This is a genomic window from Mangrovibacter yixingensis, assembly GCF_020523985.1.
GTDB classification, from domain to species: domain Bacteria; phylum Pseudomonadota; class Gammaproteobacteria; order Enterobacterales; family Enterobacteriaceae; genus Mangrovibacter; species Mangrovibacter yixingensis.
On record NZ_JAIVKM010000002.1, the window covers coordinates 629,882 to 684,126 of the forward strand.

47 protein-coding genes and 1 rRNA gene (1 of these 48 cut by a window edge) are annotated in these 54,245 nt (G+C 48.1%); 26 read left to right on the forward strand and 22 right to left on the reverse strand.

Going from position 1 to position 54,245, the window contains the following annotated elements; translation table 11 throughout:
* The 4 genes from hpf to npr form a co-directional block, all read left to right on the forward strand.
* Positions 1–30, forward strand: partial view of a ribosome hibernation promoting factor gene (gene hpf, locus LC084_RS13670; protein ID WP_036104930.1) — the 3' portion only. Its footprint begins 258 nt before the window's first position; the window shows 30 of its 288 coding nt (coding positions 259–288); the start codon falls outside the window, past its left edge; it ends in the stop codon at positions 28–30.
* Positions 31–112: 82 nt separating this feature from the next.
* Positions 113–598 (forward strand): PTS IIA-like nitrogen regulatory protein PtsN, encoded by a 486-nt coding sequence (gene ptsN, locus LC084_RS13675; protein WP_226571735.1) that lies wholly within the window; start codon positions 113–115, stop codon positions 596–598.
* A 222-nt stretch (positions 599–820) separates the two neighbouring features.
* Complete coding sequence (gene rapZ, locus LC084_RS13680) at positions 821–1,675, forward strand: RNase adapter RapZ (RefSeq protein ID WP_226571736.1); 855 nt, start codon at positions 821–823, stop codon at positions 1,673–1,675.
* Entirely contained in the window at positions 1,672–1,944 is a 273-nt protein-coding gene (npr, locus tag LC084_RS13685) for a PTS phosphocarrier protein NPr (protein ID WP_226571737.1), read from the forward strand. The genes rapZ and npr overlap by 4 nt, the downstream gene beginning before the upstream one ends.
* A gap of 7 nt (positions 1,945–1,951) precedes the next feature.
* Here the strand turns inward: npr and mtgA are convergent, their stop codons facing one another.
* From mtgA to LC084_RS13705, 4 genes are all read right to left on the reverse strand, one after another.
* The gene (gene mtgA / locus LC084_RS13690; protein WP_226571738.1) at positions 1,952–2,680 is read right to left on the reverse strand and encodes a monofunctional biosynthetic peptidoglycan transglycosylase; all 729 of its coding nucleotides are present in this window, start codon (positions 2,678–2,680) and stop codon (positions 1,952–1,954) included.
* A complete protein-coding gene (gene elbB, locus LC084_RS13695; protein ID WP_226571739.1) occupies positions 2,677–3,330 on the reverse strand; it encodes an isoprenoid biosynthesis glyoxalase ElbB in 654 nt (217 codons plus the stop codon). The genes mtgA and elbB overlap by 4 nt, the downstream gene beginning before the upstream one ends.
* A 229-nt stretch (positions 3,331–3,559) precedes the next feature.
* Entirely contained in the window at positions 3,560–5,896 is a 2,337-nt protein-coding gene (arcB, locus tag LC084_RS13700; protein WP_226571740.1) for an aerobic respiration two-component sensor histidine kinase ArcB, read from the reverse strand.
* Between the two features lie 61 nt (positions 5,897–5,957).
* Positions 5,958–6,887: a TIGR01212 family radical SAM protein gene (locus LC084_RS13705; protein ID WP_226571741.1), complete on the reverse strand. Its 930-nt coding sequence runs from the start codon at positions 6,885–6,887 to the stop codon at positions 5,958–5,960.
* A gap of 688 nt (positions 6,888–7,575) precedes the next feature.
* On the opposite strand from LC084_RS13705, the gene gltB reads away from it, so the two are divergent.
* Positions 7,576–12,036 carry a glutamate synthase large subunit gene (gene gltB / locus LC084_RS13710; RefSeq protein WP_226571742.1) on the forward strand — a complete coding sequence of 1,487 codons (4,461 nt, stop codon included), beginning with the start codon at positions 7,576–7,578 and terminating at the stop codon, positions 12,034–12,036.
* A gap of 11 nt (positions 12,037–12,047) precedes the next feature.
* Positions 12,048–13,466 carry a glutamate synthase small subunit gene (locus tag LC084_RS13715; protein ID WP_226571743.1) on the forward strand — a complete coding sequence of 473 codons (1,419 nt, stop codon included), beginning with the start codon at positions 12,048–12,050 and terminating at the stop codon, positions 13,464–13,466.
* Positions 13,467–13,615: 149 nt separating this feature from the next.
* Here LC084_RS13715 and sspB read toward each other — a convergent pair whose 3' ends face one another.
* The 5 genes from sspB to zapE all read right to left on the reverse strand — a co-directional run bounded on the left by sspB (position 13,616) and on the right by zapE (position 17,286).
* On the reverse strand, positions 13,616–14,122 hold the full coding sequence (gene sspB, locus LC084_RS13720; protein WP_226571744.1) for a ClpXP protease specificity-enhancing factor: 507 nt from the start codon (positions 14,120–14,122) through the stop codon (positions 13,616–13,618).
* A 5-nt stretch (positions 14,123–14,127) separates the two neighbouring features.
* Positions 14,128–14,772 carry a stringent starvation protein SspA gene (gene sspA, locus LC084_RS13725; RefSeq protein WP_226571745.1) on the reverse strand — a complete coding sequence of 215 codons (645 nt, stop codon included), beginning with the start codon at positions 14,770–14,772 and terminating at the stop codon, positions 14,128–14,130.
* A gap of 315 nt (positions 14,773–15,087) precedes the next feature.
* Positions 15,088–15,480, reverse strand: a complete 393-nt coding sequence (gene rpsI, locus LC084_RS13730) for a 30S ribosomal protein S9 (RefSeq protein ID WP_000829818.1) — start codon at positions 15,478–15,480, stop codon at positions 15,088–15,090.
* A gap of 15 nt (positions 15,481–15,495) precedes the next feature.
* Positions 15,496–15,924 carry a 50S ribosomal protein L13 gene (rplM, locus tag LC084_RS13735; RefSeq protein WP_036104968.1) on the reverse strand — a complete coding sequence of 143 codons (429 nt, stop codon included), beginning with the start codon at positions 15,922–15,924 and terminating at the stop codon, positions 15,496–15,498.
* A 228-nt stretch (positions 15,925–16,152) separates the two neighbouring features.
* Complete coding sequence (gene zapE / locus LC084_RS13740; RefSeq protein WP_226571746.1) at positions 16,153–17,286, reverse strand: cell division protein ZapE; 1,134 nt, start codon at positions 17,284–17,286, stop codon at positions 16,153–16,155.
* 213 nt (positions 17,287–17,499) lie between these two features.
* Here zapE and zapG point away from each other — a divergent pair, with 213 nt between their 5' ends.
* The 3 genes from zapG to degS all read left to right on the forward strand — a co-directional run bounded on the left by zapG (position 17,500) and on the right by degS (position 20,576).
* Positions 17,500–17,901, forward strand: coding sequence for a Z-ring associated protein ZapG (gene zapG, locus LC084_RS13745; RefSeq protein WP_226571747.1), 402 nt, complete (start codon positions 17,500–17,502; stop codon positions 17,899–17,901).
* A gap of 148 nt (positions 17,902–18,049) precedes the next feature.
* Positions 18,050–19,417: a serine endoprotease DegQ gene (degQ, locus tag LC084_RS13750; RefSeq protein WP_226571748.1), complete on the forward strand. Its 1,368-nt coding sequence runs from the start codon at positions 18,050–18,052 to the stop codon at positions 19,415–19,417.
* Between the two features lie 91 nt (positions 19,418–19,508).
* Positions 19,509–20,576, forward strand: coding sequence for an outer membrane-stress sensor serine endopeptidase DegS (gene degS, locus LC084_RS13755; RefSeq protein WP_226571749.1), 1,068 nt, complete (start codon positions 19,509–19,511; stop codon positions 20,574–20,576).
* Positions 20,577–20,617: 41 nt separating this feature from the next.
* On the opposite strand, the gene mdh is transcribed toward degS, so the two are convergent.
* Complete coding sequence (mdh, locus tag LC084_RS13760) at positions 20,618–21,556, reverse strand: malate dehydrogenase (protein WP_226571750.1); 939 nt, start codon at positions 21,554–21,556, stop codon at positions 20,618–20,620.
* A 410-nt stretch (positions 21,557–21,966) separates the two neighbouring features.
* Here mdh and argR point away from each other — a divergent pair, with 410 nt between their 5' ends.
* On the forward strand, positions 21,967–22,437 hold the full coding sequence (argR, locus tag LC084_RS13765) for a transcriptional regulator ArgR (protein ID WP_064600675.1): 471 nt from the start codon (positions 21,967–21,969) through the stop codon (positions 22,435–22,437).
* 376 nt (positions 22,438–22,813) lie between these two features.
* Positions 22,814–23,077 (forward strand): peroxide/acid stress response protein YhcN, encoded by a 264-nt coding sequence (gene yhcN, locus LC084_RS13770; RefSeq protein ID WP_226571751.1) that lies wholly within the window; start codon positions 22,814–22,816, stop codon positions 23,075–23,077.
* An 84-nt stretch (positions 23,078–23,161) separates the two neighbouring features.
* On the opposite strand, the gene aaeB is transcribed toward yhcN, so the two are convergent.
* Genes aaeB through aaeX form a run of 3 tightly spaced genes read right to left on the reverse strand, consistent with a single transcriptional unit; the run spans position 23,162 to position 26,281 of the window.
* The gene (gene aaeB, locus LC084_RS13775; protein WP_226571752.1) at positions 23,162–25,132 is read right to left on the reverse strand and encodes a p-hydroxybenzoic acid efflux pump subunit AaeB; all 1,971 of its coding nucleotides are present in this window, start codon (positions 25,130–25,132) and stop codon (positions 23,162–23,164) included.
* Between the two features lie 5 nt (positions 25,133–25,137).
* The gene (gene aaeA, locus LC084_RS13780; RefSeq protein WP_226571753.1) at positions 25,138–26,070 is read right to left on the reverse strand and encodes a p-hydroxybenzoic acid efflux pump subunit AaeA; all 933 of its coding nucleotides are present in this window, start codon (positions 26,068–26,070) and stop codon (positions 25,138–25,140) included.
* Between the two features lie 7 nt (positions 26,071–26,077).
* A complete protein-coding gene (gene aaeX, locus LC084_RS13785; protein WP_226571754.1) occupies positions 26,078–26,281 on the reverse strand; it encodes a p-hydroxybenzoic acid efflux pump operon protein AaeX in 204 nt (67 codons plus the stop codon).
* A 188-nt stretch (positions 26,282–26,469) separates the two neighbouring features.
* On the opposite strand from aaeX, the gene aaeR reads away from it, so the two are divergent.
* Positions 26,470–27,396 (forward strand): HTH-type transcriptional activator AaeR, encoded by a 927-nt coding sequence (gene aaeR / locus LC084_RS13790; protein WP_226571755.1) that lies wholly within the window; start codon positions 26,470–26,472, stop codon positions 27,394–27,396.
* A 68-nt stretch (positions 27,397–27,464) separates the two neighbouring features.
* Here aaeR and tldD read toward each other — a convergent pair whose 3' ends face one another.
* The 8 genes from tldD to csrD form a co-directional block, all read right to left on the reverse strand.
* Complete coding sequence (gene tldD / locus LC084_RS13795; RefSeq protein WP_226571756.1) at positions 27,465–28,910, reverse strand: metalloprotease TldD; 1,446 nt, start codon at positions 28,908–28,910, stop codon at positions 27,465–27,467.
* Positions 28,911–28,997: 87 nt separating this feature from the next.
* Positions 28,998–32,804 (reverse strand): AsmA2 domain-containing protein YhdP, encoded by a 3,807-nt coding sequence (gene yhdP, locus LC084_RS13800; RefSeq protein WP_226571757.1) that lies wholly within the window; start codon positions 32,802–32,804, stop codon positions 28,998–29,000.
* Positions 32,805–32,833: 29 nt separating this feature from the next.
* The gene (rng, locus tag LC084_RS13805; RefSeq protein WP_226571758.1) at positions 32,834–34,303 is read right to left on the reverse strand and encodes a ribonuclease G; all 1,470 of its coding nucleotides are present in this window, start codon (positions 34,301–34,303) and stop codon (positions 32,834–32,836) included.
* Positions 34,293–34,886, reverse strand: coding sequence for a Maf family protein (locus tag LC084_RS13810; RefSeq protein WP_226571807.1), 594 nt, complete (start codon positions 34,884–34,886; stop codon positions 34,293–34,295). The genes rng and LC084_RS13810 overlap by 11 nt, the downstream gene beginning before the upstream one ends.
* A 9-nt stretch (positions 34,887–34,895) precedes the next feature.
* Positions 34,896–35,384, reverse strand: coding sequence for a rod shape-determining protein MreD (mreD, locus tag LC084_RS13815; RefSeq protein ID WP_226571759.1), 489 nt, complete (start codon positions 35,382–35,384; stop codon positions 34,896–34,898).
* The gene (mreC, locus tag LC084_RS13820; RefSeq protein ID WP_226571760.1) at positions 35,384–36,406 is read right to left on the reverse strand and encodes a rod shape-determining protein MreC; all 1,023 of its coding nucleotides are present in this window, start codon (positions 36,404–36,406) and stop codon (positions 35,384–35,386) included. Before mreC ends, mreD begins: the two co-directional genes overlap by 1 nt.
* Positions 36,407–36,469: 63 nt before the next feature.
* On the reverse strand, positions 36,470–37,513 hold the full coding sequence (gene mreB, locus LC084_RS13825) for a rod shape-determining protein MreB (protein WP_000913396.1): 1,044 nt from the start codon (positions 37,511–37,513) through the stop codon (positions 36,470–36,472).
* Positions 37,514–37,815: 302 nt separating this feature from the next.
* Positions 37,816–39,756, reverse strand: coding sequence for an RNase E specificity factor CsrD (gene csrD / locus LC084_RS13830; protein WP_226571761.1), 1,941 nt, complete (start codon positions 39,754–39,756; stop codon positions 37,816–37,818).
* 304 nt (positions 39,757–40,060) lie between these two features.
* On the opposite strand from csrD, the gene msrP reads away from it, so the two are divergent.
* From msrP to LC084_RS13900, 14 genes are all read left to right on the forward strand, one after another.
* A complete protein-coding gene (gene msrP / locus LC084_RS13835; RefSeq protein ID WP_226571762.1) occupies positions 40,061–41,065 on the forward strand; it encodes a protein-methionine-sulfoxide reductase catalytic subunit MsrP in 1,005 nt (334 codons plus the stop codon).
* Entirely contained in the window at positions 41,066–41,671 is a 606-nt protein-coding gene (gene msrQ / locus LC084_RS13840) for a protein-methionine-sulfoxide reductase heme-binding subunit MsrQ (RefSeq protein WP_226571763.1), read from the forward strand.
* Between the two features lie 225 nt (positions 41,672–41,896).
* The gene (aroQ, locus tag LC084_RS13845; protein ID WP_226571764.1) at positions 41,897–42,349 is read left to right on the forward strand and encodes a type II 3-dehydroquinate dehydratase; all 453 of its coding nucleotides are present in this window, start codon (positions 41,897–41,899) and stop codon (positions 42,347–42,349) included.
* 20 nt (positions 42,350–42,369) lie between these two features.
* Positions 42,370–42,846, forward strand: coding sequence for an acetyl-CoA carboxylase biotin carboxyl carrier protein (gene accB / locus LC084_RS13850; RefSeq protein WP_226571765.1), 477 nt, complete (start codon positions 42,370–42,372; stop codon positions 42,844–42,846).
* Between the two features lie 10 nt (positions 42,847–42,856).
* Positions 42,857–44,206: an acetyl-CoA carboxylase biotin carboxylase subunit gene (gene accC, locus LC084_RS13855; protein ID WP_226571766.1), complete on the forward strand. Its 1,350-nt coding sequence runs from the start codon at positions 42,857–42,859 to the stop codon at positions 44,204–44,206.
* Positions 44,207–44,314: 108 nt separating this feature from the next.
* Positions 44,315–44,557 (forward strand): YhdT family protein, encoded by a 243-nt coding sequence (locus LC084_RS13860; protein ID WP_226571767.1) that lies wholly within the window; start codon positions 44,315–44,317, stop codon positions 44,555–44,557.
* Positions 44,547–46,001 carry a sodium/pantothenate symporter gene (gene panF, locus LC084_RS13865; RefSeq protein WP_226571768.1) on the forward strand — a complete coding sequence of 485 codons (1,455 nt, stop codon included), beginning with the start codon at positions 44,547–44,549 and terminating at the stop codon, positions 45,999–46,001. Before LC084_RS13860 ends, panF begins: the two co-directional genes overlap by 11 nt.
* Positions 46,002–46,012: 11 nt before the next feature.
* Positions 46,013–46,894: a 50S ribosomal protein L11 methyltransferase gene (gene prmA, locus LC084_RS13870; RefSeq protein ID WP_226571769.1), complete on the forward strand. Its 882-nt coding sequence runs from the start codon at positions 46,013–46,015 to the stop codon at positions 46,892–46,894.
* A gap of 343 nt (positions 46,895–47,237) precedes the next feature.
* Positions 47,238–48,203, forward strand: a complete 966-nt coding sequence (dusB, locus tag LC084_RS13875) for a tRNA dihydrouridine synthase DusB (protein WP_226571770.1) — start codon at positions 47,238–47,240, stop codon at positions 48,201–48,203.
* A 25-nt stretch (positions 48,204–48,228) separates the two neighbouring features.
* Positions 48,229–48,525 carry a DNA-binding transcriptional regulator Fis gene (gene fis / locus LC084_RS13880; RefSeq protein WP_000462905.1) on the forward strand — a complete coding sequence of 99 codons (297 nt, stop codon included), beginning with the start codon at positions 48,229–48,231 and terminating at the stop codon, positions 48,523–48,525.
* A gap of 836 nt (positions 48,526–49,361) precedes the next feature.
* The gene (locus LC084_RS13885; RefSeq protein ID WP_226571771.1) at positions 49,362–50,387 is read left to right on the forward strand and encodes an amino acid ABC transporter substrate-binding protein; all 1,026 of its coding nucleotides are present in this window, start codon (positions 49,362–49,364) and stop codon (positions 50,385–50,387) included.
* Between the two features lie 70 nt (positions 50,388–50,457).
* On the forward strand, positions 50,458–51,639 hold the full coding sequence (locus tag LC084_RS13890; RefSeq protein WP_226571772.1) for an amino acid ABC transporter permease: 1,182 nt from the start codon (positions 50,458–50,460) through the stop codon (positions 51,637–51,639).
* A 9-nt stretch (positions 51,640–51,648) separates the two neighbouring features.
* Complete coding sequence (locus LC084_RS13895) at positions 51,649–52,752, forward strand: amino acid ABC transporter permease (protein ID WP_226571773.1); 1,104 nt, start codon at positions 51,649–51,651, stop codon at positions 52,750–52,752.
* An 8-nt stretch (positions 52,753–52,760) separates the two neighbouring features.
* Complete coding sequence (locus LC084_RS13900; RefSeq protein ID WP_226571774.1) at positions 52,761–53,519, forward strand: amino acid ABC transporter ATP-binding protein; 759 nt, start codon at positions 52,761–52,763, stop codon at positions 53,517–53,519.
* A 616-nt stretch (positions 53,520–54,135) separates the two neighbouring features.
* Here LC084_RS13900 and rrf read toward each other — a convergent pair.
* Positions 54,136–54,245, reverse strand: a 5S ribosomal RNA gene (rrf, locus tag LC084_RS13905); the annotation flags it as partial.

Genomic DNA, 54,245 nt, shown 5'->3' on the forward strand with positions numbered 1-54,245 from the left:
AAACACAAAGATAAACTGAAACAGCATTGATGACCCAGGTATTTCCCTGAATCTCAGCGGCCCGTTATCGCAGGATAGCGGGCCGCTGGCCCAGAGGATGCCAGGTGGAGCTATGATGAATAATGATTCTGCGCTGCAACTCAGCGCTGTCCTGAACCAGGAATGTACACGTAATAACGTACATTGTCAGAGCAAAAAACGTGCTCTGGAAATCGTCAGTGAGCTGGCGGCTAAGCAGTTAGGCCTTCCGCCACAATCCGTTTTTGATGCGGTATTAACCCGTGAGCGCATGGGGAGTACTGGCATTGGCAATGGTATCGCTATCCCGCACGGTAAACTGGAAGAAGACACATTACGTGCTGTTGGTGTATTTATCCGCCTGGAAACACCCATAGCTTTCGATGCTATTGATAATCAGCCCGTTGATCTTTTGTTCGCTTTGCTGGTCCCGGCAGACCAAACGAAAACGCACTTACATACTTTGTCGCTGGTTGCTAAAAAGCTGGCCGACAAAACCATTTGCCGCCAACTCCGTATGGCGCAAACGGATGAAGAGTTATTTAACATTATTACTGACGCAGGAAATGCAGGAGCCTGACTCCGGCGCAGTAATCATGCAATAACATCACAAGATACCCATAGAAATTGGGGTTGCAGGCAGGCAAAGGCATCGTTAATTTCACTGGCTTCATCTGTCAGTAAAGCCACGAAAAACATTACCAGCGCCAGCTTTTAAGGCATCTCTCAAGGATGAGAGAAATAATTTCAACGCCTTGTGCAAACCTCTAACGGGTATATTCAGACTGGGGAGAGACTGTTCATGGTGCTGATGATTGTCAGCGGCCGCTCAGGTTCAGGGAAATCCGTAGCCTTGCGCGCACTGGAAGATATGGGGTTTTACTGTGTAGACAACCTACCAGTCGTGTTGCTACCTGATTTGGCCCGAACATTATCTGACCGGCAAACATCTGCGGCAGTGAGCATTGATGTGCGCAACATGCCCGAATCACCGGAAATTTTTGAACAGGCAATGCGTAACCTGCCTGATAGCTTTTCACCACAACTCCTGTTTCTTGATGCTGACCGTAACACCCTAATTCGCCGCTACAGCGACACCAGACGTCTTCATCCTCTGTCCAGTAAAAATCTGTCTCTGGAAAGCGCGATTGATGAAGAGAACGATCTGCTGGAACCATTGCGATCCAGAGCTGATCTGATTGTTGATACTTCAGAAATGTCCGTTCACGAGCTGGCAGAAATGCTGCGAACCCGTCTGTTGGGCAAACGCGAACGTGAACTCACTATGGTATTTGAATCATTCGGCTTTAAACACGGTATTCCGATTGATGCAGACTATGTGTTTGATGTTCGTTTTCTGCCTAACCCGCATTGGGATCCCAAACTGCGCCCAATGACCGGTCTGGATAAACCTGTCGCTGCTTTTTTAGACAGGCATACCGAAGTGCATAACTTTATTTACCAGACACGCAGCTACCTTGAGTTATGGCTGCCAATGCTGGAAACAAATAATCGTAGCTACCTCACGGTTGCTATTGGTTGTACGGGTGGTAAGCACCGCTCTGTTTATGTTGCAGAACAATTGGCCGACTATTTCCGCTCACGCGGCAAAAACGTCCAGTCTCGTCATCGCACGTTGGAAAAACGCAAAACATGACCGTAAAACAAACTGTTGAGCTAACTAACCGTTTAGGAATGCACGCCCGACCGGCTATGAAGCTCTTTGAACTGGTACAAAGTTTCAATGCGGAAGTGCTGTTACGCAATGAAAGTGGAACTGAAGCTGAAGCCAGCAGCGTAATAGCTCTCCTTATGCTGGATTCTGCCAAAGGTGGACACATTGAAGTGGAAGCAACAGGTCCTCAGGAAGAAGAAGCCCTTGCCGCCGTTATCGCGCTATTTAATGCGGGATTCGACGAAGATTGACTACCTGTTAATCCAGCTTGTGTTCAGCCAAAAAGCCTTCCCCACCCAGTTGCCTCATCTGGCGGAGTATCCATTGTTGCCTGGCACGAACATACCCTGAAGGCGCACTGGCTTTATAAAGAATGGGGTTGGGCAATACCGCGGCTAACAGAGCGGCTTCCGCTGGTGTCAGGCGGCTGGCGGGCTTATGGAAGTAATGTTTTGCAGCCGCTTCAACCCCAAAGATGCCGTCACCAAACTCTGCCACATTCAGGTAAACCGTTAAAATTCGGCGCTTACCCCACAGCAATTCAATGCCAACCGTTAACCCGGCCTCCAGGCCTTTACGCACCCAGGAACGCCCATCCCACAAAAACATATTTTTGGCTGTTTGCTGAGATAATGTCGATGCACCACGTATTCGGTTTTCATGGCGCTCGTTATGAGCCAACGCTTTCTGAATGGCTCCGACATCAAACCCCCAGTGTTCCGGGAACTTTTGATCTTCTGCTGCAATAACCGCAATCGCCATCCAGGGCGATATGTTATCCATGGATTCCCATGTTGAATGCGCTACATAGTGAAAATCGCCAGAACACCAGGCAGAGACCTGGCGTTCCACCATCACCGCGCTAAACGGTACAGGTAACATGCGAAACAGCAGTATTAATGACAGCCAAAAACCCGCAATTCCCAGAACAACAAACAGGATATAACGTTTCACTCGTGCTAACAGCCCGTTACGGCTTCTACTCATTGGCAAAGAACCAGAACACGGGAGACCAGTTTCTCAATGCCCTGAGCAGCTTCATCAATACTGTTTGCCAACATATAGGCCGGAGTGGTTACTACTTTTTGGTCTTCATCCACCACAATATCCTCTACCGGGCAAGGAACGTGCTCACCGCCCATCTCTTCCACTAATTCAGCGGTGTCAACATCCGTGCCAATAGTCAGACGGACGGGCGTTTCAAGAATATGGGGGAGCATGGCGGGTGCAATACAGATAAAACCCAGTGGCTTACCAGCCGCATGGCACTCTTTTGCCAGTGTTTTCAAAGAAGGGTCAATCGAGCATTCAGCCCCTGCAACAGCAAAATTACTGAGGTTCTTGGCTGCGCCAAACCCGCCAGGAACAATTAGTGCGTCCAACTCTGCAGCCTGAGCCAGGCTCAAAGGGCTCACATTTCCTCGGGTGATACGCGCGGCTTCAACCAAACAATTTCGCGTTTCGTGCATCAACTCACCTGTGAGGTGATTAATCACATCATGTTGTGGTTTATCAGGAGCAAAACAAACGGCCTCAGCTCCAGCTCTGGCTATAGCCAGTAAAGTGAGAACCGCTTCATGAATTTCTGAGCCGTCATAGACACCAGCACCACACAGGACTACACCAATTTTTTTCATACAAATTCTCTTTGTACCGCTGTCAAATCGTTAAATAAAATGCTATTAAGGCGCTATGCTTCACACATTTTACTGATTCATGTAACAAGTAATTTAAGTTTTGCTATCTTATGGCTGAGTTGTGTGAGGAATTTCTCGTCTCGCCTCGTTAAAACATAAACCAATACTCTGCGGGACGTCAGTTTCCCTGGTGTTGGCGCAGTATTCGCGCACCCCGGTTAATCCGGGGTCATTTTTTTTCAGCATCTGCCACCCATTTTTCCAGCGCAGCAATATCATTGCGCCATTCGTGCCGAATCTCATCTATCCATTCACCTGCATTATCCCACCAGGCGGGTAAATCTGGAGACTGCACTTGCTGCGCCAATTGCTGAATATGCCGTAATCCTACAGAGCCTGCAGCGCCCTTGATTTTATGGCCTTCTTCGACAATGCCTTTCTGGTCACGTGCGGTCCAGTTTGATTCCAGCACACTTAAATAGCCCGGCATCATTTTCTCAAACATAGCCAGTCCGTCACGAATCAATTTTGGTCCCACTAACTCCATATACTGTTCGAGCATGGGCAAATCCAGGATAGCTTGCTTTTTATCATCAGCTTCAACTTTGTTCACCCCATCCCCCTGTACGGTATGTCCGTCCCAAAATTTCTTGATCATCGCAGTTAAAGCAGACACAGATAACGGCTTACTCAATACATCGTCCATGCCCGCATCCAGATACTCTTTTTTATCTTTAAGTACGTTGGCGGTTAACGCAACTAACGGGGGTAATTCATCCCGGGTAAATGTCTGCGTCAATTTACGAGCAATATCCAGCCCGGTCATATCCGGCAACTGAATATCCAATAAAACTAAATCGTATTCACCAGGAATAAATGTCGCCAGGGCCTCTTTACCGGTCATTGCGACATCGACCGAGTTCCCCATTTTTTCTAGCACAGAACGAGCGACAATCACATTCAGCTCAATATCTTCCACCAACAGAACATGGAGAGCTGGCAGTGGCAACTCATCATCATCTTCTTCATCCACTTCATCATGAACAGAAGGAGCATGTACTGTGAGAGTGAACAATGCCCCCTCTCCTGGATTACTGGAAACAGTAATGTCCCCACCCATGCTTTTCGCCAGGCGACGAGATACCGCAAGGCCAATTCCAGTCCCGGTTGCAGGTTTCCCACCTTTATCATCTTTTACCTGATAATACATGGCAAAAATTTTATCCTGCTCGCTTTGAGGAATACCAATACCCGAATCCTGAACCTCAAACCGCATTATCTGGTCATCCTGATAGCTGACTTGCACTCGCACTTCACCTTTACGAGTAAACTTCACCGCATTGCTAATCAGATTCCACAGTATTTGCCGCAGGCGTGTCCCATCTGCAATTATCTTATGAGGCAGAGGCTGGGCGGTTTCCATAACAAAGCGTAGCCCTTTTTGCTGGGCCTGCAGACCTGAGAGGTTTTCGAGATCAGAGAGGAAGCCAGTAAAATCAATTGGCTGATTATCCAACTGGACTTTACGGCGCTCGATTTTATCCATATCAATAATATCATTGAAGATATTACCCAAAGTTACAGCAGAAACATGTACAGTTTTCAGGTACTTTTCTTGTTCTGGGGTCAAGTCAGTATCCAGCAGAATACGGCTCAACCCAACAATGCCGTTCAGCGGCGTGCGTAGTTCATGGCTGATGGTTGAAATAAATGTTGTTTTATCACGGCTTGCACGCTCGAGCGCATCCTGATAACGCTTACGCTCAGTAATATCGCGCCCAAATCCCATCAGCCCATGCCTTTTGCCAACACGGTCATCGTAAGGCACTTTACGAATTTCAAAGCAGGCTTTACGGCCATCAGGGTAGTCAAGCCATTGTTCGTATGTAAGCGAAACGTTGTGGCGAAAAACCTTTTCGTCGGTTTCAATCACTTTTTCTGCGGCTTCGGTCGAATAAACATCGGAAGGGCACAGGCCAATTAATTGTTTTTCACTTTTTCCGGTTAATAGTTCCATAGCCCGGTTACAGCCTGAGAATTCCTGATCTTCATTGCGATAAAACACCAGGTCGGGCGATGCGTCGAGAAACGATCGCAAAAATGAGGATTGCTGTGCGAGCTGGATCTGCGTTTGTTCACGCTCTTTTATTTCCAGTGTGAGCTGATCAAGAACAGATTGCCGCTCCTTCTCTGCCCGTTCACGGTCAGCAATCTCCTGATTAAGCTGTGTAATATTGTTTTTTAGCTGAACATTAAGCGACAAATCACGCTCACGCATTTCTTCGAGTTTTTCAACTAACCGGGTCAATCGTTGTCTGGACTCTTCAATTTGCTCAACCACAACCGAAAGGAAATAGACCGCCCATGGCGTAATCAATAACCCGAAAAAAATGGAGCGAATAACATCAATACTCTCTACCTGACCGCGCAACACCATAGTGACGGCCATTTGAACAACAATGGCCAGGACCACTAACGCAAACGCTAACAACAGAGAAAAACGCACCAGACCCAATTTCATCATCAGGTCTACATAATATTGCGCCAGCTTACGGATTTGATTCATGGAACATTCCTTAACTGAGAATTACCACCATGATACCGAAAAATGACATAACAGTATGTTTTCAGGCAAGCACTGGTTTCCAGGGGGTTCCTAATGCATCCCCTTGCGGGCCATGTTCAAGTAAATAGCGGTTGATTTCCACCATTCCGGTCCAGCGGTTTTCACACCACAAAGGGGCCAGAAGCGTCGGGCGACGAGCACTGGCTGAGATACGGTGGTAGACAACATCAAGTGGTGTATGGCGAATCATTTCACTGGCGGTATGGGTATAGTCTTCAAGACTAATGCCAGCCAGCCTGCCCGACTGCCAGCTTTTTGCCATAATACTGCCTTTCACAATATGTAACGGGTGTAACTTAATACCATCCACCCCGGTGCTCACCACACTATCGAGTGTCTCCATACAATGTTGATGATGTTCACCAGGTAAACCCACAATCAAGTGGCAGCAAACTTTCAGCCCACGCTGGCGTGCCAGGCGAGCCGTTCGCTGGTAGCAGGCAAAATCATGGCCACGATTAATGCGGTGCAATGTTTTATCATGTGCCGTCTGTAACCCTAGTTCCAGCCAGACTTCATATCCCTGAGCCGCATAATCACTCAGTAAATCCAACACAGCTTCAGGTACACAGTCCGGCCGGGTTCCCACACATAAACCCACAATGCTCGCCTGTGCGACTGCCTGCTGATACATATTACGCAGCACTTCCACCTCAGCCCAGGTACTGGTGTAAGCCTGGAAATAAGCAAGATAACGTTTTGCACGGTTCACGAGGTGCGCTTGTTCAGCAAGTTGCTCTGCAATGGAGTGATATTGTTGCGCCTCATCAGCAAACGAGGCGACGTTACAAAACGTGCAGCCCCCGCGCCCAATGGTTCCATCACGGTTAGGGCAACTAAACCCACCATGCAAAGTCAGTTTATGTACCTTTTGCCCGTAGCGGTGAAAAAGATCACCACCAAACATATTGACTAAATTCTGTAACTGCATAATTCTGTTAGGCCGCCCTTAGTAAGGGCAACAGACTGCCACTTTCCTCAACCGACGGCGATGACCTGGATCAAGCGCCCCGGGCACGCTTATTCATATGAATAACAATTCACAATAAACGTTTTTTCACTCACTCTCTGCGCGATTACTTTTCCTTATGTAAATTTAATTTATCGACAAAAATTCTTCATAAGCCAAAAACAGTTTCATCCATTACAAAAAAGCCATCGCCAGGTAAAAAATACTGGGAGTTTAGAAAATACCAGATACAAATCGCTTTCATTCCTATATTACACAGTGATACAGGTCACATTACCTTAACAACCCATTTTGGGTAAAATGAATGTAAAAAACTTGTTTTGTTATTTTATTTCAATTAATTACATTGAACTTCGTTCTTTTTTGTACAAATAAGAATGCCATTTGACCTGAGTAGCGATTCTCGCTAACTTGGGAGTCCGCTGGAAGCTTTCTCGATGAGTTCTCTGCTCATCATATTTATGCAGTAATTGAGATTCCCTCTGAAGCAAGTCCTCAACACTTGTGCACCGATGTAAAACGTCGAGTCGATAAGAGGGCGACATGCGAGGCACGCATACAGAGTATGCACACCCCGTCGCCTGTCCCTTGTTACGCCTTAACGCTATCGGTCTCGGGAATCCCGTAGAGCCTGGGGAGGTTCACTGATATGTTGTACGATAAATCCCTCGAACGGGATAACTGTGGTTTCGGCCTGATCGCCCACATAGAAGGCGAACCTAGCCACAAGGTAGTGCGTACCGCGATCCACGCACTGGCACGGATGCAGCACCGTGGCGCAATACTTGCCGATGGTAAAACCGGTGATGGCTGCGGTTTGCTACTCCAAAAACCCGATCGCTTCTTCCGTCTCGTAGCCGAAGAACGTGGATGGCGTTTGGCGAAAAACTACGCTGTTGGCATGTTATTCCTTAACCAGGACGATACCCTGGCTCAGGCAAGCCGCCAGGTAGTAGAAGAAGAATTGCAGCGGGAAACACTGTCAATTGTTGGCTGGCGCGATGTGCCGACCAATGAAGGTGTGCTCGGTGAAATTGCCCTCTCCTCATTACCACGTATTGAGCAAATTTTTGTTAATGCTCCTGCGGGCTGGCGCCCACGTGATATGGAACGCCGCCTGTTTGTTGCTCGTCGCCGTATTGAACAGCGTCTGCTTAATGATAAAGAATTCTACGTTTGCAGCCTGTCTAACCTGGTGAATATTTATAAAGGTCTGTGTATGCCGGCTGATTTGCCGCGCTTTTACCTGGACCTGGCTGATTTACGTCTGGAATCGGCTATTTGCCTGTTCCACCAACGTTTCTCAACTAACACCGTACCGCGCTGGCCTCTGGCTCAGCCATTCCGTTACCTTGCACACAATGGTGAAATCAATACCATTACAGGCAACCGTCAGTGGGCAAAAGCACGTACTTACAAATTTAAAACACCACTGATCCCCGACCTGCAAGATGCCGCTCCTTTTGTAAACGAAACGGGCTCCGACTCCAGTTCACTGGATAACATGTTGGAACTTCTGCTCAGCGGTGGGATGGATATTATTCGTGCCATGCGTTTACTGGTTCCGCCAGCCTGGCAAAACAACCCAGATATGGATCCTGAACTGCGTGCATTCTTTGACTTTAACTCCATGCATATGGAGCCATGGGATGGCCCTGCAGGGATTGTCATGTCTGATGGGCGTTTCGCTGCCTGTAACCTGGACCGTAATGGCCTGCGTCCGGCGCGTTATGTGATCACCACTGACAAGTTGATAACTTGTGCCTCAGAAGTGGGCATTTGGGATTATCAGCCTGATGAAGTGGTAGAAAAAGGGCGTGTCGGCCCCGGTGAACTGATGGTTATCGATACGCGTATTGGGCGTATCCTGCACTCAGCTGAAACCGATGATGATCTGAAAAGCCGCCATCCGTACAAAGAGTGGATGGAGCGCAACGTACGTCGCCTGGTACCATTCGAAGACTTACCTGATGACCAGGTTGGTGCTCGTGAATTAAGCGATGACCTGTTGGGTAGCTACCAAAAACAATTTAACTACAGCAGCGAAGAACTGGATCAGGTGATTCGCGTATTGGGTGAGAATGGCCAGGAAGCTGTCGGCTCTATGGGCGATGATACGCCATTTGCCGTACTGTCCAGTAAGCCGCGCATTATCTATGACTATTTCCGCCAACAATTCGCACAGGTGACCAACCCACCTATCGATCCACTGCGTGAAGCCCATGTCATGTCACTGGCGACCAGCATTGGCCGCGAGATGAATGTCTTTTGTGAAGCGGAAGGTCAGGCACACCGCCTGAGCTTTAAGTCACCTATTCTGCTTTACTCTGACTTCCGGCAACTGACTTCGCTGGATGAAGAACACTACCGCGCAGACACGCTGGATATTACGTTTGATCCGGCGCAAGCCTCTTTGGAAGAGACAATTAGAACCTTGTGCGACCAGGCAGAACAAATGGTTCGCGAAGGTACTGTGTTGCTGGTTCTTTCGGACAGGAATATCTCTAAAGGACGTTTGCCAGTCCCGGCACCAATGGCTGTGGGTGCTATCCAGACTCGCCTGGTCGACCAGAGCCTGCGCTGTGATGCCAACATTATTGTGGAAACAGCCAGCGCACGTGACCCACACCATTTTGCTGTCCTGCTAGGTTTTGGTGCCACCGCTATCTACCCGTATCTGGCCTATGAATCACTGGCGAAACTGGTTGATGGTGGCGCGCTTGAGAAAGATTACCGCACAGCGATGCTTAACTATCGTAACGGGATCAACAAAGGCCTGTACAAGATCATGTCCAAAATGGGCATTTCGACTATCGCCTCTTACCGTTGCTCAAAACTGTTTGAAGCTGTAGGCCTGCATGATGACGTTGCCAGCCAATGTTTCCAAGGTGTAGTCAGCCGTATTGGCGGTGCCGGTTTCAGCGACTTCCAGCAAGACCTTGTTAACTTATCCAAACGTGCCTGGCTGGCCCGTAAACCACTGGAACAGGGCGGTTTACTGAAGTATGTCCATGGTGGCGAGTACCACGCATACAACCCGGACGTGGTTCGTACACTGCAACAGGCTGTACAGAGTGGTGAATTCTCAGATTACCAGGCCTATGCCAAACTGGTTAATGAGCGCCCCGCTGCCACTTTGCGTGATTTACTGTCAATCACCCCGAAAGGTGAAGCCGTCAATATTGAGCATGTGGAGCCAGCAACCGAGCTGTTCAAACGCTTTGATACAGCGGCTATGTCGATTGGCGCACTGAGCCCGGAAGCTCACGAATCCCTGGCGGAAGCAATGAACAGCCTGGGTGGCTTCTCTAACTCCGGTGAAGGTGGTGAAGACCCTGCACGTTATGGAACGAACAAGGTTTCCCGTATCAAACAAGTTGCCTCCGGCCGTTTCGGGGTCACTCCAGCTTACCTGGTGAATGCAGATGTTATCCAGATTAAGGTAGCACAAGGTGCCAAGCCTGGTGAAGGCGGGCAGTTACCTGGCGATAAAGTCACACCTTATATCGCACGTCTACGTTACTCGGTACCTGGCGTAACATTAATTTCTCCACCACCACACCATGATATTTATTCTATCGAAGATTTGGCCCAGCTTATTTTTGACCTGAAACAGGTCAATCCGAAGGCGATGATTTCCGTAAAACTGGTTTCTGAACCAGGTGTCGGTACCATCGCAACAGGGGTGGCAAAAGCTTACGCCGACCTTATCACCATTGCTGGTTATGATGGTGGTACAGGTGCAAGCCCACTATCTTCTGTGAAATATGCTGGCTGCCCATGGGAGCTGGGTCTGGTAGAAACCCAACAGGCTCTGGTCGCGAATGGGTTACGCCACAAAATTCGCCTGCAGATCGATGGCGGATTAAAAACAGGCGTCGATATCGTTAAAGCCGCGATTCTGGGTGCGGAAAGCTTTGGTTTCGGTACTGGTCCTATGGTTGCCCTGGGTTGTAAATACCTGCGTATTTGCCACCTGAACAACTGTGCAACCGGTGTTGCGACTCAGGATGAGAAACTGCGCCGTAATCACTATCATGGTCTGCCGTGGAAAGTGACCAACTATTTCGAGTTCATCGCCCGCGAAACCCGTGAAATTATGGCGTCTTTAGGTGTGACACGCTTGGTAGATTTGATTGGTCGTACTGATTTGCTCAGCGTACTGAATGGGTTTACTGCCAAACAGCAAAAACTGGATTTATCACGTCTGTTGGAAACGGCTGAGCCATTGCCAGGAAAAGCGCTGTACTGCACGGAGCAGAACCCGCCATTCGATAAAGGCGAGTTAAACGCTCAGTTGCTTAACCAGGCGATGCCTTATGTCGAAAATAAACAGAGCAAAACCTTCTGGTTCGATATTCGCAACACAGACCGCTCTGTTGGTGCATTGTTGTCTGGCCATATCGCCAGCCATCATGGTGACCAGGGCCTGGCTGCAGACCCTATCGTAGCGCATTTTACCGGGACCGCTGGCCAGAGCTTTGGTGTCTGGAATGCAGGTGGCGTTGAATTGCACCTAACAGGTGATGCGAACGACTATGTCGGTAAAGGTATGGCTGGTGGTTTGATTGCCATTCGCCCACCAGTCGGTTCTGCTTATCGCAGTCATGAAGCCAGCATTATTGGTAACACCTGTCTGTATGGTGCAACAGGCGGCCGGTTATACGCCGCCGGGCGAGCGGGTGAACGTTTCGCTGTACGTAATTCAGGGGCCATCACTGTTGTAGAAGGTATTGGTGATAATGGCTGTGAATACATGACTGGCGGTATTGTCTGCATTCTGGGTAAAACGGGTGTGAACTTTGGTGCCGGTATGACTGGTGGCTTCGCCTATGTTCTTGATGAAGATGGCGAGTTCCGTAAACGTGTTAACCCTGAACTGGTTGAAGTACTGAATGTTGATGAGCTTGCCATTCACGAAGAACACCTGCGTGGCATGATTACTGAACATGTTCAGTTTACCGGCTCTCACCGTGGTGAAGAGATTCTGGCGAACTGGCCGGTATGGTCAGCAAAATTTGCTCTGGTTAAACCGAAATCCAGTGATGTAAAAGCATTATTGGGTCACCGTAGTCGTTCCGCAGCTGAGCTGCGGGTGCAGGCGCAGTAAGAGGTCATACAATGAGTCAAAACGTTTATCAATTTATCGACCTGCAGCGCGTTGATCCGCCGAAAAAACCGCTCAAGATTCGAAAAATTGAGTTTGTAGAAATTTATGAAACCTTCTCAGAAGGCCAGGCTAAAGCACAGGCAGATCGCTGCCTGTCCTGCGGCAACCCTTACTGCGAATGGAAATGCCCAGTACATAACTACATTCCAAACTGGCTGAAGCTGGCCAATGAAGGGCGTATTGTTGAAGCAGCTGAGTTGTCACACCAAACCAACAGCCTCCCGGAAGTTTGTGGCCGCGTTTGCCCACAAGACCGCCTGTGTGAAGGTTCCTGTACACTGAATGATGAGTTTGGTGCGGTAACCATCGGTAATATTGAGCGCTATATCAATGATAAAGCCATTGAAATGGGGTGGCGGCCAGATATGAGTGGGGTTAAACCCACGGGTAAACGGGTTGCTATCATTGGTGCCGGTCCTGCGGGCCTGGCATGTGCCGATGTGTTGACACGTAACGGTGTGAAAGCCGTTGTCTTCGACCGCCATCCAGAAATCGGTGGTCTGCTCACTTTTGGTATCCCGGCATTCAAACTGGGCAAAGAAGTTATGAGCACTCGTCGGGAAATCTTTACGGGTATGGGTGTTGAGTTCCATCTGAATACAGAAGTAGGCAAAGATATCCAAATGGATACTTTACTGAATGAGTATGATGCCGTCTTCCTGGGCGTGGGAACTTATCAATCAATGCGTGGTGGGCTCGAAAATGAAGATGCCATGGGTGTATTTGATGCATTACCATTCCTGATTGCCAACACCAGAAAACTGATGGGCTTCGAAGAAGATTCCGAGCAACCTTACATTAATCTGCAAAGTAAGCGTGTGGTTGTTCTCGGTGGCGGTGACACTGCAATGGATTGCGTACGTACGTCTATTCGCCAAAGTGCCACGCATGTCACCTGTGCTTATCGCCGCGATGAAGAAAACATGCCCGGCTCAAGGCGTGAAGTTAAAAATGCCCGAGAGGAAGGTGTTGAGTTTCAGTTCAACGTTCAGCCATTAGGCATTGAAGTGAATGGCAATGGCAAAGTGAGTGGCGTGAAGATGGTACGCACAGAAATGGGCGAGCCTGATGCCAAAGGGCGCCGTCGCGCTGAAATCATCGCCGGTTCAGAACACGTAGTTCCGGCAGATGCAGTAATCATGGCATTTGGTTTCCGCCCACACCGTATGGAATGGCTGGAAAAACATAGCGTTGAACTGGATAACCAGGGGCGTATTCTGGCACCAGAGCAAACAGACAACCCATACCAAACAACCAACCCGAAAATCTTTGCTGGCGGTGATGCTGTGCGAGGTTCCGATCTGGTTGTTACTGCAATTGCAGAAGGCCGTAAAGCCGCTGATGGGATTATGAACTTTTTGGAAGTATAACGAACACGGCAACAAATGAGCATTAGCTCATCCGTCAAAGCCAGTCAGTCCACGCTGACTGGCTTTTTTTACGCTTAAGTATTAAGAGAAAACAAGGATAAAAAAACCGGGGTATCATCCCCGGTTTTTACTATCACAATACAGTGCGATTACTTCACAACCCTTAATGCTGGGCGGCCACCACGTGGTGGCGGCGGATCGTTATCCGGGTTATCACCATCTTCTGGTGTATCGGGTTTATCGCCATCAATCACTGACATCATCGTGTTATCGGGCGATTCACTCTCAGGCTCTGCCACCTGAACTGCACCTTCGTCATCCGAATCGTAAGCCGGTTCAGGCTCAAACATCGTGCCGGCACCATTCTCGCGGGCATAGATAGCCAAAACAGCAGACATAGGTACAGAAACCGTACGAGGGATACCGCCAAAACGAGCATTAAACTGAACCTCGTCGTTCCCCAGTTCCAGGTTACCCACAGCACGAGGCGCAATATTAAGCACGATTTGTCCGTCCCGGGCATACTCCATAGGTACGTTCACACCCGGCAGCGTCACATCTACTACCAAGTGCGGCGTCAACTGGTTATCCAGCAACCAATCATAAAAGGCACGCAGCAGATATGGACGGCGAGGTGACAACTGAGACATTTCCATCGGTATTAGCCCCGGGTATGCAGGCGAATTTCACGCTCTGCTTCCGTTAAAGAAGCCAGGAATGCATCACGCTCAAACACTCGGGTCATATAACCCTTAAGCTCTTTAGCACCAGCACCGGCTATCTCGATGCCCATCAGCGGTAAACGCCATAACAACGGCGCCAAATAGCAATCCACCAGACTGAATTCATCGCTCAGGAAGTAAGGTTTTTGACCAAACACAGGTGCAATAGCCATTAACTCTTCACGTAACTGTTTACGTGCAGTTTCTACTTCCGGCCCCGTACCACCAGCCATGATGATGTTCATCAGGCTGTACCAGTCCTTTTCGATACGATGCATGTACAAGCGGCTTTCACCACGAGCAACCGGGTAAACCGGCATTAATGGCGGGTGAGGAAAACGCTCATCCAGATATTCCATGATGATACGGGATTCCCACAGCGTCAATTCACGATCAACCAGAGTAGGAACGCTTTGGTTCGGGTTGAGGTCAATCAGATCCTGAGGCAGATCATCCGTTTCCACATTCTCGATTTCGAAACTTACACCTTTTTCCGCCAGGACAATACGCACCTGATGGCTATAGATGTCAGTAGGACCGGAAAACAGCGTCATCACCGAACGTTTGTTGGCAGCGACAGCCATGAAAACCTCCAAGTATATTCAGAAAATTACTGCCACTAACCGCTACAGCGGAGCGGCCAGCCAGATTATGGGCGCCCTGAGTCTGTTGTTGTAGTCACTTGCACCAGGCAACCCGGCTAAAACGTAAACAGATACCAGCTTTGGGGCATAAAATTGGATGATAGTTTACCAGATTTTGTTGTACTTGTGGTGAAGGGCTGTGGGAATTAACAGAAAAACACACATGTTTGGTATGCAAATACAACATTACACAGATATAAAAAAACCCGGCCAAGCCGGGTTTTTCGCCAATGCAATCTGCAGAGCAGAGAGCAATTAACGTTTGGAGAACTGCGGACGACGACGTGCTTTGCGCAGACCCACTTTTTTACGTTCAACCTGACGAGCATCACGAGTGACGAAGCCAGCTTTACGCAGTTCGGAGCGCAGAGATTCATCGTACTCCATCAGAGCGCGGGTGATACCGTGACGGATTGCACCTGCCTGACCAGAGATACCACCACCTTTAACAGTGATGTACAGATCCAGTTTCTCAACCATGTCGACCAGTTCCAGCGGCTGACGAACTACCATGCGGGCAGTTTCACGGCCAAAGTACTGTTCCAGAGAACGTTGGTTGATAACGATTTTACCGTTGCCCGGTTTGATAAACACACGAGCGGCGGAGCTTTTGCGGCGACCAGTGCCGTAGTATTGATTTTCAGCCATTGCCTGATATCCCGATTAAATGTCCAGAACTTGCGGTTGCTGCGCCGCGTGGTTGTGCTCGTTACCTGCGTAAACTTTCAGTTTACGGTACATAGCACGGCCCAACGGGCCTTTCGGCAACATGCCTTTAACCGCGATTTCAATCACACGCTCAGGACGGCGGGCAATCATTTCTTCGAAGGTCGCTTCTTTGATACCACCGATGTGACCGGTGTGATGGTAATACATTTTGTCAGAACGCTTGTTGCCAGTAACAGCAACTTTATCTGCATTCAGAACGATGATGTAGTCACCAGTATCAACGTGCGGAGTGTATTCCGCTTTATGCTTACCGCGCAGGCGACGAGCCAGTTCGGTAGCCAGACGGCCCAGGGTTTTACCGGTCGCGTCGACAACATACCAGTCGCGTTTTACGGTTTCTGGTTTAGCTGTAAAAGTTTTCATTAAAAGCTTACCCAATAAATAGTTACACGTTGGTGAACACCCAAACGCTTAAAATCAGTTGAGGTTCACACGACATTGTCCAGTAAACCTACCCCCTCGGATAGTTTTCACCGGCACTCTAAAGTTTCGGGAAAAAAACTTTGTTGTAACGTGGGGTCGCAAGATTATAGAGAAGTCACTAGTAAAGATCGACCCTTTTTTCTCATTTTCAACAGCGGACAGCACCGTTCATGGCCGGTGCGGTGCCTGCAGATATGCTTCGCTTTGCATTTCTTGTAACCGGGAAAGGCAGCGCTGAAATTCAAACTTCAGGTGTTCCCCTTGATAAATCTCGAACAAGGGCACCTGCGCAAGAACCACCAGCTTCACCTGGCGTTCATAAAACTCGTCCACCAGTGCAATAAAACGCCGGGCAGCATTCTCAATACGTGAATCCATCACTGGCACGTTGTACAGCATCACTGTATGAAACAAATGCGACAGGGCAATGTAATCATGCTGGCTGCGAGCATCCACACACAGAGTATCGAACGTCACAGCCAGTGTTTGGTTTGCACTACCAAGCGTCGCCAATGAACGATGGTTTACTTCAAGAACCTCCCCTTGTCCTTCATGCCATGGAGAACCTGAAAGCGCTTGAAATAACTGCTCCATCCGCCTCTGGTTGTCCGCATTACAAGGTGAAAGCCACAAATGTGCCTGTGTCAGAGCTCGCAAACGGTAATCCACCCCGGCGTCCACATTCATCACATCACAGTGCGCTTGAATTGCGGCAATAGCAGGCAAAAATCGCGAACGCTGTAATCCATTGTGATACAGGTTCTCCGGTGGGATATTTGATGTTGCCACCAGCGTAATCCCCCTGGAAAACAGAGCCTGCATCAACCCGCCCAGTAACATTGCATCGGTAATATCGGAAACAAAAAACTCATCAAAGCAGAGTAAATCCGTTTGCGCTTTGAAGCTGTCAGCCACAATTTCCAGCGGATCACTGTGGCCCTGTAACCGTGTGAGTTCTTCGTGTACACGCAACATAAAACGGTGGAAATGCAGGCGAAGCTTTCTTTCCCCGGGAATACTCTGGAAAAACATATCCATTAGCCAGGTTTTCCCTCGCCCCACTCCCCCCCACATATAGAGCCCTTTGACAGGCGGAGGACTATCAGGCTGGCGATTAAACCATTTGGTAATTTTACCTGTCAGGCCTTTCGGCACAGCATTATTAGGCGTTGTCTGCCGTGCAACCAATGCCTGGTAAATAGCGTCCAGTTGTGTAATTGCAGCCAGTTGGACATGGTCAGGCTGAAACTGCCCATCGCGTAGTGCGATTTCGTAGCGCGATGCCGGAGAGAGGGTTTGCATGGTGTTATTCTTACTTCCTTAGCAATCTAATTAGTGGGTTGCCATTACTCTTTTGTTTAAAAAAAGGCCGTTCTACACTACGCGATACACCAGCAGGATTCCACTTCTCATGAATTAACGGTTATAGTGGCAGTTATCAGGCGATGGCACGGATATAACAGAAGGTAAGCCTCGCAGTTAACCCTACGACCACACAATAAATGGGAGATGTTCATGACCTGGGAATACGCGCTGATTGGGTTAGTCGTCGGTATCATTATTGGCGCCGTCGCTATGCGTTTTGGAAACCGTAAGCTCCGCCAGCAACAAGCATTACAGTATGAGCTGGAGAAAAATAAAGCAGAACTGGAAGAATACCGGGAAGAATTGGTGAACCATTTTGCCCAAAGTGCCGAGCTGCTGGATAACATGGCACATGATTACCGCCAGCTGTATCAACATATGGCAAAAAGCTCTTCCAGTTTGTTACCGGAAATGAGTGATGAAACCAACCCATTCCGCAATCGCCTTGAAGATTCCGAAGCCAACAACGACCAGGCTCCGGTGCAAATGCCACGAGATTACTCAGAAGGCGCATCAGGGCTGCTACGCAACGAAAAAGTAAAACGCAACTAAGGCGTTACAAACTGTGGGGTGCTTCGGCACCCTATTTTTTTGCGGCGCTGCAACTACTCGTTATACAAATTGTCCATTCCGGGTATATTCAATACTATCAATCCATTCAGGATAGATGTTTTCAAGTAAGTCATGGGAGCCTGTATTAATGAAAAAAACAACTCCACTTTTTTATGCCATCGCATTAGCCCTTAGCATCGGATTCTCTGTTCCAGCTACATCGCAGGCCGCCTTGCCTTCACAGGTTCCCGGGCAACCAGCTACTCCAAGCCTTGCGCCAATGCTGGAAAAAGTGCTTCCGGCTGTTGTCAGCATTCAAGTTGAAGGCAGTGCAGTAGAAAGCCCACAAATTCCTGATGAGCTGAAAAAATTCTTTGGTGATGACGGTTCAGACCCACAAGCCCAGCCTTTCGAAGGCTTAGGTTCCGGTGTGATTATTGATGCACAAAAAGGCTATGTTCTCACCAACAATCACGTTATTGAGCATGCAGATAAAATCAGTGTTCAGCTAAACGATGGCCGCACGTTTGATGCCAAACTGATTGGTAGCGATTCACAAAGTGATATCGCAGTGGTGCAAATCCAGCACCCTGAAAAACTCACTCAAATCAAAGTTGCTGATTCAGATGCCTTGCAGGTGGGTGATTTTGCCGTTGCAGTAGGTAACCCTTTCGGGCTGGGACAAACGGTAACATCAGGGATCATCTCAGCGCTCGGGCGCAGCGGGCTGAATATAGAAGGCCTGGAAAACTTCATTCAGACTGATGCCTCGATTAACCGAGGTAACTCAGGCGGTGCACTGCTTAACCTGAAAGGTGAACTGATAGGTATTAACACAGCCATTCTTGCTCCAGGGGGCGGCAGTATTGGTATTGGTTTTGCCATTCCAGGCAATATGGCTATTACATTGGCAACTCAGCTTATTCACTCTGGTGAAATCCAACGAGGGTTACTGGGGATCCGTGGCACTGAACTGAATGCAGACCTGGCAAAAGCCTTCAACCTGAACGTCCAGCGAGGTGCGTTTGTGAACGAGGTGCTGCCGGGGTCTGGTTCAGCAAAAGCCGGTATTAAAGCGGGTGACGTTATAACCAGCCTGAATGGCAAACCCCTCAACAGTTTTGCGGAACTTCGGGCAAAAATTGCAACTACAGTGCCTGGGACCAAAGTAAAACTGGGGTTGTTACGGGCAGGGAAAACACTATCTGTCGAAGTTGTTCTGGATAAGAGCACCTCGTCTTCTGCCAGTGCTGAATTAATATCTCCAGCATTACAAGGCGCTACACTCAGCGATGGTCAGTTAAAAGACGGAACCAAAGGTGTACATATTGATGCAGTTGATAAAGGTAGTGCTGCAGCAAGAGCAGGTCTGAACAAAGATGATCTAATCGTTGGTGTTAACCGCGAACGGGTTCGCTCAATTGCTGAGATGCGCAAGGTTATGGAAAATAAGCCATCTGTTATTGCACTGAATATCTTACGTGGCGATACCAATCTTTATCTGCTTTTGCGCTAAGTAACATAATTACCAGCCTCCGCAATGCGGTGGCTGGTAAACTCATGGTATGCTCCCTTCCTGTTTACTCCATTAATCACAATATACATCCATGATTCTGAAGCTATTGCGGTCAGCACTAATTGGTTTATTTGTCGGTGGCATTCTGGTGCTTGCCGTGCCTTCGCTGCGCACAATAGTGCCTGTATCGGTGAGCAAGTTCACCAGTGCAGATGAATCACCGGTCAGTTATAACCAGGCTGTACGCCGGGCGGCACCGGCTGTGGTAAACGTTTACAACCGCAGTAGTAACGGTAATACCCATAATCAGTTAGAGATCAGGACTCTGGGTTCAGGGGTCATAATGGATGCCCGTGGGTACATTCTCACCAATAAACATGTGATTAATAATGCAGACCAAATCATAGTCGCTTTGCAAGATGGCAGAGTTTTTGAGGCACTGTTAGTTGGTTCTGATAGCCTGACCGATTTGGCTGTACTCAAAATTAACGCGACTAATCTGCCTGTTATTCCTATCAATCCCCACAGAGTGCCACATATTGGTGATGTTGTTTTAGCGATTGGGAACCCTTACAACCTGGGGCAGACCATTACTCAGGGAATTATCAGCGCAACCGGGCGCATTGGCTTGAACCCAAGTGGCCGGCAAAATTTCCTGCAAACCGATGCATCAATTAACCATGGTAATTCCGGTGGCGCACTGGTGAATTCATTGGGTGAACTAATGGGAATCAATACACTCTCTTTCGATAAAAGTAATGACGGTGAAACCCCCGAAGGCTTAGGTTTTGCTATTCCTACTCGCCTGGCAACCCGCATCATGGATAAGCTAATTCGGGATGGGCGGGTCATTCGTGGTTATATTGGTATCACGGGAAGAGAAGTGACGCCAATGCATACAAATACAACATCCGGGTTGGACCAGATACAAGGCATTGTCGTTAATGATGTTGCCCCTGATGGGCCGGCGGCAAAAGCGGGTCTCCAAATTAATGATGTGATTTTATCCGTAAACCACAAGCCTGCGCTTTCTGCGCTAGAGACAATGGACCAGGTGGCTGAAATACGCCCAGGCTCTGTCATCCCTGTAGAAATCATGCGTGGTGAACAGAAAATGACGTTGATGGTGACAATCCAGGAATACCCGGCAACGAATTGACAAAAACGAACATGGGCCGGGAGACGGCCCATGTGATTGCATTAGCGGTTTACAAAATCCACGCCCAGTTCAATATCTTTCTTCAGCGTATCAATTAACCCTTCCAGCGCCTGCTTTTCAAACGCACTCAAAGCCCCCGTGGATTGGCGTTCTACAATGCCATCTTTGCCAAGCAACAGTGGCTGAGCAAAGAAACGGGCATACTCACCATCGCCTTCCACATATGCGCATTCCACAACCCCTTTTTCACCTTCCATAGCCCGCACCAGTGATAAACAAAAACGCGCAGCAGCCAGGCCCATAGAGAGTGTAGCGGAGCCACCACCAGCTTTGGCTTCAACAACCTCGGTTCCGGCATTCTGAATCCGGGTTGTCAATGCCGAAACTTCGTCATCAGTGAAGCTGACGCCAGGAACATGGGAAAGTAATGGAAGAATGGTGACACCAGAATGCCCACCAATAACCGGAACATTCACATCCGTTGCACTTTTACCTTTCAGTTCAGCAACAAATGTATTGGAACGAATAATATCCAGTGTACTGACACCAAAGAGCTTATCTTTGTTATACACCCCGGCCTTCTTCAGCACTTCCGCTGCAATTGCAACTGTTGTATTAACTGGGTTAGTAATAACGCCAATACATGCTGTTGGGCAGGTTTTCGCTATTTGCTGTACTAAATTCTTCACAATCCCGGCGTTCACATTAAACAGATCAGAACGATCCATACCGGGTTTACGGGCAACACCCGCGGAAATTAATACGATGTCTGCGCCTTCCAGTGCGGGGGTTGCATCCTCACCAGCAAAACCTGTGATTTTCACATCGGTAGGGATATGGCTTAAATCAACTGCTACCCCCGGAGTAACCGGAGCAATATCATACAAAGTCAGCTCTGAACCAGAAGGCAGTTGGGTCTTAAGCAGAAGGGCTAGCGCCTGGCCGATACCACCTGCCGCGCCGAGGACTGCAACTTTCATCCGAAACTCCTTATTATGGTTAGCAATAAGTGCCTTAACTCCATAGGGGGTGCGACCATAATCCAGAGATGAAGTAAATACAATCTTCACGCCGCCAGTTTGCAAAGTATTACGAAGTTTTGCTTACTCCGTATACTTTTCCGGGGTGGACGGTAAGTCACTACCTAAACAGGCACTCCAATACTGGTTTCTGTACTCGTGTTAAATGAATCAAAACAACATCATTTTGATAACATTTACTTTACCTTATAGCGCATTTTTAAGACGTGATGCAGGTATATTTCTGGATAACATTTTTTGATAGAATCCGCGGCTTTCATCAATTTAATTCAGTTGCCCGTGATACATTTGCATAAAAATTCAGTTAATTGCATAATGATGCCACTTATTGGCCTGAATGAAGGTAAATTATGCGAGCCTCTGCTAAACAAGAAGAATTAGTTAAAGCTTTTAAGGCGCTTCTTAAAGAAGAGAAGTTTAGCTCTCAAGGAGAGATCGTTCAGGCTCTCCAGGAGCAAGGCTTTGAAAACATTAACCAGTCGAAAGTGTCACGAATGCTAACTAAATTCGGCGCGGTAAGAACACGTAATGCCAAAATGGAAATGGTTTACTGCTTACCGGCAGAATTGGGAGTACCTACAACCTCCAGCCCGCTCAAAAATTTAGTGCTGGATATCGACTACAACGATGCTGTGGTAGTTATTCACACAAGTCCCGGTGCCGCACAATTAATTGCCCGCCTGCTCGATTCTCTGGGTAAAGCGGAAGGTATTTTGGGTACCATTGCTGGTGATGACACGATTTTCACCACTCCAGCCAGCAACTTTACAGTGAAAGAACTTTACGACGCCATTCTGGTTCTTTTCGAACAGGAACTCTAAGCCTGGGATATAGGTTTACGCCATTCGGGCTTGTTCCTGGATGGGTAAACCTTCAACACTTCCTCCCCCACTTTCTGGTGATTCTTCTGCCACTATGTGGCACTTCATGCTTTGTCCACCAGAGCATTCTTAAGCCTTAAACAGCACCAATGGTCAAATATTATCATCCCATTGATTTTAATCATCTTTAATGAAGTACTGCTTATTTAAAACACATTTTTATGACTTAATAATCTAAAAGGATTTTCTTATACAATAAATGTTCATTATGAAATAATTAGCCTGTTATCTTTTTATTCTCGCCGGACTATACTGTTTTTTGTGACACTGCTCACGAATGATGAGTAACACAAAAAAGATAACAGAGGTACCTGATATGAACATGACAAAAACTCTTACTACAGCCAGCCTGCTTTCCATGTTGTCGTTTGGCGCTTTTGCCGCAACGCAAATCAATGATGAACAGGCCGACTCACGCCAACCAATGGGTACAATCAGTGTCGATGGTGTAGCCAGTTCGCCGATGGATATGAACCAGATGCTGAATAAGAAAGCTACCGAACAAGGTGCTTCCGCTTACCATATTATTGAAGCACGCTCAGGCGACAGTTGGCATGCAACAGCGGAGTTATACAAATAAGCTATAGTTGCCAGGGCCCTGACAGCCCTATCTGGCGTGATTTATAAAAAGAAACCAGCATAATGCCGGTTTCTTTTTTTGCAATCATGAGTGACTTTCTGTTAGCGCATGCTGGTACTTGTTCAACATTTCTGTCAGCCGACGTACCGGTTCCGTCACACTAAGCGGGGCATCCCATTTTTCCAGTTTTTGCTGGTAAACAGCTAACTCGCGTAACAACCGTTGGAAATACTCACGCCGCCGGAAATTATTTGATGATGACGTAATTCGGTCTGCAGTACGCCGTAATTGCCGGTGGAAAGCAGACAATTCATCATTCACTGGAACGGGGGCATCGCGCAGGCGCTGATGAGCGATAATCAAGTTAAGCGCAAGCCGAAAACGGGGAATATCTCCGGGGAACTTATTCAACAGCAAGAACAATTGCTGGTACAGTGCTGGCAAATGGTTTTCTTTACGGCGCACTACGTTAGTGGTAAGTGACGACACCGCAGCCGACATTAACTGGTTCAAAATATTTTGGCCGGTTCGCTCACGCGAATTATCACGAATGACAGAAATCACTATCATTGCCAGAACAACTCCCACCAGTTGCCCCAATGCATTATCCAGGAAAAAATTGAAGTCAAACTTCATGGGGTTATCCAACACAATAATGTTGATAGTCCCGGCCAGAGTCGCCATCGAACCCAACTGCCGTTTTTGCACCTGAATCCCAATAAAGAACCCAAGAATAGCCAGACTCAAGCATAGCAGTAACATACTTTGCTGTGTTGATGGGATAATAAACAGGAAATAGAGTGCTCCGAGCGGTAGAGCCATAAGCATGCCATAGACAAAATCAAGGCACACCATACGCGGGTTAGGCAAACGCATCGCCAGTGAAGTGACAACGGCTATCATCACCATCGCGCCACTACCTGATGTCCAGCCCGTCCACAACCAGAACAGTGTGCCCAGAATACAGGACACCGACGTGCGCCAGAAGTTAATCATCGCATGGTGGCGCTCTGCAGATACGGGTTTAACAACCGGCTCACCATTAAGTACGTCTTCTTCAACAGCACTGATTTTGGTGTTCGCGTTGACACCACGTTTCAACAACAAAAACCGAGTTGCAGAGCCGACCCAGGTATAAATCGTTACTGGAGTATCATCGCCACTGATTGAAATAACCCGGCGCATCAGCTTCAACCGCCGGTGTACATCTGCTGCTGAATCAACCGGTAATTCAAATAAGTAACGGAACTCCGGGGGTACTGCTTCCGGGCGGGTATTTTGAATAAGAAAAGTTTCAGCCGCCTGAGTTATCATGGTCAGCGATAAGGAATGGATAACACTCAAACGGCGAGTGGCTTTGTCCCAACGAGAAGACTCCATTTTTAGATTACTTCTCATCCCGTTTAACGCATTGGTGCGCCTTAGTAAGCCACTCCAGGCTTTATCAACCTCTTCACGGGAACTGTGAGCAATACACAGTTGCATCAACCGGTAATGGTCAACGACTATCTCTTCCAGTTCTTTATCAATCTCTTGTTTTATCGAGCGAGGAGAAAAGATCAAGTCAGCAACAATAGCACACATGATCCCAATGACAATTTCACTGCAACGCTCAACAGCAAATTGCGGAGTCAACAGCGGGGCTTTCTGAATAGTAATAACAATTATCAGAGCAGTATAACCAGACAACCCCCAGGCATATGAGTTTTCAACACGAACCAGCGATGAAACCCAGGTACAGAACCCGGCCCATATGCAGCAGACAATCAGCATGAGCAATGGGGCGCGAATCAGTAAAATGATAATGGCCAGCGCAGCAAAACAGCCAATAAATGTCCCGATAATACGTAACATACCCCGGTAGCGAATAGCCCCGGAGTAAGGCTCTCCACCTGCAGCAAATGCTGGGCCAGCCGCAACAATGGCCGCAGTTAACACAGCCCAACGTGGGGTTTCAAGCTGGAAATGAAACCCCACGAATAGCGCCAACACAATAGCCGTAGCCAGTTTGATGGCAAAGCGTAAATGAATCTGAGAGATGGAGAAAAAGCCCATGATAATTAACCGAACTCACGAAAACGGCGGAAAAACTTGCCAATGAATGACATATTTTCAGTATTCCGGTCATGCTTTCCGGTAACAACAACCGTTGCCGTAGTTCCTGCCGGGAACAAATTACCATACTGTTTATCCAGATGAATACGCACCGGAACCCGCTGTGCCAGGCGCACCCACTCAAGATTTGAGTCAACGCTTGCCATACCTTTGGTATCCTGGCTGCTACTGGCATTGGTCACCCCAGCGGCGATACTGTTCACCGAGCCATGTAAAATCCGATTACTTCCCAGTGGGGTTATTTCGACACGATACCCAGGCCGGACACCATCCAATTTAGTTTCTTCCATATAAGCCAAAACATAGAAAGAGTTCTCTTTGACCAGCGCTACGGATGTTGAACCACGCGTAATGAACTCACCAGCATAAACGTTAAGGTTAGTTACCCAGCCATCTGCGGGCGCATAAACAACCGTTCGGTTAAGATCCAGCTGTGCCACGTCCCTTGCAGCCCGAGCTTTAGCCAGTTGGTGTTCCATGGTCTGCAGGCTATTATTCGCTTGCTCAATTTGTTCTTTGGCAACTGCCCCAACCCCCAGGCGGTTACGGCGAATAGCTTCACGCCGTTTTTCTTCTACCTGAGCCTGGTAATATGCAACATCCGCCTGAGCCTCTGCTAAAGCCTCTTTATAACGTGGCTGATCAATGACGAAGAGCACCTGGCCCTTTTTCACCAGTTGGTTATCATGCACATCAACATGGTCAATCAAACCGGAAACATCCGGCGCAATAGCCACAATATCAGCACTAAAGCGAGCATCTCTTGTCCATGGCGACTCGGTATAAAATGACCAAACCCGGAACACAGCGATAAAGGCCAGAATAACCAACACTACGGTAATGGTCGTACGGGTCAGATTTTTTGTTAGTGTTTTCACTTCTACCTCAAACAAACAGGCGGGTTATCAACCAGAATAGACAACAATACAGAGCTGTATTGAATAATGCAGGGTGCCAAACAAAATCATAGATGCCAGTAGGCACCAACACTTTACGTAGCCCCCAAAATAAGGCGAGCGATAATAACAGCTCGAAAAAAATCGGCGGAAAAGAAAGGCCGAATACTACAATAACCGGAAATAGAGTCATTTTTGTCCTGATATGAACGGAGCAGGCGATATAATTAATATGTTGTTAACACTCCGCAGCCACATCAAACGAAGATTTTGTAGGCAGGAAGACTACGCAGTGCTCAATCTAATAATAATATATTAACGTAACTGTTATGCTGTTATCTATAATCTGTGATCTAAATCACTTTTAAGCCAGAGTGAATAATGGAACGACTTAAACGGATGTCCGTCTTTGCCAAAGTAGTTGAACTGGGGAGTTTCACTGCCGCGGCAAGGCAATTACAAATGAGTGTCTCGTCGATAAGCCAGACTATTGCCAAACTGGAAAATGAACTCCAGGTAAAACTCCTGAACCGCAGCACTCGCAGCCTGGGCCTGACTGAAGCGGGGAAAATTTACTACCAGGGCTGTCGGCGCATGTTGCACGAGGCACGTGAAGTGCATGAACAGCTGTACGCGTTTAACAACACACCAATAGGAACGCTGCGCATTGGGTGTTCTTCGACAATGGCACACAACATTCTGGCCGTAATGACAGCCGATATGCTTAAAGAGTATCCAGGCCTGTCTGTTAACCTGGTAACAGGTATACCGGCACCAGATCTGATTTCAGATGGGCTGGATGTGGTTATTCGGGTTGGTGCACTGAGTGACTCCAGCCTGTTTTCCCGCCGATTGGGTGCCATGCCTATGGTTATCTGTGCAGCAAAGTCCTACCTAAACCAATACGGTATCCCGGAAAAACCCGCGGACATGAGTAATCACTCCTGGCTGGAATACAGTGTTCGCCCGGATAATGAGTTTGACTTAATCGCCCCCGAAGGCATTACTATCCGCATGACACCTCAAGGGCGTTTTGTAACGAACGACCCCATGACGCTATCGCGTTGGTTGAGTGAAGGAGCAGGAATTGCCTATGTGCCACTTATGTGGGTACTGGATGAAATAAAACAGGGAACGCTGGAAATATTGTTGCCCCGCTACCAGTCGGATCCTCGTCCGGTTTATGCGCTGTATACTCAAAAAGATAAGTTACCGCTGAAAGTGCAGGTCTGCATTAACTGGCTGACAGAATATTTTGTAAACGTTGCAGAGACTTACCAGAAAATGCATGGTCGCCATAACCTTTAAGGGTAAAAATAAGCCGCCGTTAAAAACGGCGGCCTGGTGTGCAACTCGGTTTTGCAGTTTTTTCTTAATCAGGCTGTTCCGCCAACCGTTAAGTTATCCACTTTAAGCGTTGGTTGCCCTACACCAACGGGGACACTTTGCCCCTCTTTACCGCAGACGCCGACACCGTTATCTAAACGCAGATCATTACCAACCATTGAAATCTGTTGCATCGTTTCGATACCAGAACCGATAAGCGTTGCCCCTTTCACCGGCTTGGTCACTTTCCCTTTTTCAATTAAATAGGCTTCTGATGTGGAGAAAACGAATTTTCCGGATGTAATATCAACCTGACCGCCGCCAAAATTTGGGGCATACAAGCCATACTCAACGGATGCAATAATGTCTTCTGGTGTAGATTTACCCGCCAACATATAGGTGTTTGTCATACGTGGCATGGGCAAGTGGGCATAAGATTCGCGGCGGCCATTACCTGTTGGTGGCAAATTCATCAGGCGGGCGTTCATTTTATCCTGCATAAATCCTTTGAGTACGCCGTTTTCAATCAGCACGTTGTACTGGCCTGGAACACCTTCATCATCAATCGCAACCGAACCGCGGCGATTTGCCAAAGTGCCATCGTCAACAACAGTGCAAAGCTCAGATGCCACCAGCTTACCCATCTGCCCACTAAATACAGAGGTTCCACGGCGGTTAAAATCACCTTCCAGCCCATGGCCTACTGCTTCATGCAACAGTACACCTGGCCACCCAGCGCCTAATACAACCGGCAGCGTACCTGCAGGGGCAGCAACAGCAGATAAATTGATCAGCGCCATACGCACGGCTTCGCGTGCCCATGCATCAGCCCTGGCAGCACCATCTTCTTCTTCAAGGAACCAGGCATAATCAAACCGCCCGCCACCGCCACTTGAGCCGCGCTCGCGTTTGCCATCCTCTTCAACCTGCACACTTACCGATAAACGTACCAGCGGACGAACATCGGCTGCCAGGGTGCCATCAGTAGCTGCAACCAGTATTAACTCGTACACACCCGTCAGGCTGGCATTCACTTCTTTCACGCGGGCATCAGCAGAACGCGCCACGTTATCTACACGGCGTAAAATATCCAGTTTCTCTTCGCGGCTCATACCTTGAAGTGGGTCGAGCTGCATATAACGTGCGGGGGTTTCTATGGCACTAAACGCTTTGGTTTGCCCTTCTCCTTGCTCTTGAACAATACTACGTGCGGCTTGCGCACTCTGTTGCAATGCTTCCAGGCTAATCTGGTCTGCATAAGCAAACCCGGTTTTTTCACCGCTTATTGCACGAATACCGACACCCTGGTCAATATTCCATGAACCATCTTTAATAATACGGTCTTCCAACACCCAGGATTCATGATAGCTGGACTGGAAGTAGAGATCGCCATAATCGAGGCGACGCTGTGATAATTGACCCAGGATAGAAAACAAGTCTTGATGACTTAATCCATTCGCGGACAATAACTGCTCGGTTACCAGATTCAGACTCATCGTGCTCATTACTCTTATGCTGACCACCTAACTGGTGGTGAAATGTTTTATCTATTGAGCTTGCGGTAATTCATCGCTAACGTCAAATCATTGCGTGGCTGTTTTACGAGGTTGCCGCAATACTTCGTTGATGCGTGGCTTATCTATCGGGCCAGTAATTTGGTAGCGTAGTAATGCAATTTTGCTCCACAATGGCCCCAGAACTTTGCTGGCAGCGAATACTGCCGCACCAACAATTGGGTTTACCGCAAAAGCCGTTGCCACACCCACTGTCGCGGAAATTTCAGGTGCAACAGCCGCTTCAATGTTCAGCTGCCGGTTGACCAAATCTATTGTGCCTTTCATTGCGATATCGGCTTCCAGCCCATCCACCAATGTATCATCGGTGTGTAACATGCCGTCTTTAATCCAGGCAGTGCTGCGAATGGAGTCAAAATAAAAACCACTGCCGAAAGTATCACTGAAATCAAAGCGCAACTTACGCAATAAGGCATCAAAACTAACCAGGCGCAGTAACTGGCCGGCATGGCCGGTTTCCAGTTCCGATATTTTGCCTTTACCCAACTGGGTTTTGATCACCCCATTCAGTGAAGCCACATCAGGGCGCCAGGGGAGATCTCGCCAGTGCAGGTCATAATCACTATGAAAAGAAGCCCCCTGCAACGGTGTACCGACACCAAAAAAGCCTGTCGCTTTATCGAGCGATTTACCACTCAATACGCCTTTAAGGGATGTTCTTTCACCACCCGGTTGGTTAACCCACTCACCACTCGCCGTCAACCGGGCAAAGCCAGTATCGATAAGGCCCTGAGTTAAAGTAAGCGTGTTACCCTTAATCGCCAAGTCTGCGTTAATACGGCCATATTTCTGCCCCATCAACCAACACTCTGCACAGCGAATATTCAAATCTGGCCACTGACTAAAATCAACAGCACTATCTGGAACCGACGACGCACTTTCTACTTTCTTATCAGCAGTTAACTCAGATAAAGCCGGGTTATAGTAAAGGTAGCTCAACGATACATCCCATGGCGTATTTTCACGGCGGGTTAACTTGCCATTGATCTCACGTCCATTCACTTCTACAACCGTGCTGTCAGCAACTTTGTGCGTGACCAAACTGAGGTTGTTCCAAGTTTGTCCGGCAAACTGGAGTGAGGGTGTTCGTAATGTTAACGCTTCGGGGAAACTAGCACTGTGGCTCACTGTCTCGGCAGTACCCGCTTGCAAAACGGACAACCACTGAGCACCATCCAATGGTGGAAGGTTAAGTTCAACCACTGGCTCTTGAGGTAATGGAGGAATACTGTGCGAATCAGAAACCCAGATAGCCCGGTCCAGTGTTAGTTTTTTATTGAGTAACCAGTGGCTATTAAAATGTGTGGTTTGCCCAAGACTTCCTGTCAGTGAAAAGCCGCGCATATCACCTTTGGTGTTGATGACCAGCGGCAGAGATTGCCCGGCTGGTTTGGAAGCTGGCGCAGGTAAGTGACTACTTACATTCTTCAGATCGCCGGTAAGTCCAACCTGCCAGGTTGTATCGCCATGATACGGCAGCGTCACACCAACACTCCCTTTCCAGCCGAAAGCACCTTTCAGATTCTGGCTGAGCGCCGCAGGCAATACACCTGTACTGGCCGCCTGCCAGTTACCATTCAGGTTAATATTGACTTGATACGCTTTTTCCTGCTCTTCTGTCGTGAAATCGACCATGAGAGGCTGATTGAACCAGGTCGCCTGCAGTGGCCCACTCTTTAAATTACCGTTATTAAAGCTAAATTCGCCATTCAAGTGGTGCAATGTCGTGTTGAGGGGAACCACAGACAACGTGTTATTGCTCAGAGAGACATTCCCTTGTGCTGTCGTCATTTCACCATCCAGAGGGATAGCTAAATGTAAGCGAGCACTTACATCCCCCTTTAGTTTTAGTTCATCCAGTGTTGTACCAAGGGTTTGTGCTAAAGGTGTTTGTTTAAAATAGGGCCCAACAGCCTCACCAGGCCCTTTGATATCGGCATCAATAAACAGTTTTTCTTTGGCATAATCAGGAATGACAGCATCCAGATTACTGGCGGTAACACCACCCAGAGCCACTTTTGGTGACTTCATCCACAAACCATCATTGCGGAAATCAAGGTCAATATCGAGGTGTTGCAATGCGGGCCAGTCAGGCTGGAAAGCAAAGGTCGCGTCTTTAAGCGGAACAAAGACCTGGAACTGGCCTTCATTATGCTGGTAGGGGAAGAAATGTGGGTTTCCTGAGTAAACCAAGGTCGCATTTTGCGCTTTACCGGCTTTAATCGCACCACTGAGATAATCCACCAGTGGTTTACCCATCAGGTTTTCTGGGAAATAGCGCCACGCCTGCCCCCCATCAGTTGCCGTGATCCCGGCAAGTATTTTAAGCCAGGGTTGGTCGCCTTCCGGGTGTTGAAAACTAAAATCGCCATGTGCCTGTACGCCATTAGCCTGCACATTGATATTACTACCATCAATACGCAAGCCTTGAGCATCATCCTGCCAGCGCACAGTGGCATTACCTTGCGCTATTTCTAATGGGGCACGAAACACATGCTCATAGGGCATACTGGCATCGTGAATATTCATATTCAGACGACCATTGCGCAGACTTCCCATAATATTGCCGGAAACATGTTGTGCGCCGGGCAGTAATTTCCACTGATTCCATGAAAGATCATGCCATTGAGCCTGCATACGCAGTGTTTCTGGGTGCTGTAAAGGAATATCCAAAGCCAATGAGTCTATATTTCCTGCCGGGTGCAGGGTTCGCCAGACATCGACAAATTTTGGGGCGAATGTTTCAGCTAATGGGAGTAAAGGTGCCAGGTAATCTGGAGTTAACTGATTTGCCCGAATTCTAACTTCTCCCCCAGATAATGTGGGCTCTGCCAGTTTTTTTGTTGCATCCGGAAGCCAGGCAAGCACCATATTTCCCTGCGACCAGGACTGATCATCCAGTTTCAGCCCTGATAATGGAAATTGCACCTGCCAGCCATTACCCAGCTTGCTAACATGAGTAAGTAGGTTCTGTACAGAAAGCTGATGTTGGAATTTTGCGCCAGACCACTCAGCGCCACCTTTTTGTAGCCAGATATCCGCACTCTCAAGGCCACCATCTTTAATATTCACCCAAGTGGCCATGCTGAAACGCGCACGGTTCAGTTTGATATTGTCCTGCATCCATTCACTGAACCAGGGTTTAACATCCACATCATCGGCCTGCATCCAAATTTGCCCGGAGTTCAGCGTACCGTTTTGATCACGTAAATCCATCCGCACATTAACCAGCCCATGCTGCCCGTTAAAGCTGGACAGACTTATCTCCCCTTCAGCACGATGGCGCTTATTACCATTCAGCCAAGTTAAATGTGGAATATGTAAGTTCGCCCTCTGGCCTGATAACGTTAAGAAGCTAATGTTGCTGTCGCGTAAATCGAAGTGGTCAAACTGCCGTAAAAACAGGTCATTGAGTTTACTGGCCTCAAAATCGGTCGTTTCACCATTATGAGAAATGGCAGTATTGGTCACTGCATTAAGTTGATAAAAGGTAAGATCACGGAATTGCCAGCGAGAGTGCAACAGGCTTTGCCAGATATCCAGCGCCAGAGTTACCCTCTTTATTGTGAGTGTACCTCTGTCTTTAAGAAGGACATTCACATCCCGAATATCCAGAGTAGGTCCAAACGACTGCCAGGAGGCGTGTACTTCACTAACCTCAACAGGTATACCTGTAAGCTGCTCTACTTTCGCCAGAACAGGTTCTCGCCAACTATTCAGATGCGGTAAGGCAAGGCGCAACCCACTGACCAGTAGCGCAATAGCGACAACCAATGCAGCAAAGATGAGCAGCAAAATGCCCGGCAGTCGCTTCACATTTCTCTCCTTGTCTGCTGGCGGCAGTGCTACATCATGACCACATCAAACTGCTCCTGATTATAGAGCGGCTCTATCTGAACTTTAACTTGTTTACCTACGAAAATTTCTACTTCAGCCAGCGCATGAGATTCTTCGCTTTTCAATGCTTCAGCAACTGCCTGAGAAGCATAAACCAGGAAACGATCAGAATCATAAGCATGATGAACACGCACAATTTCACGCATGATTTCGTAGCAGACGGTTTCGACTGTTTTTACAGTTCCACGCCCATGGCACGTTGGGCACTCACTGCACAGAACATGTTCCACGCTTTCACGTGTACGTTTACGGGTCATTTCCACCAACCCAAGGGCGGAAAAACCATTAACACTGGTTTTTACACGATCTTTGCTCAGTGCCTGTTCCAGGGAGTGTAATACCCGACGGCGATGATCATCGTTACTCATATCAATGAAATCGATGATAATAATCCCGCCCAGGTTACGCAGGCGTAACTGCCGGGCGACAGCCTGAGTCGCTTCAATGTTGGTGTTAAAAATGGTGTCATCAAGATTCCGATGCCCAACAAAAGCACCCGTATTGATATCAATGGTGGTCATTGCTTCTGTCTGGTCGATTATTAAATACCCACCAGATTTTAGTTCGACCTTGCGTTCAAGAGCCCGCTGGATTTCATTTTCGACATCGTAGAGATCGAAGATAGGTTGACGACCACTGTAATGCTCCAGTTTGGTTGTCATATCCGGGATATATTCAGCAGTAAACTCCAGCAGCATTTCATATGTGAGCCGGGAATCAACACGGATTCTATCCAATGAGGCATCGGCAAAATCACGTAGTACACGCTGAGCCAGTGCTAACTCACCATAAAGTTGGCACCGGGTCTGATGGCGTTTACGACGCTCAATCACCTTGCGCCAGACGCGCTTAAGATACGCAGCATCGGAGGCCAGGTCTTTCTCACACACACCTTCCGCTGCTGTACGAATGATAAAGCCGCCCATTTCATCGCAATAAACACTCACGACGTGTTTGAGACGCTCGCGCTCTTCCTCACTTTCAATTCGTTGAGACACACCAACATGGGATGCGCCTGGCATAAAAACCAAATAGCGAGAAGGGAGTGTAATATCAGTCGTCAAACGGGCACCTTTGGTGCCGAGAGGGTCTTTCACCACTTGAACAACTAAATCTTGCCCCTGGCGAACCAGCTCAGAAATATCCCGAACTGTGAAGTTTTTCTGTTCTTCACCTGCAACACATTCAGTGTGCGGCATGATATCGGAGGCATGTAAGAATGCTGCTTTATCAAGGCCAATATCTACAAATGCCGCCTGCATGCCCGGAAGTACGCGACTCACGCGACCTTTGTAGATATTGCCTACAATTCCCCGTCGAGCTTCACGTTCGATGTGGATCTCTTGCAGAATTCCACCATCAATGTAAGCCACTCGAGTTTCAGAAGGGGTAATATTGACTAATAACTCAGCCGTCATGATTGCTTTTTCCTTCGCGTAACGCACTAAACGTTGCTATTAATGCATCAGTTTCAACCAGAGGCAGGCCAACAACGGCGTGATAACTACCATTAATTTTCCTCACAAAACGCCCTCCTATCCCCTGAATTCCATACGCTCCGGCTTTATCCATCGGTTCTCCTGATGCAACATACTCCGCAATATCACGCTCTGATAACGGGCGAAATGTCACTTCAGTCACCACCAGGCAATCAAGCAAATGGATGCTATCGGCAATAGCAACCGCAGTCATAACCTGATGCGTTTTTCCGGAGAGTAACTGTAACATAGCACAGGCATGAGCTTGATCCTGCGGTTTTTCAAGAACTTCTCCATTTAATACCACAATGGTATCGGCTCCTAAAACCGGCAAATCCTGCCCAGCCATAGCAACCCCAGCATTAGCTTTATCCCTGGCGAGGCGGGAGACGTACTGCTGTGCAGTTTCCCCTTGTTGGCGGACTTCATCAACACCCGTAACAATACGTTCAAATGAGACGCCAAGCTGAGTCAGCAATTCCTGCCGACGAGGTGAACCTGAAGCGAGATACAATGTAGTCATCATTACCTGCTACTGCACGGCAAATTGCTGGCGCACTTTGCGCATAAGTAAAAAGATCCAAGGCCAAAGCACGCCGTTGACAACACTGCTCCAGTAAATCTCTGGATGGAATGTTACGTCAATCACCAAAAACTCAGCCCAGAAAACAAGTAACTCAGCAGCCAGAGAGAGCACGACAATCACTAATGCCTGTTGCCATAAAGCCAGGTTGCGTAATAGTTGAAACTTTAAAGCAACCAGGTAAGCAATAATGCTAAGTGATAGTGCTCTGATACCCAAAGTTGAGCCACTGATCAGATCAAGTATGGCTCCCATTATAAATCCGGTGCCAACATTTACCCTGTGCGGCAATGCCAGTATCCAGTAAATCAGGATCAGCAATACCCAATCAGGACGGAAAACAATGATTTGTTCCGGCCATGGCATAACCTGCAGTATCAACGCAATGATAAAAGATAAAACAATTACCCAGCGCCCCTGACTACGATAGCTCGCCACTACTGACCTCCCTGCAAGGATGGTGTTCTGTTTTGAGGCTCGGTGGAAACTGGCGGCTGCGACAGGCCAGTTGCCGGTGCGGGCATTGGCGCGGGTGGGCCCATTTGACCAGGAGCGGGCAACACTTGCGGCATCATTTGCATCAGACGTTCATTAGCGACACGGTGGACTTCGTCCGGTGTCATTGGATGTAACCCTTGACGATCTGCTCCCCACAGCAATAACAAATAGCGTAATCGCTGTAAGCCTGCAGTAGGGCGAGCCTGGATAACTGTATAAGCACGTTGTGTATCCAGTTTGACAGAAGAAACGACAGCCACTGGGTAACCTTCTGGGAAGCGCCCACCCAGGCCCGATGTTACTAACACATCCCCTACCCGGATATCCGTATTGGCCGGTAAATGTTCAAGCTGGAGATCATCTGAGCAACCGTTACCTGCGGCAATAACACGGATGTCATTACGCAATACCTGAATAGGTAAAGCGTGTGTAGCATCGCAAATTAACAACACCCGACTGGTAAATTTAGCGACAGCAACAACCTGCCCGACAACACCTTTGTCACTGATAACTGGCTGGCCTTCATAAACACCATTCACGCTGCCTTTATCAATAACGACCTGGTCACTGTAAGGATCAGTCCCCGCCGAAATCACCTGAGTCACCATTTTTTGCTCATCCTGACGCAATGGAGAGCCCAGTAATTCACGTAAACGTGCATTTTCTTGGCGGTACTGGCCAAGAAGAAGCAAATCACTGTTCTTTAACAATAACTCACGACGAAGAGCACGATTTTCCAGCTCAAGCTGATCTCGCGACGCCAGGGTCTGTGACACACTGTCCAGCAATGCACGTGGACCATTGGAGATAAAATAGAAAGGGCTGACAGCCGTATCCATATAGGCCCGGATCTGACTAAACATACCCAGGCGGCTGTCCGCAACAATGACGCCCAGCGCCACCGCTACGGCCAGAAAAAGGCGAATCTGTAGCGAAGGGCCACGGCTAAAAATAGGCTTCATAGGCTATGCGTATTCCTGGGCTGGCAACAAGGGCAATCTGGCGATTGCCCCTTTCAGCATTAATTACTCTTCGCTGAACAAATCACCGCCGTGCATATCGATCATTTCCAGCGCTTTACCACCGCCACGAGCAACACACGTCAGAGGATCTTCAGCAACAACAACAGGAATGCCCGTTTCTTCCATTAACAAGCGGTCCAAATTGCGCAACAACGCACCACCACCTGTCAGAACCATGCCGCGTTCAGAGATATCAGAAGCCAGTTCTGGTGGACACTGTTCAAGCGCGACCATAACTGCACTAACAATACCAGTCAAAGGTTCCTGCAAGGCTTCAAGGATTTCATTTGAGTTCAGCGTGAACCCACGAGGTACACCTTCGGCAAGGTTACGCCCACGGACTTCAATTTCACGAACTTCATCGCCCGGGTAAGCAGAACCAATCTCATGCTTAATACGTTCTGCTGTGGCTTCACCAATCAGCGAGCCATAGTTGCGACGCACATAGTTGATAATAGCTTCATCAAAACGGTCACCGCCAATACGCACAGAAGAAGAATACACCACACCATTAAGGGAGATGACGGCAACTTCAGTCGTACCACCACCAATATCCACAACCATAGAACCTGTTGCTTCAGAAACTGGCAAACCTGCACCAATCGCAGCAGCCATCGGCTCTTCAATCAGAAAGACTTCACGTGCACCAGCACCTTGTGCGGATTCACGGATAGCCCGGCGTTCAACCTGAGTAGCACCAACAGGTACACAAACCAGTACACGCGGGCTTGGGCGCATAAAGCTATTGCTATGCACTTGTTTGATAAAGTGCTGCAACATTTTTTCGGTCACGAAAAAGTCAGCAATTACGCCATCTTTCATAGGGCGAATAGCAGCAATGTTGCCAGGTGTACGGCCAAGCATTTGTTTTGCATCATGGCCTACTGCAGCCACACTTTTCGGTGAACCTGCGCGGTCCTGGCGAATGGCCACAACAGAAGGCTCATTCAACACAATGCCCTGTCCTTTTACATAAATGAGGGTATTCGCGGTACCCAGGTCAATGGACAGGTCGTTGGAAAACATGCCACGAAATTTTTTCAACATACTAAGGGATAATCCTGCAAGCTGGGGCGGAAACAAAATCCGCTTACTTTACCAACCACTCAATGCAGCGACAAGGCGCAAAAACGTTCTGCATCAGTGAAAAATAGTGCAATTCATTTCCAGCTTTACAAAGTTGCTATCTGGCGCCCGGTGTACCAGTAAAATGCCACTAAGCAACTTTATAATTTGTTACATGGCTGGCCATAAATTGTCCGGTTTGCTGAGATACTCCGTCCGGCAAGCCGAGGCTCCCATAGGATTCAGCGGACGTTATTCTACGTGAAAACATCACAAACGGCAGGTTAAACCGAGTATCTTTGCAAATATTTTTTTACGTTAGTATCCAGTGCCTGTGTTGCCGCGATAAAATCACCTTGCGCACCACTGACACCACGATCTATTAACGTTTGCCATTCACCACGAGCCCTAACGCCAGTGGCAAAGACGCGTGTCTGCATGCCGGTACACGCCTCAACAAGGCTCCGTATCAGCAACTGGTTTTCTGTGCGTTTTTCAATGTTACGCACAAGGCCGGGATGAAGTTTGATCAGCTCAACATTCAGTTCCTTTATATAGGAAGTGCTGACCAAGGTCAGACCAGCCTGGTTAACAGCAACTCTACTACCCAATGCCTTGATTAACCGAATAACAGATTGCAGACGACCGATATGTTGACACACATCAGCCTCTGGGAGTTCCAAAATAATTCGTCGCCTTAACGATTTCTCACATTGCATGAGGGTGTCACGCAACCAACGCTGAAAGGGAGGACGCAGCAGAGAATCCACTGTAATTGAGAATGCGAAGGTTTCTTCAGGCCAGAACTGGAGTAACTGAATGCCTCTGCTAATCATTTGCCTGTCCCAGGAATCAGCAAGGCCAAACTGTTGCACTACTGGCATATACTCAGCCGCCAGAACCTCCTGCTGGCCGTCAAATATCCGACACAATAGCTCCCGGTGGTGCACCACTCCATCTCGCATAACGGCTGGCTTTTGGTAAATTCGCGGGCCACCTCGTTGTAAAACACCTTCCAGCAAGGTACGCCAACGCACATTACCTCGTACTTTTTCTGGCGTTGTTTCATCCCATGTTGACCAGCCATTACCACCGTGAAGCATCGCTTCCCGGGTAGCCACCTCAACCTGTTCCATCACCTGCTCAGTTGTTTGCCCACTACGCCATGCCGTTACACCAATATGTAACATGTCGTTCCTGTCCAGCATGGGCGTTGGCGGAAGTGCATCGACAGCATTGAGTAGCTGGCTGGCAATACTTCCGGCTTCTTTTAATGAGCGGTGTGGCAGTAGTACGGCAAAATCACTGTGGTAGTAACGCGCCAACAATGCCCCTGGGTAACGCATTATAAATGTTGAAAGCATGTTCACCAGGCTGTAGAGATAATCATCGACAACATTTCGGCCCCAGGTTTCATGTAACATGTCAAAGTCAGGCAGCCGAATCATCATGACGACACCGTGACTCTGTACGTTATCCTGCCCTTCGAGCAAGGTTGCCAGCTGGTTATCAAAAAACAGACGATTATTCAGGCCTGTTCTGGAGTCCTGGGCTGCATAAGCACGAATCAGGTTCTCCACCCGGCCTTTTTGCTCACCAGCATTGTGAATATCTGCCAGAAGGACATCCAGCGCACTACTTAGATTATGGGGCCATTCATCCATCGTTCCGCGAATCCCGGCCCGACGCTCACCTTTAAGAATACGAATAGCCCGGGCCTCCAGATGCTCCAGCCCCTGGAACTGCCTTTTGGTCCACCAAACAGCAAGCAACACCATTATTACGATAAATAAAACGGCAAGAGATAATGGCGTGGTTGCCAATATAGAATGAAAGTAATTGGCCATCGGATCCATCCAGACCAGTGTCAGTGTCATACCCGGATGTTTGACCAGGGGAACATTCAGTGATTTGTACTGCTGTGCAAGACCCGCAGGATTATATCCTTCAGGCTGGTCATGCAGAAAAATAGGCACGCCGTCCTGACGGATAACCATCCGTACCACATCGACCGGCGTCATTATTTCATCGAAAAAACGAGACTGGGTTTCCGGTGGGTACTCGAGCAGACGATTATCAACAATCGTGGCGATCGCCCGCACCCGCTGATCCAGCTTCACCTGAACCGCGGTATAAAAACTCCATGAACACCCGATCAGGACAGCCAGCATAGCCAGCCCTGACAGTAACGTCACAATGGCAGAAAATTTTGTTGTCAGTCGCATCCTTGTGTGAACTCCGTCGGGCACCTCGTTAATTGGATAATATGCAGACTCGTTCGAAATGAGCAGAGCCAGCCATGAAAAACAGATGCACGTAAAACACACTGCATACTAGCAAATATAACTGCGCTCTCCAGGGTTTTTCTCAGCACACCTCTGCAAGCAGCACAGACAAGTCTGCCCTCTTAAAATTTGCTCTGGTCACATAAGTCTTAACAGAAAGTTGAATATTTGAAACTGGCTTCATCTGATTCTGCCCGCCATGCTTAAGAACGACACATCTGCATGGCAACAAAGGCAATCAATAATGAAAATGAAAAAACACCTCAATGAAAATGATGTGACGCATGAAAGCGTATTTTTTATGCAGCGTCGACAGGTTCTGAAGATGCTGGGCATTGGCGTAGCCAGTGCTGGCTTGCAGGCAAAAGCACAGGCAGATGTACTCTCGTGGTTTAAAGGTAATGACAGACCTGCCGCCCCTTCAGGCAAACCGCTGACCTTTACCCGCCCAGAGGCCTGGCAAGCAAAATTGACATTAACCCCGGAAGATAAAGTCACTGGTTATAATAACTTCTATGAGTTTGGCCTGGATAAAGCTGACCCGGCTGCGAATGCAGGAACACTGGTTACCGACCCGTGGACGTTGACTATAAGTGGAGAGGTCGCAAAAAAAATCACTCTTGACCACGATGACTTATATAAAAAATTACCATTGGAAGAGCGAATTTACCGTATGCGATGTGTAGAAGCCTGGTCGATGGTGGTTCCCTGGATTGGCTTCCCTTTAGCCAAACTACTGGCTTTGGCTGAACCCACCAGCAATGCTAAGTATGTTGCCTTCACGACACGTTACGCCCCAGACCAGATGCCGGGACAAAAAGACAGGTTTATTGGGGGAGGGCTGGCATACCCTTACGTTGAAGGGTTACGTATTGATGAAGCGATGCACCCTCTGACATTGCTGACAACGGGGGTTTATGGCAAAGCCTTACCACCGCAAAATGGGGCTCCGGTGCGTTTAATTGTTCCGTGGAAGTACGGTTTCAAAGGCATAAAATCAATAGTCAGTATCAAACTGACGCGTGAAAGGCCGCCCTGCACCTGGAACCTGGCGGCACCAGATGAATATGGCTTTTATGCCAATGTGAACCCCCATGTTGATCACCCTCGATGGTCACAGGCAACAGAGCGGTTTATTGGTAGTGGCGGTATTCTCGATGTAAAACGCCAGCCCACACTGTTGTTCAATGGTTATGCGGACCAGGTTGCTTCACTGTACCGTGGACTGAACCTGCGGGAGAACTTTTAAGTGCGCCTGACGCTTCAACATATTCGTATCATAAAAGCCCTGTTGCACCTGCTGGCTGTTTTACCACTGGTATGGCTATTTTTTGCATTACACTACGGTTGGCTAAGTGCAGACCCGGCGAAGGATATTCAGCATTTTACTGGCCGAATGGCCCTGAAATGTTTACTGGTGACGTTACTGGTTTCGCCACTGGCGAAATCTCTCAGACAACCTCTGCTCATCCGGGTAAGACGGCTAACCGGGCTATGGTGTTTTGCCTGGGCATCATTACATTTATTAAGCTATCTTTTTCTGGAACTGGGGATAACACAATTCCGGTTGCTTGGCGAAGAAATCCTTAATCGCCCCTATTTGACGCTGGGTATGGCATGTTGGGTGATTTTGTTGGCGCTGGCAGCAACGTCTACACGAAAAATACAGCAATGGATGGGCCGACGCTGGCAAACATTACACAACGGCGTGTATCTGGTTGCGATCCTTGCCCCGGTTCACTATATCTGGTCTGTGAAAATTTTGTCACCACTGCCCTTGCTGTATGCAGGTGCATCCATCTTGCTGTTAATATGGCGATACAAAACATTTCGCCAGTGGTTTCGCCGCCGATAAGCCCTACGGGCCTGATGCCACAGGCCCCTCACCAGTATCCATACTCATACTATGTTGATTATCTTCCCTGATAAGACCAGTATTTAGCTGCCAAATGCCACGAAATCATTATAATGTGCGACTTTGGTTCGCTCTGGAGCGTTATTTTAGCGCTCTCAGGTGACAATAACAGCCTTAAGGTATATTTTGTAAATTACCTGGAAAATTGCTGGAGATAGCAGCACGATGGCGGACAATTTTCACATTTTGCTTTTGAATGGCCCTAATCTCAATATGCTTGGGACGCGTGAGCCTGAAAAGTATGGTTCACAAACGTTACTCGAGATTGTGACCGATTTGGAAGCAGAAGCAGAAAGTTTAGGCATAGAGCTAGATCATCTGCAATCTAACGCTGAACATGTGCTGATTGAGCGGATTCATCAGGCTAAAGACATTGTTGACTATATCCTGATAAATCCGGCTGCATATACGCACACCAGCGTTGCATTGCGTGATGCATTACTTGCTGTGAACATTCCGTTCATAGAAATACATCTCAGCAATGTGCATGCACGGGAACCTTTCCGCCATCATTCATATCTATCTGATATTGCTTCTGGCGTCATTTGTGGTTTAGGCGCCGATGGCTATTCATATGCACTACAGACAGCGGTAAAACGTCTGTCACAATCAAACTAACAAGAGTACGGAACGCACTCATGGATATTCGTAAGATTAAAAAACTGATCGAGCTGGTTGAAGAGTCTGGCATCGCTGAATTGGAAATTTCTGAAGGCGAAGAGTCTGTTCGCATCAGCCGCGCAGTGGTGAACCCGGCCCCCATGATGCAGCAGGCTTACGCAGCCCCTGCTGTCATGCCTGCCGCTCAACCTCAACCGGCACTTTCATCAGCCGTAGCTCCTGTTGCTGAGCCGGTAAAAGAAGCATCTGCTGAGATCAGTGGTCACATCGTACGCTCCCCAATGGTTGGGACGTTCTATCGCACGCCAAGCCCGGATGCAAAAAACTTCATCGAAGTGGGTCAGAAAGTCAGTGCTGGCGATACCTTATGTATCGTTGAAGCAATGAAAATGATGAACCAGATTGAAGCGGATAAATCAGGCGTTGTGAAAGCCATTCTGGTAGAAAATGGTCAACCGGTTGAATTTGACGAGCCGCTGGTCGTCATCGAATAACGAGGCGAACATGCTGGATAAAATTGTCATCGCCAACCGTGGTGAAATTGCATTGCGCATCCTGCGTGCCTGCAAAGAGTTGGGCATCAAAACGGTTGCTGTGCATTCCACCGCAGACCGCGATTTAAAACACGTACTGTTGGCAGATGAAACGGTTTGTATTGGACCGGCGCCATCAGTGAAAAGTTACCTGAATATCCCGGCAATTATCGCTGCTGCTGAAATTACTGGCGCAGTCGCTATTCACCCGGGGTATGGTTTCCTGTCTGAAAACGCTAACTTTGCTGAGCAGGTTGAGCAGTCTGGCTTTATCTTCATCGGCCCGAAAGCAGAAACGATTCGCCTGATGGGTGATAAAGTTTCTGCAATTACCGCGATGAAAAAAACGGGTGTTCCTTGTGTACCGGGTTCTGATGGCCCTCTGGGTGACGACATGGATAAAAACCGCGCCATTGCAAAACGCATTGGTTACCCGGTGATTATCAAAGCATCTGGCGGCGGCGGTGGCCGTGGGATGCGCGTTGTACGCAAAGAAGCTGACTTATCCCAATCCATCACCATGACCCGTGCGGAAGCAAAAGCTGCTTTCAACAACGACATGGTATACATGGAGAAATACCTGGAAAACCCGCGTCACGTGGAAATTCAGGTACTGGCTGATGGCCAGGGTAATGCCATTTACCTGGCTGAACGCGATTGCTCCATGCAACGCCGTCACCAGAAAGTCGTGGAAGAAGCACCAGCGCCGGGAATCACTCCTGAACTGCGTCGCTACATTGGCGAACGCTGTGCAAAAGCTTGTGTGGACATCGGTTATCGTGGTGCAGGCACATTCGAGTTTCTGTTCGAAAACGGTGAGTTCTACTTCATTGAAATGAATACCCGTATTCAGGTTGAACACCCAGTTACCGAGATGATCACTGGTGTTGACTTGATCAAAGAGCAGTTACGTATCGCTGCAGGCCAGCCGTTGTCTATTAAACAGGAAGAAGTTGTGGTTCGGGGCCATGCGGTTGAATGCCGTATTAACGCCGAAGATCCTAATACATTCCTGCCAAGCCCAGGTAAAATCACGCGTTTCCATGCCCCTGGCGGTTTTGGGGTTCGTTGGGAATCTCACATTTACGCAGGTTACACCGTTCCACCCTATTACGATTCAATGATAGGTAAGCTTATCTGCTTTGGTGAAACTCGCGATGTTGCGATTGCCCGTATGCGCAATGCGTTGCAGGAACTGATCATTGATGGCATCAAAACCAACGTTGATCTGCAATCACGTATTATGAGCGACGAGAACTTCCAGCATGGTGGTACCAATATCCACTACCTGGAGAAAAAACTCGGCCTGCAGGAAAAATAATATTCTGCAGGAATCTAAAGGGGCCGGTTACCGGCCCTTTTCTTTTTTTATTTCCTCTCATCGTCCATAAGGTACAATCCCGGCTTTGATCTTTTACAAGGGATAACGATGGACACGCGCTTTGTTCAGGCCCATAGAGAAGCCCGCTGGGCACTCTGGCTAACCCTTCTTTATTTAATTGCATGGATTGCTGCGGGATATTTACCCGACTCCGTTCAGGGTGTGACGGGCTTACCACACTGGTTTGAAGCTGCCTGCCTGGTGGTACCCGTGGTATTTATTTTTTTATGCAAGGTGATGGTCACCCGTATCTTCCGTGATATTCCGTTGGAGGAGAACCATGAAGACTGAAGTTCTGCTCCCACTTGTCGGCTACTTAGTACTGGTTTTCGCTATTTCTATTTATGCATTCCGCAGGCGTAAACAGGGAAACTTTTTGAATGAATATTTCCTGGGTGGCCGTTCTATGGGGGGGTTTGTCCTCGCCATGACACTCACAACCACTTATGTCAGTGCCAGCTCATTTATCGGAGGCCCCGGTGCCGCCTATAAATATGGGCTTGGCTGGGTGCTTCTGGCCATGATTCAGTTGCCAGCTATCTGGTTGTCTCTGGGGATTCTTGGTAAGAAATTTGCGATTCTTGCACGCCGCTACAACGCCGTGACTCTCAATGACATGCTGTATGCCCGTTACCAAAGCCGCCTGCTGGTATGGCTGGCAAGCCTCAGCCTGATTGTCGCGTTTTTAGGCGCAATGACGGTTCAGTTTATTGGTGGAGCCCGTTTACTGGAAACCGCAGCAGGCATTCCTTATGACACAGGGTTGCTCATATTTGGTGTAACAATTGCGCTCTATACTGCATTTGGTGGGTTCCGGGCCAGTGTATTAAATGACGCAATGCAAGGGGTCGTCATGCTACTGGGGACCATCTTATTGCTTGTGGGCATAATTCACCAGGCTGGTGGGCTTCACATGGCAGTGGATAAGTTGTCGCATATCAATCCTCAGTTGGTCTCTCCAAAAGGAGCAGACAATATTCTGTCACCCACATTTATGGCTTCATTCTGGGTGTTAGTCTGTTTCGGCGTTATCGGTTTGCCCCACACTGCTGTACGTTGTATTTCTTATAAAGACAGCAAGGCTGTCCATAGCGGGATAATTATCGGTACCATCGTTGTCGCAGTACTGATGTTCGGTATGCACCTCGCAGGCGCGTTGGGGAGAGCCATTTTGCCTGACCTGACGGTACCCGACCTGGTGATCCCAACATTGATGATCACCGTCTTGCCGCCCGTTTTGGCTGGGATCTTTCTGGCTGCACCGATGGCTGCAATTATGTCGACCATCAACGCTCAACTCCTGCAATCATCAGCAACGATCATTAAAGATCTCTGGTTAAGAAGCCGCCCTGATCAGTCGCAAAACGAATCTCGCCTGAAAATGCTCTCAACCGGGATTACACTGATACTCAGTGTTTTGCTGTTACTGGCCGCCTGGAATCCACCGGAGATGATCATCTGGCTGAATCTCCTGGCCTTTGGTGGGCTGGAAGCTGTATTTCTTTGGCCCCTGGTTCTCGGGCTTTACTGGGAGAAGGCCAATGCTGCAGGCGCGTTATCAGCCATGATCGTTGGTGGTGTGCTTTATGCTGTGCTGGCCACGTTGAAGATACAGTTTTTGGGCTTTCACCCGATTGTCCCGTCACTATTATTGAGTTTGCTGGCTTTTCTTGCAGGTAATTGCTTTGGGCGCCCTGCCATCATCGCCAGTATGAATACCCACTTTGAAAAATAAAGAGTTACGCCATGCCATGGATTCAACTAAAAATTAATGCTACCGGTGAAACCGCTGAAGATCTCGGTGACGCCATCATGGAAACGGGCGCAGTCTCGGTCACTTTTCAGGACACCCATGACACCCCGGTGTTTGAACCCTTACCGGGTGAAACACGCCTGTGGGGCGATACAGATGTCATCGGGTTGTTTGATGCCGAAGCAGATATGAATGATGTCATTACACAGTTGTCAGTTCATCCACTGCTGGCATCTGGTTTTCACCATAAAATTGAGCAACTGGAAGACAAAGATTGGGAACGTGAGTGGATGGAAAACTTCCACCCAATGAAATTTGGTAACCGTTTATGGATTTGCCCAAGCTGGCGCGATATTCCGGATCCTGGCGCAGTTAATGTATTGCTGGATCCTGGTCTCGCATTCGGTACCGGCACCCACCCAACAACATCACTATGCCTGCAATGGCTGGATGGGCTGGATTTGGCAGGGAAAACAGTCATCGATTTTGGTTGTGGCTCTGGAATCCTGGCAATTGCTGCACTCAAACTGGGTGCGGCAAAAGCGATCGGTATTGATATAGATCCACAAGCGATTCAAGCCAGCCGGGACAATGCGGAACGAAATGGCGTTTCCGACCGTTTATCCCTTTACCTGCCAGCTGAACAACCAGAAGACATGAAAGCGGATGTCGTGGTCGCAAACATTCTTGCTGGCCCATTACGTGAGCTTGCCCCACTTATTGGCGTCCTGCCCGTTACAGGGGGCGTACTGGGGCTTTCAGGTATACTTGCCAGCCAGGCAAGCTCGGTTTGCGATGCCTATACTGACCGTTTTTCCCTTGACCCGGTCGTTGAGAAAGAAGAGTGGTGCCGAATCACAGGAACCTGCTTGTAAAAAGCAACAGCGTGGTGCTTTCGCACCGCGCTTTTCTGTTTGATTATCAATCAATTTATCTATGGCAATTCGCCTTACACACCCACTTTTCCAGCATATTATCCCGGCCAGAAGCGCTTTTCATACCCTCTTTTTAAGAAGTTTTAAGAAAAATTTAAAGCGCACAATTTAACCATAAAAATGTAATTGCATGATTATTAGGATTAATTTAACAAGCATTCATGTCCAGAAACAGATTCATTGATCTACAACAGCGGATTGTTCAAAGTTTGGCCTTTCATCTCGCGTAAAAAATGCGTAATATACGCCGCCTTGCAGTCACAGTATGGTCATTTCTTCACTCATGCAAATCGGACAATATCAGCTTCGAAACCGGTTAATCGCCGCACCAATGGCGGGGATAACAGACCGACCATTCAGAACGCTGTGTTACGAAATGGGTGCCGGACTTACCGTATCCGAGATGATGTCGTCTAACCCGGAAGTGTGGGCGAGTGACAAGTCGCGGCTACGTATGGTTCACATTGATGAACCCGGCATTCGGACCGTGCAAATTGCCGGCAGCGTGCCAGAGGAGATGGCTGAAGCCGCACGCATTAACGTGCAAAACGGTGCCCAGATTATTGATATCAATATGGGGTGCCCGGCGAAAAAAGTGAATCGTAAGCTTGCAGGCTCAGCACTACTGCAGTATCCGGAGCTGGTTAAAAGCATCTTATCCGCAGTGGTTAATGCGGTTGATGCGCCTGTAACGTTAAAGATTCGTACTGGGTGGGATAAAGACCACCAGAACTGTGTAGAAATTGCCCAACTGGCTGAGCACTGTGGTATTCAGGCTCTGACGATACATGGACGCACGCGCGCCTGCAGGTTTGAAGGCGAAGCAGAGTACGACAATATTCGGCTGGTTAAGCAGACAGTTTCCATTCCCGTTATCGCGAATGGTGACATTACAAACCCGCTTAAAGCCAGAGCGGTTCTGGACTATACAGGGGCTGATGCCCTGATGATAGGCCGAGCTGCTCAGGGAAGACCCTGGATCTTTCGGGAAATCCAGCATTATCTGGACACTGGAGAGTTGCTTGCGCCACTGCCTCTGGCTGAGGTAAAGCGCTTGTTATGCGAGCATGTTAGGGCATTACACGGCTTTTATGGCCATGTGAAAGGTTACCGAATTGCACGTAAGCACGTTTCCTGGTATCTCCAGGAGCACGCTCCAAATGACCAGTTTCGGCGCACATTCAACGCCATAGAGGATGCCAGCGAACAGCTGGAGGCGTTGGAGGCATACTTCGAAAATTTTGCGTAAACAGAAATAAAGAGCTGACAGAACTATGTTCGAACAACGCGTAAATTCTGACGTACTGACCGTTTCTACCGTTAACTCTCAGGATCAGGTAACTCAAAAACCCCTGCGTGACTCGGTTAAACAGGCACTGAAGAACTATTTTGCTCAACTGAATGGTCAGGATGTTAATGACCTGTATGAGCTGGTACTGGCTGAAGTTGAACAGCCATTGTTGGACATGGTGATGCAATACACCCGTGGTAATCAGACCCGTGCGGCACTGATGATGGGTATCAACCGCGGCACCCTGCGTAAAAAACTGAAAAAATATGGCATGAACTGATTCTAATCAGTTAATCCGTTGTTTTAAAAGGTACTACCCTTCACGGGGTGGTGCCTTTTTATTTGTTAATAACGCCTTTCCCAAAATAATCTAATCACACTCAACCTCTTAGCTGAATTAACCTTTTATTTATTAAGGTTAAAGGGTTAGCTATCCTCCCAGGTAAATATTTTCCTTTGTGGTAAAAAACTCAGCCCGAAAAATAAGACTTATTAACCATCCGGATTGCCATTCTTCTATATATAAGAATGGAATGTACAAAATAAACAGCATGATAATTCAAAAATAAGAAATCAAAAAAAATAAACACACTGGATAACAGCAGGAATTATGACGATGTGACGGTTGCAGCCCATAGGGCATCAGTTACTGGCTACATAGAAGTACCACTGCCTCAAGGGAGGGCATTTTTTATCATCAGATGTTTATATGGATGCAGTAAGCTTTCAGCTATTTTGCTAATAATAGAGCATTTGGTTACTTTTTATTACCAAATAGAAATAATTCACCATATAAAGAAGTGTTTATTAAAATTAACTAGTGAAATACATTAATTTTATTAGAAGTTGTTTCTCTACGTTAATCACATCACATCACTGAAACTTTTTCGCTCCATTATGTGGCGCATGTTTCATTTCTGCACCATTTAAGGGCACTGTTTTTTGTATTTAATGCCTACACTCAACGCTGGGTGATTGCTTTGTCACATTTTGAATAATTAAAAACCTGGCATCACCTTTGCTTTATTAAGTTCGGCAATCGCCACAGACAGGATGATGGCATCAATATGGATGCCACTTTATTTATAACGATAATTTAGCCACACAGGATCCACTATGAAAAAATTGACGTTAGCCACTCTGGTAGCAGCAGGAGCGCTGTTTGGTATCGCCAACCAGGCACATGCAGGGTCAACCCTGGATGCCGTTAAAAAGAAAGGATTCGTACAGTGCGGTATCAGCGATGGCTTACCGGGCTTTTCATATGCTGATGCAAGCGGCAAGTTCACGGGTATTGATGTGGATGTTTGCCGTGGTATTGCTGCCGCCGTATTCGGTGACGCTTCAAAAGTAAAATATACCCCACTCACAGCGAAAGAACGTTTTACTGCTTTGCAATCTGGCGAAGTGGATCTGCTTTCACGTAATACGACCTGGACATCTTCTCGTGACGGTGGCATGGGGATGGTTTTCGCCGGTGTCAACTACTACGACGGCATTGGCTTCCTTACACACTCTAAAGCCGGATTAAAAAGCGCGAAAGAGCTCGATGGCGCAACTGTCTGTATTCAGGCCGGGACCGATACAGAGTTGAACGTTGCTGACTATTTCAAAGCCAACAAAATGAAATATACGCCAGTAACATTTGACCGCTCCGATGAATCAGCAAAAGCACTTGAGTCTGGCCGCTGCGATACGCTGGCTTCTGACCAGTCACAGCTTTATGCACTGCGCATTAAGCTCAGCAATCCTGGTGAATGGATTGTTCTGCCTGAAGTTATCTCTAAAGAACCGCTGGGGCCTGTTGTTCGTCGTGGTGACGACGACTGGTTTGCCATCGTTCGCTGGACACTGTTTGCTATGTTGGACGCTGAAGAAATGGGTGTCAGCTCCAAAAACGTTGATGAAAAAGCAGCGCATCCTTCAACGCCAGATATGGCACACCTGTTAGGTGCTGAGGGTGACTTCGGTAAGGATCTGAAGCTCGACAACAAATGGGCGTTTAATATCGTTAAACAGGTCGGTAACTACGGCGAAGTCTTCGATCGCAATGTCGGTGAAGGCAGCCCGCTGAAAATTAAACGTGGTCTTAACAACCTCTGGAACAATGGCGGTATCCAGTACGCCCCGCCAGTACGTTAATTTTTGCAGTAATGGGCACTACATATGTAGTGCCCACACGCCTGTCGCATAGTATTACTGAGGTTCGTTTATGTCTCATCGCCGCCTTAAAACGAAAGGAGAACTCTCCTTTTCTAACCCTGCGGTGCGTGCCTGGCTGTACCAGATTATCGCAATTGTACTCGTAGCAACTGCCGCGATTTATCTGATACACAACACCATCACAAACCTGAATAACCGTGGAATCACTTCCGGATTTGCCTTTCTGGACAGAAGCGCCGGGTTCGGTATTGTCCAGCATCTTATTGATTATGAGCAGGGAGATACATACGGCAGAGTCTTTGTCGTTGGGTTGCTCAACACACTGCTGGTTTCCGCACTGTGTATTCTTTTTGCTTCTTTTCTGGGTTTCTTCCTGGGCCTGGCCCGCCTTTCAGATAACTGGCTGTTACGGAAAATCTCGACAATCTATATCGAAACCTTCCGCAATATTCCACCGCTGCTGCAAATATTCTTCTGGTATTTCGCGGTACTACGCAATTTGCCCGGCCCCAGACAAGCGCTTGATCTGTTTGATCTGGTGTTCTTAAGTAACCGCGGCCTTTACTTGCCTTCCCCAATTATTGGAGAAGGCCTTATTGCTACAGGCCTGGCTATACTGATTGCACTGCTTATCAGTTATGGGCTGTTTCGGTTCAATCGTGCACACCAAATCAAAACGGGACAACTTCGCCGTACCTGGCCTGTGGCTATCGTGCTGATATTAGGTCTACCGCTTTTAACCCATCTTTTCTTTGGCGCTGCAATTCATTGGGATATTCCTGCATTACGGGGATTCAACTTCCGTGGAGGGATGGTTTTAATTCCTGAATTAGCCGCTCTGACTCTGGCTTTATCCGTTTATACCTCAGCATTTATTGCCGAGATTATTCGCTCGGGTATCCAATCCGTACCCTTTGGCCAACATGAAGCAGCCCGTAGCCTTGGGTTACCTAACCCCATAACCCTACGCCAGGTCATTATTCCTCAGGCATTGCGCGTCATTATTCCTCCACTGACCAGTCAATACCTTAACATTGTGAAAAACTCCTCACTGGCAGCAGCTATTGGCTACCCGGACATGGTATCGCTCTTTGCAGGGACTGTGCTCAACCAAACCGGACAAGCCATCGAAACGATTGCCATCACAATGTCTGTCTATCTGATCATTAGCCTGAGCATTTCGTTGTTAATGAATATTTATAACCGCCGTATTGCCCTGGTGGAACGCTAAGGACACATGATGAGTAAAGCTATTTTATCCAAAGACACTCGTCCTGATGCATCCTGGTCTGGACGTACGTTGCTATGGATGCGTAAGAATCTGTTTTCATCCTGGGGTAACAGCCTGCTGACGGTTATCTGTCTGTGGCTAATGTGGCAGTTAATTCCACCACTGCTTAACTGGGCTATTTTTCACGCTAACTGGGTAGGTTCAACGCGTGGAGACTGCACAAAAGAAGGCGCCTGTTGGGTGTTCATCCATGCCCGCTTCGGGCAGTTTATGTATGGGCTCTATCCACATGAGCAACGCTGGCGGATTAACACCGCACTGGTTATTGGCTTATTGAGTATTCTTCCCATGTTCTGGAAGAACATGCCGCAACGGGGCCGCTATATCACCGGATGGGTAATCGTTTATCCGTTGATCGTGTGGTGGTTAATGTATGGAGGATTCTTCGGGCTCAGCCGTATTGAAACTCGCCAGTGGGGTGGACTGACTCTAACCTTAATTATCGCGTCTATTGGGATTGCCGGTGCACTTCCTCTGGGGATTCTTTTGGCATTGGGGCGCCGTTCGCGCATGCCTGTAGTCAGAATTCTGTCTGTTATTTTTATTGAATTCTGGCGTGGTGTACCACTGATTACTGTTCTGTTTATGTCCTCAGTGATGCTGCCGCTCTTTATGTCGGAAGGGACAACAATAGATAAATTAATCAGGGCGTTGGTTGGTGTTGTTCTTTTCCAGTCGTCATATGTTGCCGAAGTGGTCAGAGGCGGTTTACAAGCTTTGCCAAAAGGGCAATACGAAGCAGCCGAATCCCTTGCTCTGGGTTACTGGAAAACCCATATTTTAGTCATTCTTCCGCAAGCCTTAAAACTGGTGATCCCTGGACTGGTTAACACGATCATTGCATTATTCAAAGATACCAGCCTGGTCATCATTATCGGCTTGTTTGATTTGTTCAGTAGCGTCCAGCAGGCCACCGTTGACCCGGCATGGCTTGGGATGTCAACCGAAGGCTATGTTTTTGCCGCAATGGTCTACTGGATCTTCTGTTTCAGCATGTCGCGCTATAGCCAGTATCTGGAAAAGCGCTTCCATACCGGGCGCACACCGCACTAAGGAAAATCATGAGTCAAAATACTATTCAACCTGCCGACGCGATGATTACGCTGGAAGATGTTAACAAGTGGTACGGGCAGTTTCATGTATTGAAAGATATTAACCTTAACGTTCAGCAAGGCGAGCGAATTGTATTATGTGGCCCTTCTGGTTCTGGCAAATCAACAACGATTCGTTGTATCAATCATCTGGAAGAACATCAGCAAGGTCGTATTGTTGTTGATGGCATCGAGCTCAATGATGATATTCGTAATATTGAACGGGTACGTAATGAAGTAGGAATGGTATTCCAACATTTCAACCTATTTCCGCACCTTACCGTACTGCAGAACTGTACTCTCGCCCCGATTTGGGTAAAAAAAATGCCTAAACGTGAAGCGGAAGCACTGGCCATGCATTACCTGGAACGTGTACGTATTGCAGAACATGCTAATAAGTTCCCCGGCCAAATATCCGGAGGGCAGCAACAGCGTGTTGCGATTGCTCGCTCTTTGTGTATGAAACCTAAAATTATGCTGTTTGATGAGCCCACTTCGGCACTGGATCCAGAAATGGTTAAAGAGGTCCTGGATACTATGATTGGTCTGGCAGAAGATGGAATGACAATGCTTTGCGTTACTCATGAAATGGGCTTTGCACGCACAGTCGCTAACCGTGTTATTTTCATGGACAGAGGTGAAATCGTAGAAGAAGCCCCACCTGAAGAATTCTTCTCAAATCCCCGTTCTGAGCGTACTCGCGCGTTCCTTTCACAAGTAATCCATTAATATATAATGCGATCTTTACTATGCCCTGTTTATCGCAGGGCATTTTTTGTGCAAAAAAAGATAAGAAAAAGTAACAAGAATATTTTATTTCTCAGATATCTTCAGTTGTACAGTTTATTGCCAGCAGGATGAAGCAATAAGTCTCTCGGAGCCCGAAGGTAACTATTGCGGTTCGTCTGCGGGCCATTGCCCGGGCATTGTTACGGTGGAATACAGGGAAAACCAGGTCTGCAAATGGCGTGAAGGAAGTCCATCGCGTAGTGTGCTGCTGGATACGGGGCACAAAGAACTTCCGGTTTTCACTGTGAGCACGTCTTAACCGGAGAGTGGCTGTTGATGAATGCCCCCGTGTAGTGGCCACGCAACGCTCACTGCTTTGTCCCGCTCTTTCAAGTGATTACACCGGGCGCGGTGACAGGAATAACCTGACGGGAAGTGTTCCCCGGCGTGGCACTGTGGCTGAACAGGCCGGTGTGGCACACCCTTTGGCACATTGCCACGTACGTCAGCGCCCTGCGCCGTCCTGCTTTACTTTCTGTCAGGCTGTGAACAGCTGTTTACTGATGCCTGAATGCAAAAAACCCCCAGCTTTCGCTGAGGGTTCTTCTTAATTGAAGCCTGGCAGTTCCCTACTCTCGCATGGGGAGACCCCACACTACCATCGGCGCTACGGCGTTTCACTTCTGAGTTCGGCATGGGGTCAGGTGGGACCACCGCGCTCTTGCC

Bases quoted from the DNA above. Each gene is read 5' to 3' on its own strand.
- LC084_RS13895 (WP_226571773.1), top strand. From the start codon at position 51,649: ATGAGTAAAGCTATTTTATCCAAAGACACTCGTCCTGATGCATCCTGG.
- fis (WP_000462905.1), top strand. From the start codon at position 48,229: ATGTTCGAACAACGCGTAAATTCTGACGTACTGACCGTTTCTACCGTT.
- elbB (WP_226571739.1), bottom strand. From the start codon at position 3,330: ATGAAAAAAATTGGTGTAGTCCTGTGTGGTGCTGGTGTCTATGACGGC.
- aroQ (WP_226571764.1), top strand. From the start codon at position 41,897: ATGGCGGACAATTTTCACATTTTGCTTTTGAATGGCCCTAATCTCAAT.
- LC084_RS13860 (WP_226571767.1), top strand. From the start codon at position 44,315: ATGGACACGCGCTTTGTTCAGGCCCATAGAGAAGCCCGCTGGGCACTC.
- rapZ (WP_226571736.1), top strand. From the start codon at position 821: ATGGTGCTGATGATTGTCAGCGGCCGCTCAGGTTCAGGGAAATCCGTA.
- zapG (WP_226571747.1), top strand. From the start codon at position 17,500: ATGACCTGGGAATACGCGCTGATTGGGTTAGTCGTCGGTATCATTATT.
- panF (WP_226571768.1), top strand. From the start codon at position 44,547: ATGAAGACTGAAGTTCTGCTCCCACTTGTCGGCTACTTAGTACTGGTT.
- aaeX (WP_226571754.1), bottom strand. From the start codon at position 26,281: ATGACTCTATTTCCGGTTATTGTAGTATTCGGCCTTTCTTTTCCGCCG.
- degS (WP_226571749.1), top strand. From the start codon at position 19,509: ATGATTCTGAAGCTATTGCGGTCAGCACTAATTGGTTTATTTGTCGGT.
- LC084_RS13890 (WP_226571772.1), top strand. From the start codon at position 50,458: ATGTCTCATCGCCGCCTTAAAACGAAAGGAGAACTCTCCTTTTCTAAC.
- tldD (WP_226571756.1), bottom strand. From the start codon at position 28,910: ATGAGTCTGAATCTGGTAACCGAGCAGTTATTGTCCGCGAATGGATTA.
- zapE (WP_226571746.1), bottom strand. From the start codon at position 17,286: ATGCAAACCCTCTCTCCGGCATCGCGCTACGAAATCGCACTACGCGAT.
- mreC (WP_226571760.1), bottom strand. From the start codon at position 36,406: ATGAAGCCTATTTTTAGCCGTGGCCCTTCGCTACAGATTCGCCTTTTT.
- prmA (WP_226571769.1), top strand. From the start codon at position 46,013: ATGCCATGGATTCAACTAAAAATTAATGCTACCGGTGAAACCGCTGAA.
- LC084_RS13900 (WP_226571774.1), top strand. From the start codon at position 52,761: ATGAGTCAAAATACTATTCAACCTGCCGACGCGATGATTACGCTGGAA.
- LC084_RS13810 (WP_226571807.1), bottom strand. From the start codon at position 34,886: ATGACTACATTGTATCTCGCTTCAGGTTCACCTCGTCGGCAGGAATTG.
- LC084_RS13705 (WP_226571741.1), bottom strand. From the start codon at position 6,887: ATGCAGTTACAGAATTTAGTCAATATGTTTGGTGGTGATCTTTTTCAC.
- mdh (WP_226571750.1), bottom strand. From the start codon at position 21,556: ATGAAAGTTGCAGTCCTCGGCGCGGCAGGTGGTATCGGCCAGGCGCTA.
- ptsN (WP_226571735.1), top strand. From the start codon at position 113: ATGATGAATAATGATTCTGCGCTGCAACTCAGCGCTGTCCTGAACCAG.
- sspA (WP_226571745.1), bottom strand. From the start codon at position 14,772: ATGGCTGTCGCTGCCAACAAACGTTCGGTGATGACGCTGTTTTCCGGT.
- rng (WP_226571758.1), bottom strand. From the start codon at position 34,303: ATGACGGCTGAGTTATTAGTCAATATTACCCCTTCTGAAACTCGAGTG.
- rpsI (WP_000829818.1), bottom strand. From the start codon at position 15,480: ATGGCTGAAAATCAATACTACGGCACTGGTCGCCGCAAAAGCTCCGCC.
- yhcN (WP_226571751.1), top strand. From the start codon at position 22,814: ATGAACATGACAAAAACTCTTACTACAGCCAGCCTGCTTTCCATGTTG.
- degQ (WP_226571748.1), top strand. From the start codon at position 18,050: ATGAAAAAAACAACTCCACTTTTTTATGCCATCGCATTAGCCCTTAGC.
- mtgA (WP_226571738.1), bottom strand. From the start codon at position 2,680: ATGAGTAGAAGCCGTAACGGGCTGTTAGCACGAGTGAAACGTTATATC.
- accC (WP_226571766.1), top strand. From the start codon at position 42,857: ATGCTGGATAAAATTGTCATCGCCAACCGTGGTGAAATTGCATTGCGC.
- aaeR (WP_226571755.1), top strand. From the start codon at position 26,470: ATGGAACGACTTAAACGGATGTCCGTCTTTGCCAAAGTAGTTGAACTG.
- csrD (WP_226571761.1), bottom strand. From the start codon at position 39,756: ATGCGACTGACAACAAAATTTTCTGCCATTGTGACGTTACTGTCAGGG.
- rplM (WP_036104968.1), bottom strand. From the start codon at position 15,924: ATGAAAACTTTTACAGCTAAACCAGAAACCGTAAAACGCGACTGGTAT.
- arcB (WP_226571740.1), bottom strand. From the start codon at position 5,896: ATGAATCAAATCCGTAAGCTGGCGCAATATTATGTAGACCTGATGATG.
- npr (WP_226571737.1), top strand. From the start codon at position 1,672: ATGACCGTAAAACAAACTGTTGAGCTAACTAACCGTTTAGGAATGCAC.
- sspB (WP_226571744.1), bottom strand. From the start codon at position 14,122: ATGGAAATGTCTCAGTTGTCACCTCGCCGTCCATATCTGCTGCGTGCC.
- msrP (WP_226571762.1), top strand. From the start codon at position 40,061: ATGAAAATGAAAAAACACCTCAATGAAAATGATGTGACGCATGAAAGC.
- mreB (WP_000913396.1), bottom strand. From the start codon at position 37,513: ATGTTGAAAAAATTTCGTGGCATGTTTTCCAACGACCTGTCCATTGAC.
- gltB (WP_226571742.1), top strand. From the start codon at position 7,576: ATGTTGTACGATAAATCCCTCGAACGGGATAACTGTGGTTTCGGCCTG.
- argR (WP_064600675.1), top strand. From the start codon at position 21,967: ATGCGAGCCTCTGCTAAACAAGAAGAATTAGTTAAAGCTTTTAAGGCG.
- LC084_RS13885 (WP_226571771.1), top strand. From the start codon at position 49,362: ATGAAAAAATTGACGTTAGCCACTCTGGTAGCAGCAGGAGCGCTGTTT.
- LC084_RS13715 (WP_226571743.1), top strand. From the start codon at position 12,048: ATGAGTCAAAACGTTTATCAATTTATCGACCTGCAGCGCGTTGATCCG.
- dusB (WP_226571770.1), top strand. From the start codon at position 47,238: ATGCAAATCGGACAATATCAGCTTCGAAACCGGTTAATCGCCGCACCA.
- aaeB (WP_226571752.1), bottom strand. From the start codon at position 25,132: ATGGGCTTTTTCTCCATCTCTCAGATTCATTTACGCTTTGCCATCAAA.
- accB (WP_226571765.1), top strand. From the start codon at position 42,370: ATGGATATTCGTAAGATTAAAAAACTGATCGAGCTGGTTGAAGAGTCT.